Genomic DNA, 50,842 nt, shown 5'->3' with positions numbered 1-50,842 from the left:
GTTGGCGTGTGCGGCGGTGAGTTTGACGCTGGCGTTTGAATGGAAGATGAAACGGATGATTCGGCGTGAGCCTGTGTCACAGAGGTTCGAGACCGTTCGCGCGGATTAAGATCAAAAGATCGCAGCCTGCGGCAGCTCCTACAGGGATCTGTGTAGGAGCTGCCGCAGGCTGCGATCTGTTAAACGGCCTCCACCGAAACCTGTTGGCTTGAACCCAAGGTGAGGTACTCCACCAACTCCGCCAACGGCAACGGCCGGCTGATCAGATAGCCCTGCACCTGATCGCAGCCAAATCCGCGCAACAACTCCAGTTGCTCTGGTGTCTCGACCCCTTCGGCCACCACTTCCAGGTGCAGGTTGTGCGCGAGGTTGATCATCGCGTGCACCAGTTTGCGGTTCTCTTCGCGCTGTTCCATGCCGCCGACGAAGCTCTTGTCGATCTTCAGCAAGGTAATGGGCAAGCTGTTGAGGTGCACGAAAGACGAGAACCCGGTGCCGAAGTCATCCAGCGAGAAGCGCACGCCGAGGCGGCCGAGAGCGTCCATGGTCTGTTTGACCAGATCGCTGCGACGCATCACGGCGGTCTCGGTCAGTTCGAACTCCAGCCACTGCGCCTCGACACCGCGCTCGGCAATCAGGCGGCTGAGCGTCGGCAACAACTGACTGTCTTGAAACTGACGGAACGACAGGTTGATCGCCATGTGCAGTGCCGGCAGCCCGCGCTCGCGCAGCGCCTGCATGTCGCGCAGCGCCCGGGAAATCACCCAGTAGCCCAGCGGCACGATCAAACCGCTCTGCTCCGCCAGCGGCACGAACTCGCTCGGTGGCAACAAGCCCCGCTCGCCATGGCGCCAGCGCACCAAGGCTTCGAGGCCGACGATCTGGCCGTCCGCCAGATTCAAGCGTGGCTGGTAATGCAGCTCCAGCTCATCGCGACGCAGGGCCCGACGCAGCTCGCTTTCGAGGTCGGCCATGCTCCGTGCGTTGCGGTTGATGCGTTCGTTGAAGATATGGAAGGTGCAACCCTGGGTGCTCTTGGCCTGCTGCATGGCGATGTGCGCATGCCACATCAGCGGATCGGCGCCGCCCTGCGCACGGGCATGGGCGATGCCGAGGCTGGAGCCGATCAACAGGCTTTCGCCATCGACCCAATACGGTTCGGCGAGTGCTTCGGTGATGCGTTCGGCCATCCACTCGGCGCGTTGCGGCGCGCGGCGGGTGTCGATCAGCAGGGCAAATTCATCGCTGCCCAGCCGCGCCAGTTGATCACCGGCCTCCAACTGGCTTTTCAGCCGTGCGACGACTTGCAGGATCAGCCGGTCGCCGGCCTGATGGCCGAGGGCGTCATTGGCGTGGCGGAAGTTGTCGAGATCAAGATGCCCAAGGGCCAGGCCACGACCGTCGCCTTCGGCAAGGCGCGCAGCGAGCAAGGTCTGGAACCCCTGGCGATTGGCGATGCCGGTCAGCGGATCCTGTTCGGCGAGGCGTTGCAGCGTATTTTCGAGCACGCCGCGTTCCCGCACGTGGCGCAGGCAACGCCGCAGCATGCCGGCGTCGAGGGCGTCGAACACCAGCCAGTCGCTGACACCAACGGGCGCAGTGGCCGGTTCGTGTTCCAGCAGCAACACCGTCGGCAGGCTGCATCGGCCCGGGGCCGGCTGCAATGCCGGAACGGTCAATAACACCGCATGGCGGTTGTCTTCGAACAAACTGCTGACCGACTCCCAGCTCGGCGCGCTGATCAGCACCGCCGCGCTCCCCATCGGAGCCAGACACTCGCGCAATAACGCTGTCCACGCTGGCTCTTCGGCCAGTAGCAGCAAACGCAAGGGTTCGACAGGCGTAGACAAGCTAGCTCCCTAGACTCTGCAATGATGTGGGCGGGGCATTATGCCGTTGCGGTGTTCAATGACCAAATGACAACGGTTATCAGAACGTTATTTTGTGTCACGAATGAGAACATTAGCCGCAAAATCACCGCGCATCCTCCGCGAAAGTAACAAAACCGGCAAATTTGAATCGCGTGGTGCGTCACAAGTCGGAGAGAGCAGCACAAATCGCTGAGCCTGTTAAAATGCCGGCCCATTTCGTCAACGACTCCCGAATTTTCGTATGTCCCGACTCAATCCCCGGCAGCAAGAAGCCGTGAACTACGTCGGCGGCCCTCTATTGGTGCTCGCCGGCGCTGGCTCCGGCAAGACCAGCGTGATCACCCGCAAGATCGCGCACCTGATCCAGAACTGTGGCATCCGCGCCCAGTACATCGTCGCCATGACCTTTACCAACAAGGCCGCGCGCGAGATGAAGGAGCGGGTCGGCACCCTGCTGCGTGCCGGCGAAGGTCGCGGCCTGACGGTCTGCACTTTCCACAACCTGGGCCTGAACATCATCCGCAAGGAACACGCGCGGCTGGGCTACAAACCCGGTTTCTCGATCTTCGACGAGACCGACGTCAAAGCCCTGATGACCGACATCATGCAGAAGGAGTACGCAGGCGACGACGGCGTCGACGAGATCAAGAACATGATCGGCGCCTGGAAAAACGACCTGATTCTGCCGCCGCAAGCGCTGGAGAACGCGCGCAATCCGAAAGAACAGACTGCCGCGATCGTCTACACCCACTACCAGCGCACGCTCAAGGCGTTCAACGCGGTGGACTTCGACGACCTGATCCTGCTGCCGGTAAAGCTCTTCGAAGAGCACGCCGACATCCTCGAAAAGTGGCAAAACAAGGTGCGCTACCTGCTGGTCGACGAATACCAGGACACCAACGCCAGCCAGTACCTGCTGGTGAAGATGCTGATCGGCAAGCGCAACCAGTTCACTGTGGTGGGCGACGACGACCAGTCGATCTACGCCTGGCGCGGTGCGCGGCCGGAAAACCTGATGTTGCTCAAGGACGACTATCCGTCGCTGAAAGTGGTGATGCTGGAGCAGAACTACCGCTCCACCAGCCGCATCCTGCGCTGCGCCAACGTGCTGATTTCGAACAACCCGCACGAATTCGAAAAGCAGCTGTGGAGTGAGATGGGCCACGGTGACGAGATCCGCGTGATCCGCTGCCGCAACGAGGACGCCGAAGCCGAGCGCGTGGCCATGGAAATCCTCAGCCTGCACTTGCGCACCGACCGCCCGTATAGCGATTTCGCGATTCTCTATCGCGGGAACTATCAGGCCAAACTGATCGAACTGAAGTTGCAGCACCACCAGGTGCCGTACCGCCTGAGCGGCGGCAACAGCTTTTTCGGCCGTCAGGAAGTGAAAGACCTGATGGCCTATTTCCGCCTGATCGTGAACCCGGATGACGACAACGCCTTCCTGCGGGTGATCAACGTGCCGCGCCGGGAGATCGGCTCCACGACTCTGGAAAAACTCGGCAACTACGCCACCGAACGCAAGATCTCGATGTACGCCGCCACCGACGAAATCGGCCTGGGCGAACACCTAGACAGCCGCTTCACCGATCGCCTGGCGCGCTTCAAGCGTTTCATGGACAAGGTCCGTGAGCAGTGCGCCGGCGAAGACCCGATCTCGGCGCTGCGCAGCATGGTCATGGACATCGACTACGAGAACTGGCTGCGCACCAACAGTTCCAGCGACAAGGCCGCGGACTACCGGATGAGTAACGTCTGGTTCCTGATCGAAGCCTTGAAAAACACCCTGGAAAAAGACGAAGACGGCGAGATGACCGTCGAGGACGCCATCGGCAAACTGGTCTTGCGCGACATGCTCGAGCGTCAGCAGGAAGAAGAGGACGGCGCCGAAGGCGTGCAGATGATGACCCTGCATGCGTCCAAAGGCCTGGAATTCCCTTACGTGTTCATCATGGGCATGGAAGAGGAAATCCTCCCGCACCGCTCCAGCATCGAAGCCGACACCATCGAAGAAGAACGCCGCCTGGCCTACGTGGGCATCACCCGCGCCCGTCAGACCCTGGCCTTCACCTTCGCTGCCAAGCGCAAGCAGTACGGCGAGATCATCGACTGCGCGCCAAGCCGCTTCCTCGATGAGCTGCCGCCGGACGATCTGGCGTGGGAAGGCAACGACGACACACCGACCGAAGTCAAAGCCGTGCGCGGCAATAGCGCATTGGCTGATATACGCGCGATGTTAAAGCGCTAGAATTGACCACTTTTTTAAAGCTTAGGGCGCACAAGCGCTGAACGAGGACAGCTTCATGGAAGCATTGCACCAGAAAATCCGCGAACAAGGCATCGTGCTTTCCGATCAAGTCCTGAAAGTCGACGCCTTTCTGAACCACCAGATCGACCCGGCCCTGATGAAGCTGATCGGCGACGAATTCGCCACGCTGTTCAAGGATTCGGGCATCACCAAGATCGTCACCATCGAAGCCTCGGGCATCGCCCCGGCGATCATGACCGGTCTGAACCTTGGCGTGCCGGTGATCTTCGCCCGCAAGCACCAGTCCCTGACCCTGACCGAAAACCTGCTGTCGGCGACCGTTTACTCGTTCACCAAGCAGACCGAAAGCACCGTGGCCATCTCCCCGCGTCACCTGACCAGCAGCGACCGCGTGCTGATCATCGACGACTTCCTGGCCAACGGTAAGGCGTCCCAGGCGCTGATCTCGATCATCAAGCAGGCCGGCGCCACCGTCGCCGGTCTGGGCATCGTGATCGAGAAGTCGTTCCAGGGTGGCCGCGCCGAGCTGGATTCGCAGGGCTATCGCGTTGAATCGCTGGCTCGCGTGAAATCGCTGAAGGATGGCGTCGTTACCTTCATCGAATAATCCGCCTCACCGCAGCCCCCCTGTAGGAGTGAGCCTGCTCGCGATAGCGCAGTGTCAGCTGATATTTTCGTCGGCTGATACACCGCCATCGCGAGCAGGCTCACTCCTACAGTTGTTTTGGGCCAGGCAGTTATTGTGCGGTGGCCTTCAGGCCGGTAAGGAGCAGGCGCTGGAAAAGATCTTCTTTCAGGCCTTCCGGGTTCGTGAGCTGCATCCGCTGCAGATGCTCGGGATACAACGAAGCCTCCGGCGCATCCAGCGCGGCCTTGCCCAGTTCCAGAATCTCGGTCAGCTTGAACTTGCTCTTCAGCCAATTCAGCGCCCGCAACAGATCCCGCTCGACCGCGGTGAAATCACAACCCAGCGGATACTCCGGAAACAGGTTTGGATGCTTCGCGGCAATCGCCTGCAAGCGTTGCGGCGTGTTCTCGGCGAAACGCGGATCGAGACGGAAATCCTTCGGCAGCTTGCCGACTTTCTGCGCCTGCTCGATCAGCTCCGGCTGGAAGCGTGAATCGCTGATGTTCAGCAACGCCTCGATCACCACGGCATCGGTCTTGCCGCGCAGATCGGCGATGCCGTACTCGGTGACCACGATGTCGCGCAGGTGCCGTGGAATCGTGCAGTGGCCGTATTCCCAGACGATGTTCGAACTGACCTCACCACCGGACTCACGCCAGCTGCGCAGGATCAGAATCGAGCGCGCATCATGCAGCGCGTGACCCTGGGCGACGAAGTTGTACTGCCCGCCAACGCCGCTGAGCACCCGCCCGTCTTCCAGTTGATCGGCCACGCCTGCGCCCATCAGCGTCATGGTGAACACGGTGTTGATGAACCGCGCGTCGAGACGCTGCAAGCGCTTCAACTCTTCCTGCCCGTACAGCTCGTTGATGTAGCTGATGCGGGTCATGTTGAATTCGAGGCGCTTGCTCTGCGGCAGCTCGCGCAGGCGCTCGTAGAAACTGCGCGGGCCGAGGAAGAAACCGCCGTGCACCGAGATGCCATCGGTTTGCGCCGCTTCGTCGAGCGTGCCGGCATTGGCCTGTTCCTGCGTCTGCACGTCGGGGTAGACCTTGCGCCGGATGATCCCGGCGTCCGCCAGCACCAGCAAGCCGTTGACGAACATTTCGCTGCAACCGTACAGGCCTTTGGCGAACGGCGCGGTGCCGCCCTCGCGTTCGATCAACTGCGCCCACTGGCTGAGGTTTATGTCATTGAGCAAGGCCTGATAACCGGCGTTATCCGCTTGCCGCGCCAGCAGTGCGGCGGTCAGGGCATCGCCCATTGAGCCAATGCCGATCTGCAGTGTGCCGCCATCGCGCACCAACGTGCTGGCGTGCAGGCCGATGAAATGGTCCTGAAAGCCCACCGGCATGTTCGGCGTGGAGAACAGCGTGCTGCTGTCCTTGGCGTCGATCAGCAGGTCAAAGGTGTCGATATCGACTTCGGCATCGCCGGGCATGTACGGCAGCTCGGTGTGCACCTGGCCGACCAGCAGAATGGTCTCCCCTGATGCGCGGCGCTTGGCGATCATCGGCAACAGGTCGAGGGTGATGTCCGGGTTGCAGCTCAGGCTCAGGCGGTCGGGGTGGTCGCTGCTGCTGGCCAGCAACTGCGCCACCAGGTTCAGGCCGGCGGCGTTGATGTCGCGGGCGGCGTGGCTGTAGTTGCTGCTGACGTAATCCTGCTGGGCCGGCGCGCTGTTGAGCAGGCTGCCGGGCTGCATGAAGAATTGCTCGATGCGGATGTTGGCGGGCAGGCTGTCGCGTTGCAGGTCGGCGAGGAAATCGAATTCCGGGTAGTCACCGAAGACGCGCTCGACGAAGGGCTCGATGAAGCGCTTCTGCAAGCCATCGCCCACGTTCGGCCGCCCCAGGCACAGCGCGGTGTAGATCGTCAGTTGTCGCTCGGGCAGCCCTTTGATGCGCCGGTACAGCGCGTTGACGAAGTGATTGGGCTTGCCCAGCCCCAGCGGCAAGCCCATATGGATATGCGCCGGCAAGCGTGCAAGCACCTCGTCCACTGCCTGTTCGATCGAACACAACTGCACCATCTGAAGCCTCCTGCCCGTTCCGTGAATAGAGGTAGACCGAGCTTGCCTCGACTTTGCTGCAAAGGACAGCCCAAGCCGCGAATCGCAGGCACAAAAAAACCGTCCGAAGACGGTTTTTTTCGTCAGAAGCGCGGCTTATTTCAGGCCGGACATCTTCTGGATCGCACCTTTCAACTCGTCATCCGAGCAATCGGCGCAGGTGCCTTTTGGCGGCATGGAGTTGATGCCGGTGATGGCTTTGGCGAGGATGCCGTCGAGACCGCCCTGGTGATCGGCGCGTTCTTTCCAGGCGGCGGTGTCACCAATTTTCGGTGCGCCCAACAGGCCGGTACCGTGGCAAGCGTTGCAATGTTTTGCAATCACTTCATCTGGCGTCTTCGCACCACCGCCGCCGCCAGCGGAAGCCGCGACTTCCATTCCTTTGCATTCCTGCCCCTGAACGCACACCTGGCCAACAGGCTCCAGGCGCTTGGCAATGTCGTCATTCGTCGCAGCTTGAGCGCTGACAGCCCAGAGGGCCAGTACGGTTGCTGGTGCGGCCAGCATTTTCATAATTAGGTTCACGCGTTCACCCTCAATGGTGGCTATTCACGCCTGCGGCCACGGTTCGCAGGCGGGCGCAAGTATAGCGGGTAGCCCGCCACACTGAAACAACCCCATAGTCGAAGGGGTTATACCGCGCTGTGGAAAAACTCTCCGGATGCCTTCGCCGTCATGGCTTGGCGCCTCTATCTTTAAAAATTCGCCGGCGTGGCTGCGCTGATTAGTCGCGCAGGCGCGTCGAACGGATTACGGAAACGATGCGGCTTGGTACTTTCAAAATAGTAGCTGTCGCCGGCTTCGAGAATAAAAGTTTCCAGCCCCACCACCAATTCCAGACGACCTTCCACCAGAATCCCGGTTTCTTCGCCTTCATGGGTGAGCATTTCTTCGCCGGTATCGGCGCCCGGTGGGTAGATTTCGTTGAGAAACGCGATGGCTCGGCTCGGGTGCGCACGGCCGACCAGTTTCATGGTCACGGCGCCGTCGGAAATGTCGATCAGCTCGTTGGCCTTGTAGACGATCTGGGTCGGGACTTCCTGCAGGATTTCTTCGGAAAAGAACTCGACCATGGACATGGGAATCCCGCCCAGAACCTTCCTCAGCGAACTGATCGAAGGGCTGACGCTGTTCTTTTCGATCATCGAAATGGTGCTGTTGGTGACGCCCGCGCGTTTGGCGAGTTCACGCTGGGAAAGCCCTTTGAGCTTGCGGATCGATTGCAGTCGTTCACCGACGTCCAAGGCGGGAGCCTCCTGATGTTGTAAGAATATTGAGCGTTATCATGGCGACAGCGTTCAGTATTTACAACACTTGGCCCCCGCAGCGGCGTCAACCCTCGGAATAGAGCCTTGGCACGCGACGCAGGTTGCAGAAGATCTGGTACGGAATGGTGTCCGCCCACTTTGCCACTTCGCTGGCGAGGATGGTTTTGCCCCACAGCTCGACGGTCGAACCAAGGCCGGCTTCCGGCACATCGGTCAGGTCGATACAGAGCATGTCCATCGACACGCGGCCAAGTATGCGGCTGCGTTTGCCGGCGACCAGCACCGGTGTGCCGGTTGGCGCGTGACGCGGGTAGCCATCGGCGTACCCCATGGCAACCACGCCGATGCGCATCGGTTTGTCGGTGATGAATCTGGCACCGTAACCGATCGGCTCGCCGGCGGGCAGTTCGCGCACACAGATGACTTTCGATTCGAGGGTCATCACCGGTTGCAGGCGCTCGGCCACGACGTTGGCTTCTTCGAACGGGGTCGCGCCGTACAGCATGATGCCCGGGCGTACCCAGTCGCTGTGGATCTGCGGCCAACCGAGCACGGCCGGCGAGTTGCGCAGGCTGACTTCGGCGGTCAGGCCCTGACGGGCAGCCTCGAACACCGCGACCTGATCGGCGCTGCTCTGCTCGTGCAGCTCATCGGCGCGGGCGAAGTGGCTCATCAGCACGATCTTCGCCACTTTGCCGCTGGCCAGCAGGCGTTGATAGGCCGCCGCGTAATCCTTCGGATGCAGTCCCACACGGTGCATGCCCGAATCGAGCTTCAGCCACACGGTGATCGGTTTGCTCAATGCCGCCTGCTCGATGGCTTCGAGCTGCCACAGCGAATGCACCACGGTCCAGAAATCATGCTCGACGATCAGCGCCAACTCATCGGCCTCGAAGATCCCTTCGAGCAACAACACCGGGGCCTTGATACCGGCCGCGCGCAACTCCAGCGCCTCTTCGATGCAGGCGACGGCAAACCCGTCGGCCTCGGCTTCCAGCGCCTGGGCGCAACGCACTGCGCCGTGACCGTAGGCATCAGCCTTGATCACTGCCAGCGCCTTGGCGCCGGTGACTTCGCGGGCAATTCGGTAGTTGTGGCGCAGGGCTTCTAGGTCGATCAGGGCACGGGCAGGACGCATGGCGGCAGACTTCTAGGCGGTCATGGGAAGAAAAACCGGCGCCGACTGACGACGTGAACCGCCAACAGCGCCGGGAGAGGGATCTTTACAACGAGTTATGGCAACGCGGCGACGATGGAGATCTCGACCAGGATGCTCGGCTTGGCCATCTTCGCTTCGACGGTGGCACGGGCCGGGGCAGCGCCTTTGGGCAGCCATTGGTCCCACACCGAGTTCATCCCGGCAAAGTGCGCCTCGATGTCATTCAGGTAGATCGTTGCCGACAGCAGATGCTGCTTGTCAGTCCCGGCCAGATCAAGCAAGCGCTCGATATTGGCGAGCACCTCGCGGGTCTGTTGCTCAACCCCGGCGTTGAAGTCGTCGCCGACCTGCCCGGCCAGATACACGGTGCCGTTGTGGCTGACGATCTGACTCATGCGCTCATTGGTGAGCTGGCGCTGGATTGGCATGTTTTGCGGACTCCTGAGGCTTGTTGCCGTAACGGGAAATATCGAGGCCTTCGGCGCTGATCTGCGGCTTTTTCTTCGCCATCAGATCGGCCAGCAAACGACCGGAACCGCACGCCATGGTCCAACCCAGGGTGCCGTGACCGGTGTTGAGGAACAGATTCTTGAACGGCGTGGCGCCCACGATCGGCGTGCCATCCGGGGTAGTCGGACGCAGGCCGGTCCAGAAGCTCGCTTCGGCCAGATTGCCGCCCTGAGGATAAAGGTCGTTGACGATCATCTCCAGGGTTTCGCGCCGACGCGGGTTCAGCGACAGGTCAAAACCGGCGATCTCCGCCATGCCGCCGACGCGGATGCGGTTGTCGAAACGGGTGATCGCGACCTTGTAGGTCTCGTCGAGAATGGTCGAGGTCGGTGCCATCGCCGGGTTGGTGATCGGCACGGTCAGCGAGTAGCCCTTGAGCGGATACACCGGCGCCTTGATGCCCAGCGGCTTGAGCAGTTGCGGCGAGTAGCTGCCGAGCGCCAGCACGTAGCGGTCGGCGGTTTCCAGTTTGCCGTCGATCCATACACCGTTGATGCGGTCTCCGGAGTAATCGAGGCGCTGGATGTCCTGGCCGAAGCGGAATTCCACACCGAGTTTCACGGCCATTTCAGCCAGGCGTGTGGTGAACATCTGGCAGTCGCCGGTCTGGTCGTTTGGCAGACGCAGGGCGCCGGCGAGGATGTCGGTGACATTGGCCAGGGCCGGCTCGACGCGGGCAATGCCGGCGCGGTCGAGGACTTCAAACGGTACGCCGGACTCTTTCAGCACGGCGATGTCTTTGGCGGCGCCATCGAGTTGCGCCTGAGTGCGAAACAGCTGAGTAGTGCCGAGGCTGCGGCCTTCGTAGGCGATGCCGGTTTCTGCGCGCAGTTCGTCGAGGCAGTCGCGGCTGTACTCGGACAGACGCACCATGCGCTCCTTGTTCACCGCGTAACGGTTGGCGGTGCAGTTGCGCAGCATCTGCGCCATCCACAGGTACTGGTCGATGTCGGCGGTGGCCTTGATCGCCAGCGGCGCGTGCCGCTGCAGCAACCACTTGATGGCCTTGAGCGGCACGCCCGGGGCGGCCCACGGCGAAGCATAGCCCGGCGACACCTGGCCGGCGTTGGCGAAACTGGTCTCCATGGCCACGGCTGGCTGCCGGTCGACCACCACCACTTCAAACCCGGCACGGGCCAGATAGTAAGCACTGGCGGTACCGATGACGCCGCTACCCAAGACCATTACGCGCATTTTTGTATCCCTCATCGCGGCAGGGCCGCGTACGTCTGTTGTTAGAGCAATGATGCGCGCAGTGTAAAAAAGAATGGCCAGTGCATTTCACTATATAAGCGCCTATATTTGGCGACAATTCTCGGCAAAAACCCTTTTCACGGAGGCGCATCCCCTATGCGTACCAACACTCAGACCAAACGTGAGCTGGACAAGATCGACCGCAACATCTTGCGGATCCTGCAGGCGGACGGGCGGATATCGTTTACCGAACTCGGCGAGAAGGTCGGCCTGTCCACCACGCCGTGTACGGAGCGGGTGCGGCGGCTGGAGCGCGAGGGGATCATCATGGGCTACAACGCCCGGCTCAATCCGCAGCATTTGAAGGGTAGCCTGCTGGTGTTTGTCGAGATCAGCCTCGACTACAAATCCGGCGACACTTTCGAAGAGTTCCGACGCGCGGTGCTGAAACTGCCGCACGTGCTGGAGTGTCACCTGGTGTCAGGGGATTTCGACTATCTGGTGAAGGCGCGGATTTCCGAGATGGCCTCGTATCGCAAGCTGCTGGGCGACATTCTGTTGAAGCTGCCGCATGTGCGCGAGTCCAAGAGTTATATCGTGATGGAAGAGGTGAAGGAGAGCCTGAGCTTACCGATTCCAGACTGAAGATTGGTGGCGCTCCATTCGCGAGCAGGCTGCTCGCGAAAGCCGTAACTCGGTCGGGAGTGAACCCGCTAAACCAACACCTGCCGATTCGCCGCCATGTACTCGAAGATCTGCTTTTCAACCCGCGGATGAATCAACTCCACCGGCCCCCGTCCATTCGGGCACGGCAACGTCTTCGTCGTGCCGAACAACCGGCAAATCAGCGGCCGTTCCTCATACACCGTGCAGCCATTCGGCCCCAGGTGCACACAGTTCAACTCCTCCATCGCCGCATCCTGCTCGGCGCGGGTCTTGCGCGGCAGGCGTGACATTTCTTCCGGCGAGGTGGTCACCGGCCCGCAGCAGTCATGGCAGCCCGGCACGCAGGCGAACGTGGGGATCTGCTGACGCAGGTCGCGAATTGTCTGGCGGTTGCAACTCATCGAAACGGTAACCCACATGAAATAGGTGGCGATTGTGCCGCAAAAGCCGCGATCCAGACAGCAACGGCCGACCAGTGTTGCCCGTCTTCGGGCGTGCGGCTTATCCTCCGTCAAATTTTCTCGACACTCAGCCGTTGGATGACGCCCATGAATGCCCGCGCCCGAACCTTCGCGAGCCAACCCCACGTTGCCTCTTATTACGCCGCCAGCAGCCTGCCGCAGCCTGATCATCCGCAACTGCAAGGTGAAGTGATTGCCGACGTGTGCGTGGTCGGCGGCGGCTTCTCCGGGCTGAACACTGCGCTGGAACTGGCTGAACGCGGCCTCAGCGTGGTGTTGCTGGAAGCGCACCGGATCGGCTGGGGTGCCAGTGGCCGTAACGGCGGGCAGTTGATTCGCGGGGTCGGTCACGGCCTCGATCAGTTCGCCAACGTCATCGGTGCCGACGGCGTACGCCAGATGAAACTCATGGGCCTGGAAGCGGTGGAAATCGTTCGCCAGCGAGTAGAGCAGTTCCAGATCCAGTGCGACCTGACCTGGGGCTACTGCGACCTCGCCAACAAGCCTGCCGACCTCGAAGGCTTTGCCGAAGACGCCGAAGAACTGCGCGGCCTCGGCTATCGCTACGAAACCCGCCTGCTGCAAGCCAGCGACATGCACACCGTGGTCGGCTCCAAGCGTTATGTCGGCGGCTTGATCGACATGGGATCAGGGCATCTGCACCCGCTGAACCTGGCGCTGGGCGAGGCCGCTACCGCACAGCAACTGGGGGTCAAACTGTTTGAGCAGTCGGCCGTCACCCGCATCGATTACGGCCCGGAAGTGCGCGTGCACAGCGCGCAAGGTTCGGTGCGTGCCAAGACCCTGGTGCTGGGCTGCAACGCTTACCTCAATGACCTCAACCCGCAACTGAGCGGCAAGGTCCTGCCCGCTGGCAGTTACATCATCGCCACCGAGCCGTTGAGTGAAGCCCAGGCTCACGCCCTGCTGCCGCAAAACATGGCGGTCTGCGACCAGCGGGTGGCGCTGGATTACTACCGGCTCTCGGCGGACCGCCGCTTGTTGTTCGGCGGTGCCTGCCATTATTCGGGGCGCGATCCGAAAGACATCGGCGCGTACATGCAGCCGAAGATGCTCGAAGTCTTTCCGCAGTTGGCCGGGGTGAAGATCGACTACCAGTGGGGCGGAATGATCGGCATCGGTGCCAACCGTCTGCCGCAGATCGGCCGACTCAATGATCAGCCGAACGTGTATTACGCCCAGGCCTATTCCGGGCACGGCGTGAATGCCACGCACCTGGCGGGCAAACTGCTGGCCGAGGCGATCAGCGGCCAGCATAGCGGCGGGTTCGACCTGTTCGCCAAGGTGCCGCACATCACCTTCCCGGGCGGCAAACATCTGCGCTCGCCGTTGCTGGCGCTGGGGATGTTGTGGCATCGGCTCAAAGAGTTGGTCTGAGGTTTTTGCTGCGCCCTTGAAGCCGCCATCGCTGGCAAGCCAGCGATGAGGCCCGAAAGAACAATACAGATTTCAGATCCGCCAGAACGGCTTCAACCCCTCCTCCAGCGCCTGCTCGCGGGTCAGCCCGACATCCTTGAGCTGCTCCGGCGTCAGCTCCAGCAACGCCTTGCGCGTGTGCAGACGATGCCAGAACAGGCCCCAGCGACTCAGGCCGGACGGTGCGTTGCGCAACATCTCGTTGCGCGCACTGTCCCTCTGCCCTGCCTCCAGTTCCTGACTGTGTAACGTCAGCCGCACATCGCTCAAGCCGTTCATTTTTGTCGCTCCTGTTTACTTGGGTAGCCAGAGATTCCATGATGCGCGGGTCGGCAAAAGCATTACAGATTCAACACTTCTGTATTAATTCCATACAGATTTGCCGTTTCTGCGTCTGAATCACCGATTTTTGCCGCATCTGTACTGGTTTAACGAATCACCTGCATCGAGGCAGTGCCATGACCCTGTATGTGAACCTCGCCGAGCTGCTCGGCACCCGCATCGAACAAGGCTTCTACCGTCCTGGCGATCGCCTGCCTTCGGTGCGCGCCTTGAGCGTAGAACACGGGGTCAGCCTGAGCACGGTGCAACAGGCCTATCGCATGCTTGAAGACAGCGGCCTGGCAACGCCGAAACCCAAGTCCGGCTACTTCGTGCCAGTCGGGCGCGAGCTGCCGGAGCTGCCCGCGGTCGGGCGTCCGGCGCAGCGGCCGGTGGAGATTTCGCAGTGGGATCAGGTGCTGGAATTGATTCGCGCGGTGCCGCGCAAGGACGTGGTGCAACTGGGTCGCGGCATGCCCGATGTGACCACGCCAACCATGAAACCGCTGCTGCGCGGACTGGCGCGGATCAGCCGCCGCCAGGACATGCCCGGCCTGTATTACGACAACATCCACGGCACCCTCGAACTGCGCGAACAGATCGCCCGGCTGATGCTCGACTCCGGCTGCCAGTTGAGTGCCAGCGACCTGGTCATCACCACCGGTTGCCACGAAGCACTGTCCACCAGCATCCACGCGATCTGCGAGCCGGGCGACATCGTCGCGGTGGATTCGCCGAGCTTTCACGGCGCCATGCAGACGCTCAAAGGGCTGGGCATGAAAGCGCTGGAAATCCCCACCGATCCGCTGACCGGGATCAGCCTCGAAGCACTGGAACTGGCGCTGGAACAATGGCCGATCAAGGTCATCCAGATCACGCCCAACTGCAATAACCCGCTGGGCTACATCATGCCGGAGTCGCGCAAACGCGCGCTGCTCAACCTCGCCCAGCGCTTCGACGTGGCGATCATCGAAGACGATGTGTATGGCGAACTGTCCTACACCTACCCGCGCCCACGCACGATCAAGTCCTTCGACGAGGACGGCCGCGTGTTGCTGTGCAGTTCGTTTTCCAAGACCCTGGCGCCGGGGCTGCGCATCGGTTGGGTCGCGCCGGGACGTTATCTGGAGCGGGTGCTGCACATGAAATACATCAGCACCGGCTCCACCGCGCCGCAGCCGCAGATTGCCATCGCCGAATTCCTCAAGGGTGGTTACTTCGAACCGCATTTGCGACGGATGCGCGCTCAATACCAACGCAATCGCGACGCGATGATCGACTGGGTCACCCGTTATTTCCCGGCCGGCACCCGCGCCAGCCGTCCACAGGGCAGCTTCATGCTGTGGGTCGAACTGCCGGAAGGTTTCGATACGCTCAAACTCAATCGGGCGCTGCATGACCAGGGCGTACAGATTGCCGTCGGCAGCATCTTTTCCGCCTCGGGCAAATACCGCAATTGCCTGCGGATGAACTACGCTGCCAAACCGACACCGCTGATCGAAGAAGCGGTGCGCAAGGTCGGTGCAGCCGCAATCAAATTACTGGCCGAAGCCGACTGACTTTTTTCGAGTGATCAGCGTCCATATGCCGACCTTTGCCGCCGACCGGAATGATCCCACGTGAGCTTCAGACAGCCCCTACTCGCTTTGCTGATGTTCGCCTCGCTCCTGAGCGGCTGCGCCAGCCTCGATGTGCCACGTGAGCCGAGCCAGGCGCTGCCGGCGTCGGACTCCAGTTTCGGCCGCTCGATCCAGGCCCAGGCCGCGCCCTGGCAGGGCCGTTCCGGGTTTCGCCTGCTGTCCAACAGCAGCGAAGCCTTCACCGCCCGTGCTGAACTGATCCGCAACGCGCAAACCAGCCTCGACTTGCAGTACTACATCGTCCATGACGGCGTCAGCACGCGGATGCTCGTGGAAGAACTGCTCAAGGCCGCCGACCGTGGCGTGCGCGTGCGCATCCTGCTCGACGACACCACCAGCGACGGCCTCGACACGATCATCGCCACACTGGCCGCGCATCCCCAGATCCAGATCCGCCTGTTCAACCCGCTGCACCTGGGTCGCAGCACGGGCGTGACCCGTGCCGCCGGACGTCTGTTCAACCTGTCGCTGCAACACCGGCGCATGCACAACAAACTGTTCCTGGCGGACAACAGCGTGGCCATCGTCGGCGGACGCAATCTGGGCGATGAGTATTTCGATGCCGAGCCGAACCTGAATTTCACCGACATCGACATGCTCAGCGTCGGCCCGGTGGCCGAGCAGCTCGGGCACAGTTTCGATCAGTACTGGAACAGCGCGCTGAGCAAGCCGATCGACGAATTCCTCTCCAGCAAACCGACCGCCAAAGACCTGCAGAACACCCGCACGCGCCTGGAAGAATCGCTGGACGAAACCCGCAAACAGAATCACGCGCTGTATCAACAGTTGATGACGTTCAAGACCGCACCGCGCATGGACATCTGGCGCAAGGAGCTGATCTGGGCCTGGAACCAGGCGCTGTGGGATGCCCCAAGCAAGGTGCTGGCCAAGGACGAGCCGGACCCGCAATTGCTGCTGACCACGCAACTGGCGCCGGAGCTGCGGGGTGTCAGCAAAGAGCTGATCATGATCTCGGCGTATTTCGTGCCCGGCCAGCCAGGGCTGGTGTACCTGACCGGTCGCGCCGACGCCGGGGTGTCGGTGAGCCTGCTGACCAATGCGCTGGAAGCCACCGACGTACCGGCGGTACACGGCGGTTACGCGCCGTACCGCAAGGCGCTGCTGGAGCACGGGGTGAAACTGTATGAGCTGCGCCGTCAGCCTGGGGATAACTACGGCAGCGGACCGCACCTGTTTTACAGCAAGTCGTTTCGCGGCTCGGATTCCAGCCTGCACAGCAAGGCGATGATTTTCGACCGGCAGAAAGCGTTTATCGGCTCATTCAACTTCGACCCGCGTTCGGTGCTGTGGAACACCGAAGTCGGGGTCCTGGTGGACAGCCCGGAACTGGCCGAGCATGTGCGCGAACTGGCCTTGCAGGGTATGGCGCCAGCGCTGAGTTATCAGGCGAAACTGCAGGATGGCAAGATCGTCTGGGTGACCGAAGACAACGGCCAGATGCACACACTGACCAAGGAGCCGGGGAGCTGGTGGCGGCGCTTCAATGCGTGGTTTAGCACCACTGTCGGTCTGGAGCGGATGCTTTAAAAAGCACAAGATCGCAGCCTGCGGCAGCTCCTACACTGGAATGCGGTTTCCCTGTAGGAGCTGCCGCAGGCTGCGATCTTTTGACCTTAAGCCGTTTGCACCGCCCCGAACGCACCTTGGCGCATCAGCAGAATCACCAGTCCAAACGCCCCAGCCGCCATCAACAACGGCAGCGCATGTCCACTGATCCACTGACTGCCCGCCCCCGCCATCAAAGGCCCGATCAGACAGCCAACACCCCACAGCTGCGCAATGTGCGCATTGGCCCGCACCAGCGCGTCGTCGCGATAGCGCTCGCCGATCAGGATCAGTGACAAGGTGAACAGCCCGCCAGCACTGGCTCCGAACAACACCCACAACGGCCAGATCAACAGCGTATCGATCAGCATCGGGATCGCCAGGCTCGACAGCATCAGGACCACTGCGCAGCCGGTGAACAACGTGCGCCGCGACAGGTAATCAGCCAGCGCACCGATTGGCAGTTGCAGCAACGCATCGCCCACCACCACCGTGCTGACCATCGCCAACGCAATCTCGGCGGTGAAGCCCTGTTGCAGGCAATACACCGGCAGCAGCGTCAGGATCATCGCCTCGAACGCGGCGAACAACGACACCGCCCAGGCAATTGCCGGCAACTCGCGGGCAAACCCCCACAGGTCGCTGAAAGTCACGCTGCTGGCTTCGCTGCTCGGCGCACCGCTGCGTCCCATCAACAGCAATGGCGAGACCGTCAGCAGCCCGACGCCGACCCAGAACCCATAATCGTGTTCAGTGCCCAATGCGCCCAGCAGCAACGGACCAGACAGTTGGCTCAATGCGTAACTGCTGCCATACAGAGCGACCAGTCGTCCGCGCCAGTGCTCCACCACCAATTGGTTGATCCAGCTCTCGCCGAGGATGAACACGATGGTCAGGATCACCCCGATCATCAGGCGCAGCACCAGCCAGATCGGATAACTCGGCAACAGCGCCAGCAAGCCGATCGACAACGCGCCGGCCCACAAGCACAGGCGCATCAGGTTCGCCGTACCGAAACGCGCTGCCAGATGACTGGAAATCTTCGCCCCTAGCAACACGCCAATCGCCGGCATCGCTGCCATCACACCGATGGCGAAAGAGCCGTAACCCCAGCTCTCCAGACGCAACGACACCAGCGGCATGCTGACCCCCAGGGCCAGACCGACACTCAAGACAGACGCCAACACGGCGAAATACGTCGCCCAACGCATGGTCCACGCTCCTGTGGATTATTTTTATGTGCACCACAAAACCAAATGTGGGAGCAAACCCTGTGGCGAGGGGATTCATCCCCGACAGGTCGCGCAGCGACCTCAAAACCTGCACCCTCGCATGCACTGGTTTTGCGACTGCTTCGCAGCCGATCGGGGATGAATCCCCTCACCACAAAAGCTTGCTCCCACAGGGAGGATCTCTGTCGTTCGGAAGCCTGAACGAGCCAGGCTTCCGCTAAAGGCTTACAGCTTGATCCACGTCGCTTTCAGCTCGGTGTACTTGTCGAACGCGTGCAGCGACTTGTCGCGACCGTTGCCCGACTGCTTGAAGCCGCCGAACGGCGCGGTCATGTCGCCACCGTCGTACTGGTTGACCCACACACTGCCGGCGCGCAGTGCCTTGGCGGTCAGGTGGGCCTTGGAGATGTCCTGGGTCCATACCGCAGCGGCCAGGCCATACGGCGTGTCGTTGGCGATCTGGATCGCTTCTTCGGCAGTATCGAACGCGATGACCGACAGCACTGGGCCGAAGATTTCTTCCTGGGCGATCTTCATCGCGTTGCTCACGCCGTCGAAAATCGTCGGCTCAACGTAAGTGCCGCCGGTTTCCTGAAGGATGCGCTTGCCGCCGGCCACCAGTTTGGCGCCGTCGGTGTGACCGGACTCGATGTACGACAACACAGTGTTCATCTGCTGGGTATCGACCAGCGCGCCGACGTTGGTGGCCGGATCCAGCGGATTGCCCGGTTTCCAGGTTTTCAGCGCCTCGATCACCATCGGCAAAAATTTGTCCTTGATCGAACGCTCGACCAGCAGACGCGAACCGGCGGTGCAGACTTCGCCCTGGTTGAAGGCGATGGCGCTGGCAGCGGATTCGGCAGCGGCTTGCAGGTCCGGCGCATCGGCAAACACGATGTTCGGGCTCTTGCCACCGGCTTCCAGCCAGACGCGCTTCATGTTCGATTCGCCGGAATAGATCATAAGTTGCTTGGCGATCTTGGTCGAGCCGGTGAATACCAGAGTGTCGACGTCGTTATGCAAAGCCAGCGCCTTGCCAACGGTATGACCGTAACCCGGCAGCACGTTGAGCACGCCTTTAGGAATACCGGCCTCGACAGCCAGCGCGGCGATACGGATGGCGGTCAGCGGGGATTTTTCCGATGGTTTGAGGATCACCGAGTTACCGGTGGACAGCGCCGGGCCGAGTTTCCAGCAGGCCATCATCAGCGGGAAGTTCCACGGCACGATCGCGCCGACAACGCCGACCGGCTCGCGGGTCACCAGACCCAGTTGGTCGTGCGGGGTAGCCGCCACTTCGTCGTAGATCTTGTCGATCGCCTCGCCACTCCAGCTCAGCGCCTGCGCCGCGCCCGGCACGTCGATGTACAGCGAGTCACTGATCGGCTTGCCCATGTCGAGGGTTTCGAGCAGCGCCAGCTCTTCGGCGTGCTGCTTGAGCAGGCCGGCGAAACGGATCATGGTGGCTTTGCGTTTGGACGGCGCCAGGCGCGACCAGACGCCGGAATTGAAGGTGGCGCGGGCGTTTTCCACGGCGCGCTGAGCGTCGGCGGCATCACAGCTGGCGATTTTGCCCAGCAGACGGCCATCGACCGGGCTGATGCACTCGAACGTCTCGCCGGAAACGGCGTCGGTGTATTCGCCATTGAGGTAGGCGCGGCCTTCGATCTTCAGGTCGCGGGCGCGTTGTTCCCAATCGGCACGAGTCAGGGTGGTCATTCGAGTGTCCTCCTCTTGTTGAATAGAGCGCCGCGGTCTTCGCGGTCGTCTTCAGGAATGCTGCCCGGCCAGCCTGCTTTTCGGCCCAAGGCACCCGCCACCCTAAACCAGCGGCCGGGGTTGTTTCAATATATTTGACATAAGCACGCCATACGGCCTTGCGGTGTTCAATTTAATAAACATAGACTTTGGCCCTTTCAAGCCACCGCGCCGTCATCACGGGAGAAAACAACAATGAACATCCAGAACGTCGTCGACATCAGCCTGACCAGCAGCGAAGCCGAGCGCTATCGTCCGGACCCGGCCAAAGTGCTCAAGGGCGATCCCGAGCAAGCGGTGTTTCATCAATACGAAAGCCCCTGTGGGCAGATGGGCGTCGGCGTGTGGGAAGGTGCGGTCGGGCAGTGGACGGTGAATTACACCGAGCATGAATACTGCGAAATCCTGCAGGGCGTTTCGGTGCTGCGTGATAGCGATGGCAATGCCAAGACCTTGCGCGTGGGCGACCGCTTCGTGATTCCGGCGGGTTTCCGTGGCACTTGGGAAGTGCTGGAAGCGTGCCGCAAGATCTATGTGATTTTCGAACAGAAGGCCTGAGTCTTTCGCTGATATTACCGGCCCCTTCGCGAGCAGGCTCGCTCCCACATTCGAACGCTTTCCATTGTGGGAGCGAGCCTGCTCGCGAAAGCGTCGCAACAGTCAGCACAAAATTCCAGGCAACAAAAAAGGCCCGCATCTCACGATACGGGCCTTTTTTGTAAGTCGGGAAAAATCAATTACTTGATTTTGCCTTCCTTGTAGATCACGTGCTTGCGAACAACCGGATCATATTTCTTGATCTCGATTTTGTCCGGGGTAGTACGCTTGTTCTTGTCGGTAGTGTAGAAGTGACCAGTACCGGCGCTCGAGATCAAACGAATCAATTCACGCATGATTAGCTCCCTTAAATCTTGCCATCGCGGCGAAGTTCGGCGAGCACGACACTGATGCCACGCTTGTCGATGATGCGCATGCCTTTGGCAGATACGCGCAGACGCACAAAACGTTTCTCTTCTTCAACCCAGAAGCGGTGATGCTGCAGGTTCGGCAGGAAACGACGACGGGTTTTGTTGTTTGCGTGGGAAATGTTATTCCCGGTTACCGGACCCTTACCGGTAACTTGACATACTCTCGACATGCCTCAGCCCTCTAAAACCACATGCCCAACCCGGCATGGGTTGGCCGCTTAATCTCTCAGTCATTTGGCGCCAGGCGCCGCGTTTCTTTAGAGGTCTTACCGGCTACACCTACAGTGAAGGAACCGGGCCCCTAGAAAAGAGCGCTGCTTTATACCAGAAAGACCGGGGTGCAACAACAATGGATGTGCAATCAACCGGTAAAAAGGCGAATTTTCCGGCTGCGGGCGCCTTGGATAAAGGCTGCCGCCAGTTTTGACCACTCGTCGCAGAAAACCGCTCTTACAGAGGTTTCCGACTTTTCTCCGCGCGCCACGGTCTGAAAATCGCCAGTGCACTGCCCCGAAAATGCAAAAAGGGGATAGTCATTTGCAATCCAGCCCTCTAGGGTAACCCTTTTCCAGACTGCACCTGCAGATGGGCCTTCGATCTGTAAAGGAAGCCGACCATGCGCCTCGCTGCCCTACCCCTGTTGCTCGCCCCGCTTCTGCTGAGCCCACTGGCCCAGGCTGCCGCTCTGAGCGTCTGCACCGAGGCCAGCCCCGAAGGGTTCGACGTGGTGCAATACAACTCGCTGACCACCACCAACGCTTCGGCCGACGTGCTGATGAACCGTCTGGTCGACTTCGACACCGCCAGCGGCAAAGTCGTGCCGAGCCTGGCCGACAGCTGGGAAGTCAGTCCCGACGGCTTGAGTTACGTGTTCAAGCTGCACCCACAGGTGAAGTTTCACAGCACCGACTATTTCAAGCCGACCCGCACCCTGAGCGCCGAAGACGTCAAGTTCAGCTTCGACCGTATGCTCGATCCGGCCAACCCATGGCACAAAGTGGCGCAAAGCGGCTTCCCGCACGCCCAGTCCATGCAACTGCCGGCGCTGATCAAGAAGATCGACGCGCTCGACCCGCTGACCGTGCGCTTTACCCTCGACCACCCGGACTCGACGTTCCTGGCGACCCTGAGCATGGGCTTCGCCTCCATTTATTCCGCCGAGTACGCCGACAAGCTGCTCAAGAGCGACGCGACCGACAAGCTCAACAGCCAGCCGATCGGCACCGGCCCGTTCATCTTCACGCGCTTCCAGAAAGACGCATCGGTGCGCTACAAGGCCAACCCGGATTACTTTGGTGGCAAACCTGCGGTCGACCCGCTGATCTTCGCCATCACCCCGGACGCCAACGTGCGCCTGCAAAAGTTGCGGCGTAACGAGTGTCAGATTGCCCTCTCGCCGAAACCACTGGATGTGCAAGCGGCGCAGCAAGAGCCGACGCTGAAAGTGGAAAAAACTGACGCCTTCATGACCGCTTTCGTCGGCATCAACAGCCAGCACCCGCCGCTGGACAAACCAGAAGTACGCCAGGCAATCAACCTGGCCTTCGACAAGGCCAACTACGTCAAGGCCGTGTTCGAAGACACTGCAGAGCCCGCCAACGGCCCTTACCCGCCGAACACCTGGAGCTACGCGAAGAACCTGCCGGGCTATCCACATGATGTGGCCAAAGCCAAGGCGCTGATGGCCAAGGCCGGACTCAAGGACGGCTTCCAGACCACCATCTGGACGCGCCCGTCCGGCAGCCTGCTCAATCCGAACCCGAGCCTCGGCGCTCAGCTCTTGCAATCGGATCTGGCAGAAATCGGCATTCAGGCGGAAATCCGCGTGATCGAGTGGGGCGAACTGATTCGCCGCGCCAAGGCTGGCGAGCATGACCTCCTGTTCATGGGCTGGGCCGGTGACAATGGCGACCCGGACAACTTCCTCACGCCGCAGTTTTCCTGCGCAGCGGTCAAGTCCGGCACCAACTTCGCCCGCTACTGCAATGCCGATCTGGACAAGCTGATCAGCGCTGGCAAGACCACCAGCGAACAAGGCGTGCGCACCAAGCTGTATGAACAGGCCCAGGCGCAGATCCAGCAGCAGGCGCTGTGGTTGCCGCTGGCGCACCCGACCGCTTATGCGCTGACGCGCAAGGATGTGCAGGGTTACTCGGTGAGCCCGTTCGGGCGGCAGGACTATTCGAAGGTCAACCTCAAATAACCTGCCCTACACAAAACCTGTAGGAGTGAGCCTGCTCGCGATAGCAATCTTCCAGTCACTGAACAAGCTGACTGAAATGACGCCATCGCGAGCAGGCTCACTCCTACATGGATTTGCGTTTTGCCCGTGAGAGTTACATCCAGCCACACTCCGCCATCGACAGCGGCTCCCCGTCGCCAATGATGAAGTGATCCAGCACCCGCACATCAATCAACTCCAGCGCCTTCTGCAAGCGCTTGGTGAGCAAGCGATCCGCCTGACTCGGATCGGTATTGCCCGACGGATGGTTGTGGCACAGGATCACCGCCGCCGCGTTGTTTGCCAGAGCGCGCTTGACCACTTCTCGAGGATGAACGCTGGTGTTGTCGATGGAGCCGCGAAACAGCGCCTCAAAGTTCAACACCTGATGTTTGGAGTCCAGAAACAGGCAACCAAAGACCTCGTGCGGCTCATGGCGCAGCATGGATTTGAGGTAATCGCGAACGGCTTTCGGATTTTCCAGCGCCGTTTTTTCGCGTGAACACTCGGCCAGATGGCGCCTGTTCATTTCCTGAGCGGCCTGCAACTGAGCAAATTTTGCTGGCCCCAGGCCCAACTGTTTACTGAAAGCTTCCAGATCGGCCTCAAGCAGCAAACGCAGGCTGCCAAACTGATTCAACAGGTGTCGCGCCAGATCCACGGCGCTTTTTCCCGCCACGCCCGTGCGCAAAAAAATGGCCAGTAACTCGGCATCCGAAAGACTCGCCGAACCCTGTTCCAATAACCGTTCCCGCGGCCGTTCCGCCGCAGGCCAATCGCGAATACTCATGCACACTCCTTGTCTGTGGGCGCCGCTGTTCCATAGCGGTCGCTGTGATATCGTAGCCCATCTTTTTTGCGGGCGAATTCACCCTGGGGAGGGGGTTTCGCCACGTATGTCACCCACGAAATCAAAGGCAGACCTATGCAGCGGCTGTATCGGAAACGCATCGTTCTGGGCGTCGGCGGCGGCATCGCGGCCTACAAGAGCGCCGATCTGGTTCGTCGCCTGATCGACCAGGGCGCCGAAGTGCGCGTGGTCATGACCCATGGCGGCGCCGAGTTCATCACCCCGCTGACCATGCAGGCGTTGTCCGGGCACCCGGTTCACCTCGACTTGCTAGACCCGGCCGCCGAAGCGGCGATGGGCCACATCGAGCTGGCCAAATGGGCCGACCTGGTATTGATCGCTCCGGCCACCGCCGACCTGATCGCCCGCCTGGCTCAAGGCATCGCCAACGATTTGCTGACCACCCTGGTACTCGCCACCGACGCCGTTGTAGCCGTCGCGCCGGCGATGAATCAGGCGATGTGGCGCGACCCGGCGACCCAGGCCAACCTGCAACTTCTGGAAAGCCGTGGCCTGAAGACCTTCGGCCCGGCCTCCGGCAGCCAGGCCTGTGGTGACGTCGGCATGGGCCGGATGATGGAAGCCACCGATCTGGCGCAGTGCGCGGCAGACTGCTTCCAGCGTCAGGCACTGACCGGCAAGCACGTAGTGATCACCGCCGGCCCGACCCAGGAAAACATCGACCCGGTGCGCTACATCACCAACCACAGCTCCGGGAAAATGGGCTTTGCCCTCGCCGAAGCCGCGGTGGAAGCCGGCGCCCGTGTGACCCTGATCAGCGGCCCGGTGCACCTGCCGACGCCGGATCGCGTCACGCGCATTGACGTGGTCAGCGCCCGCGACATGCTCGCAGCGTGCGAATCAGCCATCCCGTGCGATGTGTTCATCGCCTCGGCCGCGGTGGCGGACTACCGTCCGGAAGTCGTTGCCCCGCAAAAACTCAAGAAAGACCCTACAAGCGGCGACGGCTTCGTCCTGCAAATGGTGCGTAACCCGGACATCCTGGCCACCATCGCGACCCGTCCCGACCGTCCGTTCAGTGTCGGCTTCGCCGCCGAGACCGAACACCTGCTCGACTACGCTGCACGCAAGCTGAAAGACAAGAATCTCGATTTGATCGTCGCCAACGACGTGGCCAATCCGAGCATCGGTTTCAACAGCGAAGAAAACGCCTGCAGCGTGATCGACCGTGAGCTTCACGCCACCGTTTTCGCCCAGACCAGCAAGAGCAAGATCGCTCGCCAACTGGTCACTTTTATCGCCGAACGTCTGAACCAGGTTTAATTTACATGCACGCTTTGCAAGCCAAGATCCTCGACCCACGCATCGGCACTGAATTCCCGCTGCCGCAATATGCCACCCCGGGCTCCGCCGGCCTCGACCTGCGCGCCATGCTGGAACAGGACATCGTGATCAAGCCGGGTGAAACCGTGCTGATCCCTACCGGTCTGTCGGTTTACATCGGCGATCCGAACCTCGCCGCGCTGATCCTGCCGCGCTCGGGCATGGGCCATAAGCACGGCATCGTGCTCGGTAACCTGGTTGGCCTGATCGACTCCGACTACCAGGGCCCGCTGATGGTGTCCTGCTGGAACCGTGGCCAGTCCGACTTCACCATGACCGTCGGCGAACGTCTGGCACAACTGGTGCTGGTGCCAGTGGTGCAGGCGCACTTCGAAATGGTTGAAGAGTTCGTTGAAACCGAGCGCGGCGCGGGCGGTTTCGGCCATACCGGCACCAAGTAACGGGTGAAGATGCATTGTGGCGAGGGAGCTTGCTCCCGCTTGGGTGCGCAGCGCCCACAAGATCTTTGGGCCGCTACGCAGCCCAGCGGGAGCAAGCTCCCTCGCCACAAAGAATGCGCTACATCGGCAGCAGGTTTTAGCACCGAAAATCAGGGTTTTGCTGGCCACAAGCCACGCCAGCCGAGGCGTCATGGCCCTTTCACACCACGAACTCTCTGTGGAAAACGCCGTCATACCCTTCAGTTTGAGCCTGCCGCCGAGTGAATCGCCGGTCTGTCCCGCCACTTTCGAGATGGAGCATTTGTGCAGATGAGCACCCCAGCCAAGATCGCCCCGAAGCTGCCCGACAGCATTTTCCGCGCCTACGACATTCGCGGCACCGTGCCGGAATTCCTCAATGCCGAAACCGCTTACTGGATCGGCCGCGCTATCGGCTCGCAGAGCCTGGCCCAGGGGGAACCGAATGTGTCTGTCGGCCGTGACGGGCGCCTGTCCGGCCCGGAGCTGGTGGCCGAACTGATCCGCGGTATCGCCGAGAGCGGCTGCCATGTCAGCGATGTCGGCCTGGTCCCGACCCCGGCGCTGTATTACGCGGCCAACGTGCTGGCCGGCAAGTCGGGGGTGATGCTCACCGGCAGCCATAACCCGTCGAACTACAATGGCTTCAAGATCGTGATCGCCGGCGACACCCTCGCCAACGAGCAGATTCAGGTGCTGCACGAGCGCATCAAGACCAATGACCTGACCAGCGGTCAGGGCAGCGTGACCCAGGTCGAGATCCTCGCCCGCTACACCACCGAAATCGTCCAGGACATCAAACTGGCCCGCCGCCTGAAAGTCGTGGTCGACTGCGGCAACGGCGCAGCCGGCGTGATCGCCCCGCAACTGATCGAAGCGCTGAACTGCGAAGTCATCCCGCTGTTCTGCGAAGTCGACGGCAACTTCCCCAACCATCACCCGGACCCGGGCAAGCCTGAGAACCTCGTCGACCTGATCGCCAAGGTCAAGGAAACCAACGCCGACCTAGGCCTGGCCTTCGACGGTGACGGCGACCGCGTCGGTGTGGTGACCAACACTGGCAGCATCGTCTACCCGGATCGCCTGCTGATGCTGTTCGCCCGCGACGTGGTGGCGCGCAACCCGGACGCGGAAATCATCTTCGACGTCAAATGCACCCGCCGTCTGGTGCCGCTGATCAAGGAATACGGCGGTCGTCCGCTCATGTGGAAGACCGGTCATTCGTTGATCAAAAAGAAAATGAAACAATCCGGTGCTCTATTGGCCGGTGAGATGAGCGGGCATATCTTCTTCAAGGAGCGCTGGTTCGGTTTCGACGATGGCATCTACAGCGCCGCGCGCCTGCTGGAGATCCTCAGCAAGGAAAAATCCACCGCCGAAGAGCTGTTTGCGACCTTCCCGAACGATATTTCTACGCCTGAAATCAATATCCATGTGACCGAAGAGAGCAAATTCAGCATCATTGATGCACTGCACGACGCACAATGGGGCGCAGGCGCTGACCTGACCACCATCGACGGCGTGCGGGTCGATTACGCCAAAGGCTGGGGCCTGGTGCGCGCGTCCAACACCACACCGGTGCTGGTGCTGCGCTTCGAGGCCGATGACGAGGCTGAATTGCAGCGCATCAAGGATGTGTTCCACGCCCAACTGAAACGCGTTGCACCTGATCTCCAACTACCGTTCTGATTCACCCGGAGCCCTGAATGACCCTCGAACGCGAAGCCGCCGCCCACACCGCCCAGGTCCTGTCCGAAGCGTTGCCTTACATCCGACGTTATGTCGGCAAGACCCTGGTGATCAAATACGGCGGCAACGCGATGGAAAGCGAGGAGCTGAAAACCGGCTTCGCCCGCGACATCGTCTTGATGAAGGCCGTGGGCATCAACCCGGTCGTGGTTCACGGCGGCGGCCCGCAGATCGGTGATCTGCTCAAGCGCCTGTCGATCGAAAGCCATTTCGTCGATGGCATGCGCGTCACCGACGCCGCGACCATGGACGTGGTGGAAATGGTCCTCGGCGGCCAGGTCAACAAAAGCATCGTCAACCTGATCAACCGTCACGGCGGCAGCGCCATCGGCCTGACCGGTAAAGACGCCGGGCTGATTCGCGCGAAGAAGCTGACCGTTACCCGCCAGACCCCGGAGATGACCCAGCCGGAAATCATCGACATCGGTCAGGTGGGCGAAGTGGTCGGGATCAACACCGAGCTGCTGAACCTGCTGGTCAAAGGCAACTTCATCCCGGTGATCGCGCCGATCGGCGTGGGTGAGAACGGCGAGTCGTACAACATCAACGCTGACCTGGTGGCCGGCAAAGTCGCCGAGGCGCTGAAAGCCGAGAAGCTGATGCTGCTGACCAACATCGCCGGCCTGATGGACAAGTCGGGCACCGTCCTGACCGGCCTGAGCACCCAGCAGGTCGACGACCTGATCGCCGACGGCACCATCTACGGCGGCATGCTGCCGAAGATCCGCTGCGCACTGGAAGCGGTTCAGGGCGGCGTCGGCAGCTCGCTGATCATCGACGGTCGCGTACCGAACGCGATCCTGCTGGAAATCTTCACCGACACCGGTGTGGGCACACTGATCAGCAATCGCAAGCGTCCCTGATCGCTGAAACACAAGAGATCGCAGTCTGCGGCAACTCCTGCAAAAGCGAATTTCATGCACATGAAATTTCTGTAGGAACTGACGAAGGCTGCGGTCTTTTTTGTGTACGAAAGAAATGTCCGACGCTCATCAACGAAGCGTCCGACATCGCGAAAGCAGCAATCTCCATAGGATCTTCCCTGAATCCACAGGAGATCTTCCCGATGCAAAAAAACCACGTACCTTACGGCAGCGACGTTTCAGCAGGCACCTATGAATGTGCAGACTGTGGACGCGAATACTCCAACCAGTCGAAAACCTCACTTCCGCCGTGCCCCGACTACCAACCCGGCACCCACGTGCTCAATGCCTGGAATATCTTGAGCGGTCAGGGCGATGCAGCGGCAGATCCCTATCCGGATCAGTCTTCCAAATAATCGTGGGGGACTGAATCATGCAGATCTCGTTCACGATCGACGCCGACGCTTTCGAGCAGGAGCAAAAGGAACCGGTCAAAAAGACCCTGCGCATCGGCGATGCGGAAATTGCCCACGCCCTTCAGCGCATCGCCAAGGCCAGCCTGACCGAATACCTGAAAATGCTGGTCGAGGGCGGCATGCCCAGCCGGGCCGACGAAGCCAAGCAGGATCGCCTCCTTTACCTGATTCAAAGCTACTTCGGGCAGACATTGCCGACCGAATCGCAGATATCGACGATCTTCCAACTGACCCAGAGCCAGAGCAAAACCTTGCTGAAGAACACCGTGTCGCGCTTTCGCAATCAGCTCGACGACATTCTGCAACACAGCATGCGAGCGGTCGTCGAGTCTGCGGAACACGCCAAGGATGTCTATCTGGTGGTCATCAGTTCGGACGTGATTCGCGATGAGCTGAACATGCTGATCACCCAGAATGAGCCGACATTCAAACCGATCACCAAGCGTAAAGGCAGCGCCGGGCAGTTTGAGATCAGCGAGGATTCCCACGATTTGTTGTGCGCGACATTGGGGCTCAATGCCGTTCGGTGACATCGTCGCGGTCAGTGGCTTGCTGCTGACCCTGACCACTTTCATGTTCAATCTGGCCTGGCCGACGCTCAATGAGGCGTTGGCGCTGGATGAACATCAAACCGGCCCGCAGAACAAAAAACGCTACCGCGAGAAGGTCAAGAATGCTGTTTACTGGCGTGCGCTGCCGCTGACAGGCGCCTTCGCAGCGCTGTTTTACGTCAATCTGCCGGCTGCCGTGGGCATTATCGGCAGCAGCACACTGGACCTATGGGACTTCGATGTTGATCGCACGCTGTACGTGATGGTCGTTGTAGCGTTGCTGGCATTTGCGCTGATTAATGCAGTATTGATGCTGAAATTGCTTACAAAATGGCGAAAGCTGCGCTAGCTGAAACGAAAAGACCCCGTTCAGCCTGACTGAACGGGGTCTTCACTGTGAATCATTTTCTGTGGCGAGGGAGCTTGCTCCCGCTGGGCTGCGCAGCGGCCCCGAAATCTTGTGAGCGCTACGCACTCAAGCGGGAGCAAGCTCCCTCGCCACAGTGCTCAATCCAGGCAATTACACGCCGAACTGGGCGCGATACGCTTCCACGGCCGGCAGGTGCTGCTTGAGCTGCGGATCGTCAGCGAGGAATTCCAGTACCTGGTTCAGCGAAACGATGCTGATCACCGGAATACCGAAATCGCGCTCGACTTCCTGAATGGCCGACAACTCACCGTTGCCACGCTCCTGACGGTTCAGGGCGATCAGCACGCCCGCCGCCTTGGCGCCGTCCTGGGAGGCGATGATCTGCATCACTTCGCGGATCGCGGTGCCGGCGGTGATCACGTCGTCGATGATCAGCACTTCACCGGTCAGCGGCGCGCCGACCAGACTGCCACCTTCGCCATGGGCCTTGGCTTCCTTGCGGTTGAAGCACCACGGCAGGTCACGGTTGTGATGCTCGGCCAGCGCAACGGCGGTAGTGGCCGCCAGCGGGATGCCTTTGTAGGCCGGGCCAAACAGTACGTCGAAAGGAATGCCGCTCTCGGCAATGGCTGCTGCGTAGAAACGCCCCAGCTGCGCCAGGGCCGAACCCGAGTTGAACAGGCCGGCGTTGAAGAAGTAAGGACTGGTGCGCCCGGACTTCAGGGTGAACTCACCGAAGCGCAAAACGCCGCGATCGATGGCAAAACGAATGAAATCGCGCTGATACGCTTGCATGAAAAAAACCCCAAATACCACGGATTTAGCTAATTAGCTTGACGCCGTGTATCATACACGCACGCGATTTTTGGGGCCATTTATGCGGATCATCAGTGTGAACGTCAATGGTATTCAGGCTGCAGTCGAGCGTGGTTTGCTCAGTTGGCTGCAAGCACAGAATGCCGACGTCATCTGCCTGCAGGACACCCGTGCCTCCGCCTTTGAACTGGATGACCCAGCCTTCCAACTGGATGGCTACTTCCTTTATGCCTGCGATGCTGAAGTCCCTGCCCAAGGTGGCGTGGCTTTGTATTCGCGGTTGCAACCGAAGGCTGTCATCAGCGGTCTCGGTTTCGAGACGGCCGACCGCTACGGGCGCTACCTGCAAGCAGATTTCGACAAAGTCAGTATTGCCACCTTGCTGCTCCCTTCGGGGATGAACGGCGATGAGGACTTGAACCAGAAGTTCAAGCTCATGGACGACTTCGGCAAGTACCTGGACAAACAGCGGCGCAAACGTCGCGAGTACATTTATTGTGGCTCGCTGTACGTCGCGCAGCAGAAGCTCGACATCAAGAACTGGCGCGACAGCCAGCAATCCCCCGGCTTCCTGGCGCCAGAACGCGCCTGGATGGACGAGATTGTCGGCAACATGGGCTACGTCGATGCCCTGCGCGAAGTCAGCCGCGAAGGCGACCAGTACAGCTGGTGGCCGGACAACGAACAGGCCGAGATGCTGAACCTGGGCTGGCGCTTCGACTACCAACTGCTGACCCCGGGCCTGCGGCGCTTCGTGCGCAGCGCGCGCCTGCCGCGTCAGCCGCGGTTCTCGCAGCACGCGCCGCTGATCGTCGACTACGACTGGACGCTGACCATCTAAGCGTCGATCCGCAGACAAAAAAATGCCCGTATTGCGAGATACGGGCATTTTTTATGCCGCAGCTTGAACCTCAGACAGCGACAAAAAACGGCAAGGCAAGGTAAAGCTTAATCACGATGACATTAATGATGTCGATAAAGAATGCACCGACCATCGGCACCACGAGAAACGCAATCTGCGATGGCCCGAAACGCTGCGTCACTGCCTGCATGTTGGCGATGGCCGTTGGTGTCGCACCCAACCCAAAGCCGCAATGCCCTGCCGCCAGGACCGCCGCGTCGTAGTTACTGCCCATCACTCTGAATGTCACGAAAATCGCGAACAGCGCCATGACCAACGTTTGCGCAGCCAGGATGAGGAATATCGGCAGAGCCAACGCCGCCAGATCCCAGAGTTTGAGAGACATCAAGGCAATTGCCAGAAACAGCGACAGGCTGACATTGCCCAGCACCGACACTTCACGCTCGAATACCTGATACAGGCCCAGCGCCGATAGCCCATTACGCAACACCACTCCCACGAACAAAACGCAGACAAACGTCGGCAATTCGAGTGCGGTTCCGTGCAGAAAGCCATTCAGAAGATTGCCAGCCAATAAACTGACCGCAATCAGAGCCAGTGTCTCGATAAACGAAAAAGGCGTAATCGAACGCTCTTTGTTCGGCTGCTCAAAACCCTTTGGCATCCGTGGTGTTTCTTGAGGCTGGCAGCCGGGTACCTCAACGCGCTTGATGAGCAGGCGAGCCACTGGCCCACCAATCAAACCACCCAGGACCAGGCCAAAGGTCGCCGACGCAATTGCAAGCTCGGAGGCCGAAGCGAGGCCGTACTTTTCACTGAATACCGTGCCCCACGCCGCACCCGTACCGTGACCGCCCGCAAGCGTGATCGAACCCGTCAGGAGCCCCATCAACGGATCAAGACCCAACGCTTTGGCAAGACCAATGCCCAACGCGTTCTGAACCACCAGAAGCCCGGTAACCGCCAGTAGAAATATACCGACTACGCGCCCCCCCTTCTTCAGGCTGGCAAAGTCTGCGCTCAAACCGATTGTGGCAAAGAATGCCAACATCAAAGGCGTTTGCAGTGAAGTATCGAATCTGATCTCTATATCAAAAGCTCGCAGCATCAATAAACCCAGCGCAACCACCAGCCCACCGGCGACGGGCTCAGGTATATTGTAACTACGCAGAAAACCGACTCGTGCAATAAGTCCGCGCCCCAGTAATAGCACCAGAGAGGCGGCCACAAGCGTTCCATAAAAATCGAGCTGAATCATTGGGATTATTCTTGGCTGTGTATTCATCAGGCGCACTTTTTACCCGCGCACACCTATTGAATCGGCTGATTGTCTCAACACTAATTGATTTGGAATTCAAGGACCTTCAATGGCTTGAATATATCAAGATATTTCTGAAGCAACGTTGCGCGGAGTAACCTTAACAATCGCCAAGTCCTATTGCCAAGGACTGAGATCGCTCTAATGCATTGCAGTTGTGACTAAAAGTGTAGGAGTTAAATATATAAAAAATATCCACTACCGCTTGTCACAGATAGAACTCCTCCTACACGAAAGAGTAATTATTCGAGTTGCAGAAACACAAATGCCCTGACAAGTCAGGGCATTTATATTAAGAATTTGCGAATCCCGGAGGCTTAGCATTGATCGTTATTTGATCAGTCGCCAGGTGAACGGATAACGGTAGGGAAAGCCTTCGTTTGCCTTCACCCCGGCAATGATCGTCAGCACCAATGCGCCGATGGCCAGAAGGCCCAGCAGGAAGAAGCCGATGATCAACACCATCAGCAGCAGACAGATCGCGGCAGCAATCGCCACGGTGATCTGAAAGTTCAGCGCTTCCTTGCCCTGAGCATCGATGAACGGATCGGTTTCGCGCTTCATCTGCCACAGGATCAACGGCCCGATCAGATTGCCGAACGGAATCCAGATCCCCAACAAGGCGGACAAGTGACAAAACATCGCCCATTGGCGAACCTCTTGGCTCGGCTTGGGCAGTAACTCTTGCTCATCACTCATCGCGTCCTCCTTGCGGGTTACGAACCTGCTCAGTCGGCCAGTGCAGCCTGTTGCAGTTCGAAGATTTCGTTCATGCCTTTCTTGGCCAGTTCCAGCATGGCATTCAGCTCTTCAGGTTGGAACGGTGCGCCTTCAGCGGTGCCCTGGACTTCGATGAAGCCACCGGTGCTGGTCATCACCACGTTGAGGTCGGTCTCGGCAGCGGAATCTTCAAGATAGTCCAGATCCAGCACCGGCTCGCCTTGATACATGCCAACCGACACCGCGCCGATCATTTGCTTGAGCGGATCGCCGCCCTTCAGGCCGCCGCGCTTCTTGATCACTTTCAACGCATCGACCAGAGCAACCATGGCGCCGGTGATGGACGCGGTGCGGGTGCCGCCGTCAGCCTGGATCACGTCGCAGTCGACGTACAGGGTCACATCGCCGAGTTTGGACATGTCCAGCGCAGCGCGCAGGGAACGGCCGATCAGACGCTGGATTTCCAGGGTGCGGCCGCCCTGCTTGCCACGGCTCGCTTCACGCTGGTTACGCTCGCCGGTGGCGCGCGGCAGCATGCCGTATTCGGCGGTCAACCAACCCTGGCCCTGGCCTTTGAGGAAACGCGGCACGCCGTTTTCGACGCTGACGGTGCAGATGACCTTGGTGTCACCGAATTCGACCAGTACGGATCCCTCGGCGTGTTTGGTGTAGTTGCGGGTAATGCGGATCGAGCGAAGCTGATCGGCAGCGCGACCACTTGGACGTTTCATAGGGAATACCTGTACTGGGGACGGAAAACTGCCGAGCATTATAGAGCGCTGCACCGCGCCTGGGCACGGGTTAAAAATTCCGGCCGTCGAGCCAAGGCCCTGAAACGCGCATAACCGACGGCCTGCAGCTCTTTGTCACACCGTGTGTTTGGGCGCATCCGCCGCACTGCGCTACAATCCTGCGCCTTTGCTGCCAGTCGGCTTAAATTCATTGATATCGAGCCTGCGGAACATCCCTTCTGCGCCGATCTGCATTGCGAGGTCACCGCCATGGTGCACAGCATGACCGCCTTCGCCCGCGTCGAGAAAGCCGGCGTCCAGGGCACCCTGAGCTGGGAGCTGCGCTCGGTCAACAGCCGCTATCTGGAACCGCACCTGCGCCTGCCGGAGTCGTTTCGCGACCTCGAAGGCGCCGTGCGTGAAGCGCTGCGTCAGGGCCTGTCGCGGGGCAAGCTGGAATGCACCCTGCGCTTCACCGAAGAAAGCACCGGCAAGCCGCTGCAAGTCGACCGCGAGCGCGCCGCGCAACTGGTCGCCGCGGCCGAAACCATTGCCGGCCTGATCAACAACCCGGCGGCACTGAACCCCCTGGAAGTGTTGGCCTGGCCTGGTGTGCTTGTCGCCGACGCGACCGATCCGCAGGCGCTGAATGCCGAGGCGCTGGCCCTGTTCAATCAAGGCCTGAAGGAACTCAAGGCTGGCCGCGAGCGCGAAGGCGCGGAGCTGGCACGCCTGATCAACGAGCGCCTGACCTCGATCGAAGAAGACGTCGTGACCCTGCGTGAACTGGTGCCGCAGATGCTTGCGACGCAGCGCCAGAAAGTCCTCGACCGCTTCGCCGACATGAAGGCCGAGCTGGACCCGCAACGCCTGGAACAGGAAATGGTCATCCTCGCGCAAAAAAGCGATGTGGCCGAAGAACTGGATCGTTTGAGCACCCACATCATCGAAGTTCGCCGGGTACTGAAATCCGGCGGCGCCGCAGGACGGCGCCTGGACTTCCTGATGCAGGAGCTCAACCGCGAGGCCAACACACTGGGCTCCAAGGCCTTCGACCCGCGCAGCACCCAGGCCGCCGTCAACCTCAAGGTGTTGATCGAGCAGATGCGCGAACAAGTGCAGAATATTGAGTAAGGCAACAGACATGACCCACAGCACCGGCACCCTGTACATCATTTCCGCGCCATCGGGCGCGGGCAAAAGCAGCCTGGTCAAGGCTTTGACCGATGCCAATCCAGAGATTCGCGTCTCGATCTCTCACACCACCCGCGCCATGCGCCCGGGCGAAGTGGACGGCGTGAACTATCACTTCGTGACCCGCGAAGAGTTCGTGAAGATGGGCGAGCACGGCGATTTCCTCGAACGCGCCGAAGTCTTCGGCAACTTCTACGGCACCTCGCAAAGCCGCCTGCAGCAAACGCTCGACGAAGGTCACGACCTGATCCTGGAAATCGACTGGCAGGGCGCCGAGCAAGTGCGCAAGCTGATGCCACAGGCGCGCTCGATCTTCATCCTGCCGCCGTCGCTGCAGGCCTTGCACCAGCGCCTGACCAACCGCGGCCAGGACAGCGACGAGATCATCGACGGGCGGATGCGCGAAGCGGTCAGCGAGATGAGTCACTATGTCGAGTACGACTACCTGATCATCAACGACGATTTCGCCCACGCGCTGAACGATCTGCAGGCGATTTTCCGCGCCAATCAGCTGCAACAGAAACGCCAGCAAGTGCGTTTCGGCAGATTGCTGGCTGAATTGCTCGGTTAAACAGCACTTCCCAAAACCGCTGCAAGCGCTTTACATTGGTGCTTGCAGCGCGTTGAAGGGTCTGGTCAAAAAATCAGCGCTTCCCTAATCGCTGGTGATTTTTTAAACTGTTGAGTCCGCTCGCCCAACCGGGCAGCGCGCATATTGCATTCGCTCCGAGGAATACCATGGCCCGCGTAACCGTTGAAGACTGCCTAGAACACGTGGAAAACCGCTTTGAGCTGGTCATGCTCTCTACCAAGCGTGCCCGTCAACTGGCCACCGGCGGCAAAGAGCCACTGGTCCAGTGGGAAAACGACAAACCGACCGTAGTTGCGCTGCGTGAAATCGCTGAAGGCCTGATGAGCTACGAGTTCATCGCCGAGCAGGAAATCGTCCACGAAGACCCGGTCTTCGCTGCGTTCGAGGACGAGTCCAACGAGGCCGTCTAAGCCTATGCCTGGTCGACGTAGCACGGCGCGGGATCACAGCTTACGGCAGGAGTTATCATGCCGAGCATAGACGCCCTCGCCGATCGCTTATCGACCTACCTCGGCAATGACCAGGTCAACCTGGTCCGCCGAGCGTATTTCTACGCCGAACAAGCCCACGACGGCCAACGCCGCCGCAGCGGCGAGGCGTACGTCACGCATCCTCTTGCCGTGGCCAATATTCTTGCCGACATGCACATGGACCATCAGAGCCTGATGGCCGCGATGCTGCATGACGTGATCGAAGACACCGGTATCGCCAAAGAAGCACTGCAGGCGCAGTTCGGTGAAACCGTGGCCGAACTGGTCGACGGGGTCAGCAAACTGACCCAGATGAACTTCGAGACCAAGGCCGAAGCCCAAGCCGAAAACTTTCAGAAAATGGCCATGGCCATGGCGCGCGACATTCGCGTGATCCTGGTCAAGCTCGCCGACCGCCTGCACAACATGCGCACGCTGGAAGTGCTGTCCGGGGAAAAACGCCGGCGCATCGCCAAGGAAACCCTGGAAATCTACGCGCCCATCGCCAACCGCCTGGGCATGCACGCGATCCGTATCGAATTCGAAGACCTCGGCTTCAAGGCGATGCATCCGATGCGTTCCGCGCGGATCTACCAGGCCGTAAAGCGCGCCCGGGGCAACCGCAAGGAAATCGTCAACAAGATCGAAGAATCCCTCGGCCATTGCCTGGCGATCGACGGCATCCAGGGTGAAGTCAGCGGTCGCCAGAAACACCTCTACGGCATCTACAAGAAAATGCGCGGCAAGCGTAGGGCCTTCAACGAGATCATGGACGTCTACGCGTTCCGGATCATCGTGGACAAGGTCGATACCTGCTACCGCGTGCTAGGCGCTGTGCATAATTTGTACAAACCGTTGCCGGGGCGCTTCAAGGATTACATCGCGATCCCCAAGGCCAACGGCTATCAGTCGCTGCACACCACGCTGTTCGGCATGCACGGCGTACCGATCGAGATTCAGATCCGCACCCGCGAAATGGAAGAGATGGCCAACAACGGCATTGCCGCCCATTGGCTGTACAAATCCAGCGGTGACGAACAGCCCAAAGGCACCCATGCCCGCGCCCGTCAGTGGGTCAAAGGCGTGCTGGAAATGCAGCAACGTGCCGGCAACTCGCTGGAATTCATCGAGAGCGTGAAGATCGACCTGTTCCCGGACGAGGTCTACGTGTTCACGCCCAAAGGCCGGATCATGGAGCTGCCAAAAGGCTCCACGGCGGTCGACTTTGCCTACGCGGTGCACACCGACGTCGGCAACAGCTGCATCGCCTGCCGGATCAACCGCCGCCTCGCACCGCTGTCCGAACCGCTGCAAAGCGGCTCCACGGTCGAGATCGTCAGTGCGCCCGGCGCGCGGCCAAACCCGGCGTGGCTCAACTTCGTGGTCACCGGCAAGGCACGCACGCACATCCGCCATGCGCTGAAACTGCAGCGCCGTTCCGAATCCATCAGCCTCGGCGAACGTCTGCTGAACAAGGTGCTCAATGGTTTCGACAGCGCGCTGGAGAAAATCCCGGCCGAGCGGGTCAAGGCGATGCTCACCGAGTACCGTCTCGAACTGATCGAAGACTTGCTGGAAGACATTGGTCTGGGCAACCGCATGGCCTATGTCGTGGCGCGCCGTCTGCTCGGTGAAGGCGAACAGCTGCCAAGCCCGGAAGGCCCGCTGGCGATTCGCGGCACCGAAGGCCTGGTGCTCAGCTACGCCAAGTGCTGCACGCCGATCCCGGGCGACCCGATTGTCGGCCACTTGTCAGCGGGCAAAGGCATGGTCGTGCACCTGGACAACTGCCGCAACATCAGCGAAATCCGGCACAACCCGGAAAAATGCATCCAGCTCTCGTGGGCCAAGGATGTCACCGGCGAATTCAACGTTGAACTGCGCGTCGAGCTGGAGCACCAGCGCGGCCTGATCGCCCTGCTGGCCAGCAGCGTCAACGCAGCCGACGGCAATATCGAGAAAATCAGCATGGACGAGCGCGATGGTCGCATCAGCGTCGTCCAGCTGGTGGTCAGCGTCCACGACCGTGTGCACCTGGCCCGCGTGATCAAGAAACTGCGCGCCCTGACCGGGGTCATCCGCATCACCCGCATGCGTGCATAACTCACACCTAACAAGGAGTCATACATGACCAAGACCGTTATCACCAGCGACAAGGCCCCAGCCGCCATCGGCACCTACTCTCAGGCGATCAAGGCCGGCAACACCGTCTACATGTCGGGTCAGATTCCTCTGGACCCAAAGACCATGGAACTGGTTGAAGGCTTCGAAGCCCAGACCGTCCAGGTGTTCGAGAACCTGAAAGCCGTCGCTGAAGCGGCCGGTGGTTCGTTCAAGGACATCGTCAAGCTGAACATTTTCCTCACCGACCTGAGCCACTTCGCCAAGGTCAACGAGATCATGGGCAAATACTTCGACCAGCCGTATCCGGCCCGCGCCGCCATCGGCGTTGCTGCCCTGCCGAAGGGCTCGCAAGTCGAAATGGATGCCATCCTGGTCATCGAGTAATGCACACGGCGCAGCCTTCAACCGCTGTGCCGACTGCTCTGCGGTAAAGAAAAGGTTTTGAAAGGATTCCACCATGCGCAAAGCGCTTGCTCTCTCGCTGCTCGCCATTTTTCTCGGCGGCTGTGCCAGCGACCCCGCCGACCGTGACATCAGCGGCACCTGGATCAACCAGGTGGCGATCGATGCTGCTGCCAAGGGCGGCCCCCTGCGCGAAGCGCTTCAGGCCTATGGCCCGAACCTGGAGTGGGACGTCAACACCAAGGCCGGCCAGGCCCGCTACACCAACGGTTTCGAGAACGTCGAAGGACGGCTGCAGGGCGAACAGTCCGGCGCCTGGAAAGTCGACTTCTATGGCAGCTCCGGCAGCGAGCTGAAACGCGACGGCGGCCGGATGAAACAGGCCGCGACCGAGAACGAACCCGACCAGATCTTCGACCGCGCGCAGATCCCCGTCCCCGAAGGCGCACCGATCGGCGCCAGCTTCGAGCGCGCACTGTATTCGGCGTATCTGGGCGGCAGCTGGAAGATTGCCAGCGGCGACGGCGAAGGCAATACCGTGCAATTCCAGGCCGATGGCCAGGTCTCCGGCCTGCCCGGCGCCGACCGCTATGCCCTGTGCCTGGCAGGCGACTGCGCCTCGATGAACAGCGACCACGACAGCATGTGGCTGCAGCTCAACGGGCAAGGCAACAACTGGATCTTCGCCCGCAAAGGCAAGGCACTGGAGATTTTCCAGGCAGTAAATACTGCGCTGACCGATGAAATGCCGCAGTTCACCCCGGGTGAACGCAAGTGGTTGCTCGAGAAGCAGTAAACATCCCCCGAGAGCAACACATGACTCTGTAGGAGTGAGCCTGCTCGCGATGACGGTTTAACAGCCAACATAAGTGTTGAATGTTATGGCCTCATCGCGAGCAGGCTCACTCCTACAGTTATTTTGGGGTGACCGGAAGTCAGCACTTACCTTCTAGAATCGCCGCATAACCTTCGCGATAACTCGGATACGTCGGCGTCCACCCCAGCGCTTTCGCCCGGGCATTGCTGCAGCGCTTGCTGCCAGTGCGGCGTACGCTGGCGTCTTCGGCCCACTCGGTGACACCCAGGTATTCACGCAGCCACGCGACCACCTCGGCCAGCGGCGCCGGCGCGTCGTCTACCCCGATGTAGATATCCTGCAGCGGCTCGCCACGACGATCGGCTTCCAGCAGAAATGCCATCAAACCCGCAGCGTCATCGGCATGAATGCGATTGCCATACAGCGGCGGCTCGACCGCCACCCGATAACCGCGACGCACCTGAGTCAGCAACCACTCACGCCCCGGACCGTAGATCCCGGTCAGGCGCACAATGCTCGCCGGGATACCACTCTTGAGCGCCACTTGCTCGGCTTCGAGCATCAGTCGCCCGGAATATCCGCTGGCGACGGTTTCTGAATCCTCGTCGACCCACTCCCCTTCCAACTGCCCATACACACTGCTACTGGACACGAAGAGCAGCCGATCCGGGGTTTGCCCGTAGTCGTCCAGCCAGCTCAATACGTTCTGCAACCCCTGCACATACGCTGCGCGATAACCGGCCTCGTCGTGATCAGTGGCCGCCGCGCAATACACCACGTAATCCACGGCACCCACCGGCCAGGTATCGGGGCACTCCTCCTTGAACAAGTCACCGGCCACGCCGATCACGCCCTCAGGCAGACGCGAAACGTCGCGACGCAGGCCGTGCACTTCCCATCCGTCAGCCAGCAATTGCTTGGCCAGACGGCTCCCGACATCACCACAACCGGCGATCAAAACCGAAGGCGCAGACATTCAAAAACTCCCGTTACAAGGGCTTAAACCACACTCATCGGGTGACGAGTGGTTAGCAATCAAGGAAAAAAAGAGACTCTATTACTTTAGTTAACAAGAATTACTTGCAATAATGCACGCCACTTTTGTTCTCGGCCTCACGAGGCCTGGAAGAGCATCACCGTTTTTCTATCTCAGGTCCGGCCAGCATGACACGTAATCAATTTCCCGCTTCGCCAACCACACGACCTCGCGCCTGGAGCGCAATAGCGGCGCTGTTGCTCAGCCTGATGCTGGCGCCGGTTGCAGCCTTCGCTGACGCCACTGCCCCAGCTGCGAACCAATCGGCCGCCGCCGCTCCACAGGATGTGCCGAGAAATCCAGACGGCAGCGTCGACACCTCTTCACTGCCGCCAGAAGTACAAGCATCCCTGGCCAAGTTCGGTGAACTGGCAAAGCAGGTCGATCCGCAACAGCTGGAAGCCGATAATACTCTGGGCATGGCACACGACCTGTCGCCGTGGGGCATGTATCAGAACGCCGACATCATCGTGAAAATCGTGATGATCGGTCTGGCCATCGCCTCCATCATCACCTGGACCATCTGGATCGCCAAAGGCTTCGAGCTGATGGGCGCCAAGCGTCGTCTGCGGGGTGAAATCGCCGCCCTGAAAAAAGCCGCCACCCTCAAGGAAGCCAGCGCAACGGCAGCCAAAGAAGGCACCCTCGCCAACCTGCTGGTGCACGACGCGCTCGAAGAGATGCGCCTCTCCGTCAACAGCCGCGAGAAAGAAGGCATCAAGGAGCGCGTCAGCTTCCGTCTTGAGCGTCTGGTCGCAGCCTGTGGCCGCAACATGAGCAGCGGCACCGGCGTCCTCGCCACCATCGGTTCCACCGCGCCGTTCGTCGGCCTGTTCGGTACCGTGTGGGGCATCATGAACAGCTTCATCGGCATCGCCAAGACCCAGACCACCAACCTCGCCGTCGTCGCGCCGGGCATCGCCGAAGCGCTGCTGGCCACCGCACTGGGTCTGGTGGCTGCGATTCCTGCGGTCGTGATCTACAACGTGTTCGCCCGCTCCATCGCCGGCTACAAGGCGCAGGTCTCCGACGCTTCGGCGCAGGTTCTGCTGCTGGTCAGCCGTGACCTCGACCACCAGCCTGAGCGCAGCAGCTCGCAACCGCACATGGTGAAAGTGGGGTAATCGGCCATGGGCCTGCATTTGAAAGAAGGCGCAGACGACGATCTGGCCGAGAACCACGAAATCAACGTCACGCCGTTCATCGACGTGATGCTGGTACTGCTGATCATCTTCATGGTGGCCGCACCGCTGGCCACCGTGGATATCAAAGTCGACCTGCCTGCCTCGACCGCCAAACCGGCGCCGCGGCCAGAGAAACCGGTGTTTCTCAGCGTAAAAGCTGATCAGCGCCTGTACATCGGCGACGACGAAGTCAACGCCGACACCCTCGGCGCGACGCTCGACGCCAAGACACAAGGCAAGAAAGACACCACCATCTTCTTCCAGGCCGACAAAGGCGTGGACTACGGCGACCTGATGAGCGTGATGGATAAGCTGCGCTCGGCCGGTTACCTGAAGGTCGGTCTGGTAGGCCTTGAGAGCGCAGCCAAGAAATGATCACGACGCGCCATAAGCTGACGCGTTACAGCGGTAGTCTGGCCGTGGTGCTGGGCGTTCACGCGCTGGCCATCGCGCTGGCGCTGAACTGGACCGCCCGCCCGCCCATCGAACTGCCGCCGCAGGCAATGATGGTCGAGCTGGCACCGGTTCCGGCCCCGCCACCGCCTGCTCCGCCGAAAGTCGTCACACCGCCGCAGCCTCCGGCGCCGGTCGAAGAGTTGCCGATTCCGAAACTGGCTGAAGCACCCAAGGCCGAGATTGCCGTACCGAAGCCCAAACCCAAGCCAAAGCCGAAACCGCAGCCGCCCAAACCGGTCGAGAAAAAACCGGAGCCTGTGAAGGAAAAACCTTCCGAGGAAAAACCGGCCGACACGCAACCGACCCAGGCACCGACGGAGAAGTCCGCCCAGCCGGCACCGGGCCCGTCGCCCGCTCAATTGGCCGCCAAGGCCAGTTGGCAAGGCACCCTGCTCGCGCATTTGGCCAAGTACAAAAAGTACCCGCAAAGCGCACAGGCACGGGGCAAGGAAGGCTTGAACCGTCTGCGCTTCGTGGTCGATGGCGAAGGCAACGTGCTGTCGTTCGAACTGGTGGGCCGCTCGGGCAATGCCGATCTGGACCGGGCCACCCTGGAAATGATCCGCCGTGCGCAACCGCTGCCCAAGCCACCGGCCGACATGCTGAACAACGGCTCGATCGAAATTGTGGCGCCGTTTGTGTACTCGCTCGAACGCCGCCGCTAACGCAACACAAAACCTGTAGGAGTGAGCCTGCTCGCGATAGCGGTGTGTCAGACAATGAATGATTGACTGACACAACCCCATCGCGAGCAGGCTCACTCCTACAAAGATTCTCCGCCAGCCGGATGATCCAGCCAAAAGGCGCCGCAAGGTGCCTTTTGCTTATCTACCCGCGGCAAACTCACATTGCCCGGTGTCGCATTCCTCACTCAGTCTGATAACGTGCGTCTATCGATTGCAGCCGTTATGCTTGGCCCGCAACTTCATGGACGCTCGCTATGACTCTCACAGAATTACGCTACATCGTTACCCTCGCCCAAGAGCAGCACTTCGGCCACGCCGCCGAGCGTTGCCACGTCAGTCAGCCGACCCTGTCGGTGGGCGTGAAAAAGCTTGAAGACGAACTCGGTGTGCTGATTTTCGAGCGCAGCAAAAGCGCCGTGCGCCTGACCCCGGTCGGCGAAGGCATCGTTGCCCAGGCGCAAAAAGTCCTGGAGCAGGCGCAAGGCATCCGTGAACTGGCCCAGGCCGGCAAGAACCAGCTGACCGCCCCGCTGAAAGTCGGCGCGATCTACACCGTCGGCCCGTACCTGTTCCCGCACCTAATTCCACAACTGCACCGGGTCGCCCCGCAGATGCCGTTGTACATCGAAGAAAACTTCACCCACGTGCTGCGCGACAAACTGCGCAACGGCGAGCTCGACGCGATCATCATCGCCCTGCCGTTCAACGAAGCCGACGTGCTGACCCTGCCGCTGTACGACGAGCCGTTCTACGTGCTGATGCCGGCCCAGCACCCGTGGACGCAAAAAGAAACCATCGACGCCGCCCTGCTCAACGACAAGAGCCTGCTGCTGCTTGGCGAAGGCCATTGCTTCCGCGATCAAGTGCTCGAAGCCTGCCCGACCCTGACCAAGGGCAACGACGGCGCCAAGCACACCACGGTCGAATCCAGTTCGCTGGAAACCATCCGCCACATGGTTGCGTCCGGTCTGGGCATCTCGATCCTGCCGCTGTCGGCAGTGGACAGCCATCACTACGCCCCGGGCGTGATCGAAGTGCGGCCGCTGTCGGCACCGGTGCCGTTCCGCACCGTGGCGATTGCCTGGCGCGCGAGCTTCCCACGGCCGAAAGCCATCGAGATCCTCGCCGACTCCGTTCGCCTGTGCTCGGTGGCCAAGCCCGCAGCGCCGGTTACGGCCGGTTAAGCGAGCGTCATGACTGAGCTGTCGCAAGTGTCGGTGACGGCACTCAAGGGTGTCGGCGAAGCCATGGCCGAGAAACTGGCCAAGGTCGGTCTGGAGAACCTCCAGGACGTGCTGTTTCACCTGCCGCTGCGTTATCAGGATCGCACCCGCGTGGTGCCGATCGGTCACTTGCGACCGGGCCAGGACGCGGTGGTCGAAGGCACCGTCAGCGGTGCCGACGTGGTCATGGGCCGGCGTCGCAGCCTGGTGGTGCGCATGCAGGACGGCACCGGCGGCCTGAGCCTGCGCTTCTACCATTTCAGCAATGCACAGAAAGAAGGCCTCAAGCGCGGCACGCGGATTCGCTGCTACGGCGAAGTGCGGCCCGGTGCCTCGGGGCTGGAAATCTACCACCCGGAATACCGCGCCATCACCGGTGACGAGCCGCCGCCGGTGGACGAAACCCTGACCCCGGTCTACCCGCTCACCGAAGGCCTGACCCAACAGCGCCTGCGCCAGTTGTGCATGCAGACCCTGACGCTACTCAAGCCAGACACTCTGCCCGACTGGCTGCCGACCGAACTGGCCCGCGACTACCAACTGGCGCCGCTGGCCGACGCGATCCGCTACCTGCACAACCCGCCCGCCGATGCCGACGTCGATGAACTGGCCCTCGGTCATCACTGGGCGCAGCATCGTCTGGCATTCGAAGAACTGCTGACCCACCAACTGTCGCAGCAACGTCTGCGCGAAAGCATGCGTTCGCTGCGTGCGCCAGCGATGCCGAAGGCGAAAAAGCTGCCGCCGAAATACCTGGCCAACCTCGGCTTCAACCCGACCGGCGCCCAGCAACGCGTCGGCAATGAAATCGCCTACGACCTCAGCCAGCACGAACCGATGCTGCGCCTGATTCAGGGCGACGTCGGCGCGGGCAAAACCGTGGTCGCCGCCCTCGCCGCGTTGCAAGCGCTGGAGGCCGGTTATCAGGTCGCGCTGATGGCGCCAACCGAGATCCTCGCCGAGCAACACTTCATCACCTTCAAGCGCTGGCTCGAACCGCTGGGCATTGAAGTCGCGTGGCTGGCCGGCAAGCTCAAAGGCAAAAACCGCGTCGCCGCACTGGAGCAGATCGCCGGCGGCACACCGATGGTGGTCGGCACCCACGCGTTGTTCCAGGACGAAGTGCAGTTCAAGAACCTCGCACTGGTGATCATCGACGAACAACACCGCTTCGGCGTGCAACAGCGTCTGGCGTTGCGGCAGAAAGGCGTTGGCGGGCGCATGTGCCCGCATCAACTGATCATGACCGCCACGCCGATCCCGCGCACGCTGGCGATGAGCGCCTACGCCGACCTCGACACCTCGATCCTCGACGAACTGCCGCCCGGGCGCACCCCGGTCAACACCGTGCTGGTCACCGACACCCGCCGCGTCGAAGTCATCGAACGGGTACGCAGCGCCTGCGCCGAAGGGCGTCAGGCCTATTGGGTGTGCACGCTGATTGAAGAGTCGGAAGAGCTGACCTGTCAGGCCGCCGAAACCACGTTCGAAGACCTCACCGCCGCCCTCGGCGAGTTGAAAGTCGGGCTGATTCACGGGCGCATGAAGCCTGCCGAAAAAGCGGCGGTGATGGCCGAATTCAAGGCCGGCAACCTGCAACTGCTGGTCGCGACCACGGTGATCGAAGTCGGCGTCGACGTGCCCAACGCCAGCCTGATGATCATCGAAAACCCCGAACGCCTCGGCCTCGCGCAGTTGCACCAACTGCGCGGCCGCGTCGGCCGGGGCAGCGCCGTCAGCCATTGCGTGCTGCTTTACCATCCGCCGCTGTCGCAGATCGGCCGCCAGCGCCTGGGCATCATGCGCGAGACCAACGACGGTTTCGTCATCGCCGAAAAAGACCTCGAGCTGCGCGGCCCCGGCGAAATGCTCGGCACGCGCCAGACCGGCCTGCTGCAATTCAAGGTCGCCGACCTGATGCGCGACGCCGATCTGCTGCCCGCCGTGCGCGATGCCGCCCAGGCTTTACTCGAGCGCTGGCCAACTCACGTCAGCCCATTGCTCGACCGCTGGTTGCGTCACGGGCAGCAATACGGCCAAGTGTGAGCACCGTCGCAGTTTCTGACAGATCGTTCTGACCAAGCTGGTTATACTCCTGCCATTGTTTCAAAAACGGATACAGATCATGACCGAAGCCGCCCTCGCCCCCGAATCCCCGCACGCGCCGTCTGTCATTCGGCTGCTGCTAGGCAAACTCGGGATCGCCTACGAAGAAGTGCTCGACCACCACGGCCTCAATGCTTCGCGCAAGGTACAAGCCGTGTTGCTGGACGACGCCGTCGGCGCGCTGATGGTGCTGTTTCCGCAGAGCCAGTTGCTGGACCTCAATCGCCTCGCCGAACTCACCGGCCGGCGGCTGACCGCCGTGTCCACCGAGCGCCTGGAAAAGATGCTCGGCAAACACAGCCTCAGCCTGCTGCCGGGCCTGCCGGCGCTGACCAGTTCGCCGTGCCTCTACGAAGAAAGCCTGCTGCGCGAACCGAAGCTGCTGATCAACTCCGGCGAGCCGGGCCTGCTGCTGGAAATCGCCAGCGAAGACTTCAAGACCATGCTGACCAAGGCCAGCGCCGCCAACTTCGGCGAAGCCTTGAGCAGCATCCGCCCGAACCTAGACCGCCCGGACGATGACCGCGAGGAAATCACCCAGGCTGTGCAGGCGTTCACCGCGCGCCGGATTCAGCAGCGTCTGGAAGCGACCATCGAGATTCCGCCGCTGGCTGAAACCGCGCAAAAAATCATCAAGCTGCGCGTCGACCCCAACGCCACCATCGACGACATCACCGGCGTGGTCGAAACCGATCCGGCGCTGGCGGCACAAGTAGTGAGCTGGGCCGCGTCGCCGTACTACGCCTCGCCGGGCAAGATTCGTTCGGTAGAAGATGCGATCGTTCGCGTGCTCGGTTTTGATCTGGTGATCAACCTGGCGCTGGGCCTGGCCCTCGGCAAGACCCTGAGCCTGCCCAAAGACCACCCGCAACACACCACGCCGTACTGGCAGCAATCGATCTACACCGCCGCCGTCATCGAAGGCCTGACCCGCGCCATGCCCCGCGCTCAGCGCCCGGAAGCCGGCCTGACGTATCTGGCCGGTCTGCTGCACAACTTCGGTTACCTGCTGCTGGCCCACGTGTTCCCGCCGCACTTCTCGCTGATCTGCCGCCACCTGGAGGTCAACCCGCACCTGTGCCACAGCTATATCGAGCAACACCTGCTCGGTATCAGCCGCGAACAGATTGGCTCGTGGCTGATGCGCTACTGGGACATGCCCGACGAACTGGCCACCGCCCTGCGCTTCCAGCACGACCCAAGCTACGACGGCGCCTACGCCGAGTACCCGAACCTCGTCTGCCTGGCCGTACGCCTGCTGCGCAGCCGCGGCATCGGCTCCGGCCCCGACGAAGACATCCCCGACGCCCTGCTCGAACGTGTTGGTTTGACGCGCGACAAAGCCAACGACGTGGTCAGCAAAGTGCTTGAGGCTGAAGTGCTGCTGCGCGAACTGGCCTCGCAATTCAGCCAGGCCTAAACGCATCACGGGCAAGCCTCACTCCCACAAGATCAACACAATCCCTGTGGGAGCGGGCTTGCCCGCGATGAATCCAACTCGGTTTCCTGGATGTACTGAACCCCTGTGGCGAGGGAGCTTGCTCCCGCTCGACTGCGCAGCAGTCGCAAAACCAGCCGGCAGGGTGTGTCAGGCAAAACTCGGCTTTCAGGATTTGGGGCCGCTCCGCAGCCCAGCGGGAGCAAGCTCCCTCGCCACAAAAGCTCTTCTCATCAAGACTCGGCTCAGGCCTTAGGCTTGGCCTTCCTCGGCTTCAAATACTTCATCAACCCCTGAAACCACATCACCAGCGCCGGATTCCCCTTCAGCTGGATCGACTTGTCCTGAATCCCCTGCATAAACGCCAACTGCTTGTTCTTCGCCTGCATCGTGGCGAAGGCATAACCCGCATCCTTGAACGCAATCGCAAACGCCGGCTCCGCCACCACCCCAGACTTGCTGGTAACGCGCTGATTCTTCACCACGAAATGCCGCGCCACTTTCCCGTCCAGCGTCTGCAGCTGAAACACCAGATCCTTGTCACCCAACTGCTGCTGGAACGCAGGATTTGTCCGGCTGGCCTTACCCATCAACAAACCCATCATCCACAGAAGAAAACGAAATTTCATGCGCACAGCCTCAAAAGGAAAATGAACGGCCGGGGCAGTGTAAGGGATTCAGACGATAACGCCAGTATCTGCCGCTATTGGGAGAGGATGCAGTCAAGTTCCCGCACGATGACCACCAAGTCACGTCTTTACAGCCATACGCCCTACGCTTTGGCTGATCATTCCCACCCTCCCCTTGGGAACGCACCCCGAGACGCTCCGCGTCTCACCACTCACCTTTCCTACACCTGTTGAAACACATACCTGTAGGAGCTGGCGAAGCCTGCGATCTTTTGATCTTCCGCCCCGCAAACCTATGGGAAATTTCCTGCAAAGTGCCGGGCTGTCCATGAACTAGGCGAGCGGGAGCGGTATAGATAGGCTCTGTGCGTCGTCGCAAAATCGGCGATACGGACGTGCAAGTCCGGCGGGAGTACACATTGGTTATGGCAATTCGCCGAGCGTTTTCCTATGCTCGCGGATCGTTATGGCTGCTGTGTATGGGAGACCTTCGGGTCTGCCGGGTGACTCCACCGGTCTTGCACACCTATGCACAGCTGCCACCACTTTCGAAGTGCGAGCGAAACGGTGTCGGCTCCTAAAACTGGAGTAAGACCAAATGATCAAACCAACCCCCAATCCCCCAGAATCCCCAGACATATCGCCCTACGAATCGCTGGAATCCAAGAAATTCCACGAAGCCGCCGAACGCGCCCTCGACCACCACTTCAAACCACCCCTCGACCCACACCCCAAACGCGAAACCGGCCTCTTCAGCCTCTCCCCCGGCACCGACGCCGAAGCCCTCATGGCCAACGCCTCCGAAGACCTCCTGTCCATCAGCGTCATCGCCAGCGACTTGGCCGACGACCTCCACGGCTCACGCCGCTCGGTGGCGCTGGCCCTGAGCAGAATGGCAGACGGGGTGCGATTGATGGTCGAAGGGATGCTCGACCATATTGAAGTGCGGAACGTGGCGGCCAAGTCCTAGCGAGATTTGCGGATGAAGAAAGGGGACGTTAAGTCTCCTTTCCCAATGATCCCCGGCTCACCACTGACAGCCTGTTTCTGGCGAAGCGTTCTTTAGCGGTTCATGGGTAATTGAAAACGCATCCTCACCGCGCAGTAGGCGACGTCTTCACGCAACAGACGGCCAGCCATCTCACAATGCCCTTCTGCGTACGTCTTCCAAAGCGGAGCATTGAACTCATCCCCTCCCAGTCGCTCAATGGCGGCCGCTAAATTTCTCTCACGATCCTTCCCCGCAATCGCAGATGCGGCTTTGTAAAAGCCATCTAGCGGTAAGCCCGTCTGCAGGGCAATCAACTCTCCCAACCGGGCATTGGTCGTTTGTACCAGACACCCCAGTCTCTCGATTGGCGCCTCAGCGCCCGGCAAAGTGGATTGATAAAGCTCCTCGCAAAACGACTCTTTGAAACGCACCCAGTTCTTTTGCACATCTCTCAGATGGCTCTGCTCCGCAGGGGCCAAACTCGTCAGCGCTTTTTTATATTGCTCGTTCAACACAGCGTCGACCTTCTCGAAGGTTTGCTGCCCGCAAATGATCAAGTCGGGGTTGGAAAAACTGTCTGGATTACACACTTCTGAGGCAAGTGCCGCAGTAGAGGTTGCCAATGCCAAGCAGCAGAGAAGAATCGAAAATCCTTTCACGCTATAACTCCTTCGATACCAATATGCCCAATGCGCATTTATTGAGCGATTTTTCGGCGGTCCTGGACATACAGCCAGATCAACGGCGGCAATAGCACGAGCAATGCAAAAGCATCGAGCCACAGGTGCGACCAGACCTGCAGTTGCGCCGAGAGCCACATGTCTTGTGGCGCCCATAACAGGATCCCGGCAATCAGCCAGCCCCAGGCTGCCGAGGTTTTGAGACGGTTGCCAAGGTGCACCAGCGCGAGCATGTACAAGGAATAACTTTGCAGCGTCGCGCCGAACAGCGCGAGCCACCAGATCTGCTGTTCGTGGCCGGCGGCAGGGACTGCATCTGCGCCCCAGAATGCGAGTTCGAGATTGTGCAAGTAGCCGTCGAGTAAGCCGGAATGCCCGGCCCAGGTCAGGGTGAGGCCGGCGAGAATGTGCACCATCGCAGCGGCGTATAGCCAGAGCACGAGTGCTGGGCGGAGCGAGGTAGAGGGGGCTGGCATTCCGTGTCCTGAGCGCATTCCTTGGG

The 50,842-nt window shown here is 60.6% G+C and carries 50 protein-coding genes and 1 pseudogene; 29 read left to right on the top strand and 22 right to left on the bottom strand.

Features of this window, described 5'->3' with window-relative positions:
- Window positions 1-179: 179 nt before the first annotated feature.
- The gene (locus J5M57_RS26840) at window positions 180-1,850 is read right to left on the bottom strand and encodes a bifunctional diguanylate cyclase/phosphodiesterase (protein ID WP_207848312.1); all 1,671 of its coding nucleotides are present in this window, start codon (window positions 1,848-1,850) and stop codon (window positions 180-182) included.
- Window positions 1,851-2,112: 262 nt separating this feature from the next.
- Between J5M57_RS26840 and rep the strand changes: the two genes are divergently transcribed.
- Window positions 2,113-4,122 (top strand): DNA helicase Rep, encoded by a 2,010-nt coding sequence (gene rep, locus J5M57_RS26835; RefSeq protein WP_064589803.1) that lies wholly within the window; start codon window positions 2,113-2,115, stop codon window positions 4,120-4,122.
- Window positions 4,123-4,177: 55 nt separating this feature from the next.
- Window positions 4,178-4,750, top strand: a complete 573-nt coding sequence (locus tag J5M57_RS26830) for a xanthine phosphoribosyltransferase (RefSeq protein ID WP_025113230.1) — start codon at window positions 4,178-4,180, stop codon at window positions 4,748-4,750.
- Window positions 4,751-4,880: 130 nt separating this feature from the next.
- Here the strand turns inward: J5M57_RS26830 and J5M57_RS26825 are convergent, their stop codons facing one another.
- The 6 genes from J5M57_RS26825 to dadA form a co-directional block, all read right to left on the bottom strand.
- Window positions 4,881-6,803, bottom strand: coding sequence for an acetyl-CoA hydrolase/transferase C-terminal domain-containing protein (locus J5M57_RS26825; RefSeq protein ID WP_207848311.1), 1,923 nt, complete (start codon window positions 6,801-6,803; stop codon window positions 4,881-4,883).
- Between the two features lie 135 nt (window positions 6,804-6,938).
- Window positions 6,939-7,355, bottom strand: a complete 417-nt coding sequence (locus J5M57_RS26820) for a c-type cytochrome (RefSeq protein WP_016985831.1) — start codon at window positions 7,353-7,355, stop codon at window positions 6,939-6,941.
- A 182-nt stretch (window positions 7,356-7,537) separates the two neighbouring features.
- Window positions 7,538-8,086, bottom strand: a complete 549-nt coding sequence (locus J5M57_RS26815; protein WP_007920393.1) for a cupin domain-containing protein — start codon at window positions 8,084-8,086, stop codon at window positions 7,538-7,540.
- Between the two features lie 88 nt (window positions 8,087-8,174).
- The gene (gene alr, locus J5M57_RS26810) at window positions 8,175-9,248 is read right to left on the bottom strand and encodes an alanine racemase (protein WP_207848310.1); all 1,074 of its coding nucleotides are present in this window, start codon (window positions 9,246-9,248) and stop codon (window positions 8,175-8,177) included.
- A 95-nt stretch (window positions 9,249-9,343) separates the two neighbouring features.
- Window positions 9,344-9,697: a RidA family protein gene (locus tag J5M57_RS26805; RefSeq protein ID WP_207848309.1), complete on the bottom strand. Its 354-nt coding sequence runs from the start codon at window positions 9,695-9,697 to the stop codon at window positions 9,344-9,346.
- Window positions 9,669-10,973, bottom strand: a complete 1,305-nt coding sequence (gene dadA, locus J5M57_RS26800) for a D-amino acid dehydrogenase (protein WP_207848308.1) — start codon at window positions 10,971-10,973, stop codon at window positions 9,669-9,671. The genes J5M57_RS26805 and dadA overlap by 29 nt, the downstream gene beginning before the upstream one ends.
- A gap of 156 nt (window positions 10,974-11,129) precedes the next feature.
- Here dadA and J5M57_RS26795 point away from each other — a divergent pair, with 156 nt between their 5' ends.
- The gene (locus tag J5M57_RS26795) at window positions 11,130-11,618 is read left to right on the top strand and encodes an Lrp/AsnC ligand binding domain-containing protein (RefSeq protein ID WP_003177284.1); all 489 of its coding nucleotides are present in this window, start codon (window positions 11,130-11,132) and stop codon (window positions 11,616-11,618) included.
- 68 nt (window positions 11,619-11,686) lie between these two features.
- On the opposite strand, the gene J5M57_RS26790 is transcribed toward J5M57_RS26795, so the two are convergent.
- Window positions 11,687-12,040 carry a YkgJ family cysteine cluster protein gene (locus J5M57_RS26790; protein WP_064589808.1) on the bottom strand — a complete coding sequence of 118 codons (354 nt, stop codon included), beginning with the start codon at window positions 12,038-12,040 and terminating at the stop codon, window positions 11,687-11,689.
- 147 nt (window positions 12,041-12,187) lie between these two features.
- On the opposite strand from J5M57_RS26790, the gene J5M57_RS26785 reads away from it, so the two are divergent.
- On the top strand, window positions 12,188-13,498 hold the full coding sequence (locus tag J5M57_RS26785; RefSeq protein ID WP_207848307.1) for an FAD-binding oxidoreductase: 1,311 nt from the start codon (window positions 12,188-12,190) through the stop codon (window positions 13,496-13,498).
- Window positions 13,499-13,570: 72 nt separating this feature from the next.
- Here J5M57_RS26785 and J5M57_RS26780 read toward each other — a convergent pair whose 3' ends face one another.
- A complete protein-coding gene (locus tag J5M57_RS26780) occupies window positions 13,571-13,816 on the bottom strand; it encodes a DUF1127 domain-containing protein (RefSeq protein ID WP_083367553.1) in 246 nt (81 codons plus the stop codon).
- Window positions 13,817-13,995: 179 nt separating this feature from the next.
- On the opposite strand from J5M57_RS26780, the gene J5M57_RS26775 reads away from it, so the two are divergent.
- Entirely contained in the window at window positions 13,996-15,417 is a 1,422-nt protein-coding gene (locus J5M57_RS26775; RefSeq protein ID WP_083367552.1) for a PLP-dependent aminotransferase family protein, read from the top strand.
- Between the two features lie 60 nt (window positions 15,418-15,477).
- Complete coding sequence (locus J5M57_RS26770; RefSeq protein WP_083367551.1) at window positions 15,478-17,046, top strand: phospholipase D family protein; 1,569 nt, start codon at window positions 15,478-15,480, stop codon at window positions 17,044-17,046.
- A gap of 86 nt (window positions 17,047-17,132) precedes the next feature.
- Here J5M57_RS26770 and J5M57_RS26765 read toward each other — a convergent pair whose 3' ends face one another.
- Together J5M57_RS26765 and J5M57_RS26760 are read right to left on the bottom strand one after the other, a co-directional pair.
- Window positions 17,133-18,275: an MFS transporter gene (locus J5M57_RS26765; RefSeq protein ID WP_064589813.1), complete on the bottom strand. Its 1,143-nt coding sequence runs from the start codon at window positions 18,273-18,275 to the stop codon at window positions 17,133-17,135.
- Window positions 18,276-18,521: 246 nt separating this feature from the next.
- The gene (locus J5M57_RS26760) at window positions 18,522-20,015 is read right to left on the bottom strand and encodes an aldehyde dehydrogenase (RefSeq protein WP_064589814.1); all 1,494 of its coding nucleotides are present in this window, start codon (window positions 20,013-20,015) and stop codon (window positions 18,522-18,524) included.
- A 234-nt stretch (window positions 20,016-20,249) separates the two neighbouring features.
- Between J5M57_RS26760 and J5M57_RS26755 the strand changes: the two genes are divergently transcribed.
- Window positions 20,250-20,612, top strand: a complete 363-nt coding sequence (locus tag J5M57_RS26755) for a cupin domain-containing protein (protein ID WP_064589815.1) — start codon at window positions 20,250-20,252, stop codon at window positions 20,610-20,612.
- 179 nt (window positions 20,613-20,791) lie between these two features.
- Here J5M57_RS26755 and rpmG read toward each other — a convergent pair whose 3' ends face one another.
- A complete protein-coding gene (gene rpmG / locus J5M57_RS26750; protein WP_003177274.1) occupies window positions 20,792-20,947 on the bottom strand; it encodes a 50S ribosomal protein L33 in 156 nt (51 codons plus the stop codon).
- Window positions 20,948-20,958: 11 nt separating this feature from the next.
- Window positions 20,959-21,192, bottom strand: coding sequence for a 50S ribosomal protein L28 (gene rpmB, locus J5M57_RS26745; protein WP_003229474.1), 234 nt, complete (start codon window positions 21,190-21,192; stop codon window positions 20,959-20,961).
- 446 nt (window positions 21,193-21,638) lie between these two features.
- Here rpmB and J5M57_RS26740 point away from each other — a divergent pair, with 446 nt between their 5' ends.
- A complete protein-coding gene (locus J5M57_RS26740; protein WP_083367550.1) occupies window positions 21,639-23,225 on the top strand; it encodes an ABC transporter substrate-binding protein in 1,587 nt (528 codons plus the stop codon).
- A 133-nt stretch (window positions 23,226-23,358) separates the two neighbouring features.
- Here J5M57_RS26740 and radC read toward each other — a convergent pair whose 3' ends face one another.
- Window positions 23,359-24,033, bottom strand: a complete 675-nt coding sequence (gene radC / locus J5M57_RS26735; protein ID WP_064589817.1) for a DNA repair protein RadC — start codon at window positions 24,031-24,033, stop codon at window positions 23,359-23,361.
- Between the two features lie 135 nt (window positions 24,034-24,168).
- Between radC and coaBC the strand changes: the two genes are divergently transcribed.
- The 7 genes and pseudogenes from coaBC (at window position 24,169) to J5M57_RS26700 (ending at window position 29,844) form a co-directional block, all read left to right on the top strand.
- Window positions 24,169-25,377: a bifunctional phosphopantothenoylcysteine decarboxylase/phosphopantothenate--cysteine ligase CoaBC gene (coaBC, locus tag J5M57_RS26730; protein ID WP_003229480.1), complete on the top strand. Its 1,209-nt coding sequence runs from the start codon at window positions 24,169-24,171 to the stop codon at window positions 25,375-25,377.
- 5 nt (window positions 25,378-25,382) lie between these two features.
- The gene (gene dut, locus J5M57_RS26725; RefSeq protein ID WP_003229483.1) at window positions 25,383-25,838 is read left to right on the top strand and encodes a dUTP diphosphatase; all 456 of its coding nucleotides are present in this window, start codon (window positions 25,383-25,385) and stop codon (window positions 25,836-25,838) included.
- Window positions 25,839-26,147: 309 nt separating this feature from the next.
- Window positions 26,148-27,545 (top strand): annotated as a pseudogene (locus J5M57_RS26720) (phosphomannomutase/phosphoglucomutase); the annotation flags it as partial.
- Window positions 27,546-27,562: 17 nt separating this feature from the next.
- Entirely contained in the window at window positions 27,563-28,468 is a 906-nt protein-coding gene (argB, locus tag J5M57_RS26715) for an acetylglutamate kinase (protein ID WP_003229488.1), read from the top strand.
- 203 nt (window positions 28,469-28,671) lie between these two features.
- A complete protein-coding gene (locus J5M57_RS26710) occupies window positions 28,672-28,884 on the top strand; it encodes a hypothetical protein (protein ID WP_169842940.1) in 213 nt (70 codons plus the stop codon).
- A 17-nt stretch (window positions 28,885-28,901) separates the two neighbouring features.
- Window positions 28,902-29,474 (top strand): hypothetical protein, encoded by a 573-nt coding sequence (locus J5M57_RS26705; RefSeq protein ID WP_169842939.1) that lies wholly within the window; start codon window positions 28,902-28,904, stop codon window positions 29,472-29,474.
- A complete protein-coding gene (locus J5M57_RS26700) occupies window positions 29,461-29,844 on the top strand; it encodes a hypothetical protein (protein ID WP_207848606.1) in 384 nt (127 codons plus the stop codon). The genes J5M57_RS26705 and J5M57_RS26700 overlap by 14 nt, the downstream gene beginning before the upstream one ends.
- Before the next feature lie 171 nt (window positions 29,845-30,015).
- Here J5M57_RS26700 and pyrE read toward each other — a convergent pair whose 3' ends face one another.
- The gene (gene pyrE, locus J5M57_RS26695) at window positions 30,016-30,660 is read right to left on the bottom strand and encodes an orotate phosphoribosyltransferase (protein ID WP_007954442.1); all 645 of its coding nucleotides are present in this window, start codon (window positions 30,658-30,660) and stop codon (window positions 30,016-30,018) included.
- Between the two features lie 82 nt (window positions 30,661-30,742).
- Here pyrE and J5M57_RS26690 point away from each other — a divergent pair, with 82 nt between their 5' ends.
- On the top strand, window positions 30,743-31,522 hold the full coding sequence (locus tag J5M57_RS26690) for an exodeoxyribonuclease III (protein WP_003229491.1): 780 nt from the start codon (window positions 30,743-30,745) through the stop codon (window positions 31,520-31,522).
- 70 nt (window positions 31,523-31,592) lie between these two features.
- Here J5M57_RS26690 and gltS read toward each other — a convergent pair whose 3' ends face one another.
- The 3 genes from gltS to rph form a co-directional block, all read right to left on the bottom strand.
- Window positions 31,593-32,801 (bottom strand): sodium/glutamate symporter, encoded by a 1,209-nt coding sequence (gltS, locus tag J5M57_RS26685; RefSeq protein ID WP_169842937.1) that lies wholly within the window; start codon window positions 32,799-32,801, stop codon window positions 31,593-31,595.
- A gap of 390 nt (window positions 32,802-33,191) precedes the next feature.
- On the bottom strand, window positions 33,192-33,560 hold the full coding sequence (locus tag J5M57_RS26680) for a DUF4870 domain-containing protein (RefSeq protein WP_003229492.1): 369 nt from the start codon (window positions 33,558-33,560) through the stop codon (window positions 33,192-33,194).
- Between the two features lie 29 nt (window positions 33,561-33,589).
- A complete protein-coding gene (gene rph, locus J5M57_RS26675) occupies window positions 33,590-34,312 on the bottom strand; it encodes a ribonuclease PH (protein WP_064589819.1) in 723 nt (240 codons plus the stop codon).
- A 270-nt stretch (window positions 34,313-34,582) separates the two neighbouring features.
- Between rph and J5M57_RS26670 the strand changes: the two genes are divergently transcribed.
- From J5M57_RS26670 to J5M57_RS26645, 6 genes are all read left to right on the top strand, one after another.
- Entirely contained in the window at window positions 34,583-35,446 is an 864-nt protein-coding gene (locus tag J5M57_RS26670) for a YicC/YloC family endoribonuclease (protein ID WP_064589820.1), read from the top strand.
- 10 nt (window positions 35,447-35,456) lie between these two features.
- Window positions 35,457-36,077, top strand: coding sequence for a guanylate kinase (gene gmk, locus J5M57_RS26665; RefSeq protein WP_064589821.1), 621 nt, complete (start codon window positions 35,457-35,459; stop codon window positions 36,075-36,077).
- A 167-nt stretch (window positions 36,078-36,244) separates the two neighbouring features.
- Window positions 36,245-36,508, top strand: coding sequence for a DNA-directed RNA polymerase subunit omega (gene rpoZ / locus J5M57_RS26660; protein ID WP_003229503.1), 264 nt, complete (start codon window positions 36,245-36,247; stop codon window positions 36,506-36,508).
- A gap of 57 nt (window positions 36,509-36,565) precedes the next feature.
- Window positions 36,566-38,671 (top strand): bifunctional GTP diphosphokinase/guanosine-3',5'-bis pyrophosphate 3'-pyrophosphohydrolase, encoded by a 2,106-nt coding sequence (gene spoT, locus J5M57_RS26655; protein ID WP_064589822.1) that lies wholly within the window; start codon window positions 36,566-36,568, stop codon window positions 38,669-38,671.
- 24 nt (window positions 38,672-38,695) lie between these two features.
- Window positions 38,696-39,076, top strand: a complete 381-nt coding sequence (locus J5M57_RS26650) for a RidA family protein (protein ID WP_003229509.1) — start codon at window positions 38,696-38,698, stop codon at window positions 39,074-39,076.
- A 73-nt stretch (window positions 39,077-39,149) separates the two neighbouring features.
- Complete coding sequence (locus J5M57_RS26645; protein ID WP_169842936.1) at window positions 39,150-39,890, top strand: hypothetical protein; 741 nt, start codon at window positions 39,150-39,152, stop codon at window positions 39,888-39,890.
- A gap of 139 nt (window positions 39,891-40,029) precedes the next feature.
- Here J5M57_RS26645 and J5M57_RS26640 read toward each other — a convergent pair whose 3' ends face one another.
- The gene (locus J5M57_RS26640) at window positions 40,030-40,887 is read right to left on the bottom strand and encodes an SDR family oxidoreductase (RefSeq protein WP_207848607.1); all 858 of its coding nucleotides are present in this window, start codon (window positions 40,885-40,887) and stop codon (window positions 40,030-40,032) included.
- A 188-nt stretch (window positions 40,888-41,075) separates the two neighbouring features.
- On the opposite strand from J5M57_RS26640, the gene exbB reads away from it, so the two are divergent.
- From exbB to J5M57_RS26610, 6 genes are all read left to right on the top strand, one after another.
- Window positions 41,076-42,071, top strand: a complete 996-nt coding sequence (exbB, locus tag J5M57_RS26635) for a tonB-system energizer ExbB (protein ID WP_169842934.1) — start codon at window positions 41,076-41,078, stop codon at window positions 42,069-42,071.
- Between the two features lie 6 nt (window positions 42,072-42,077).
- Window positions 42,078-42,506, top strand: coding sequence for a TonB system transport protein ExbD (exbD, locus tag J5M57_RS26630; protein WP_041071566.1), 429 nt, complete (start codon window positions 42,078-42,080; stop codon window positions 42,504-42,506).
- A complete protein-coding gene (locus J5M57_RS26625) occupies window positions 42,503-43,252 on the top strand; it encodes an energy transducer TonB (protein ID WP_064589826.1) in 750 nt (249 codons plus the stop codon). Before exbD ends, J5M57_RS26625 begins: the two co-directional genes overlap by 4 nt.
- A gap of 275 nt (window positions 43,253-43,527) precedes the next feature.
- The gene (locus J5M57_RS26620; RefSeq protein ID WP_207848608.1) at window positions 43,528-44,457 is read left to right on the top strand and encodes a hydrogen peroxide-inducible genes activator; all 930 of its coding nucleotides are present in this window, start codon (window positions 43,528-43,530) and stop codon (window positions 44,455-44,457) included.
- A 9-nt stretch (window positions 44,458-44,466) separates the two neighbouring features.
- Window positions 44,467-46,542, top strand: coding sequence for an ATP-dependent DNA helicase RecG (recG, locus tag J5M57_RS26615; RefSeq protein WP_207848609.1), 2,076 nt, complete (start codon window positions 44,467-44,469; stop codon window positions 46,540-46,542).
- Window positions 46,543-46,621: 79 nt separating this feature from the next.
- On the top strand, window positions 46,622-48,022 hold the full coding sequence (locus J5M57_RS26610) for an aminoacyl-tRNA deacylase and HDOD domain-containing protein (protein WP_016985804.1): 1,401 nt from the start codon (window positions 46,622-46,624) through the stop codon (window positions 48,020-48,022).
- A gap of 263 nt (window positions 48,023-48,285) precedes the next feature.
- On the opposite strand, the gene J5M57_RS26605 is transcribed toward J5M57_RS26610, so the two are convergent.
- Window positions 48,286-48,669: a helicase gene (locus tag J5M57_RS26605; protein ID WP_003229522.1), complete on the bottom strand. Its 384-nt coding sequence runs from the start codon at window positions 48,667-48,669 to the stop codon at window positions 48,286-48,288.
- Between the two features lie 598 nt (window positions 48,670-49,267).
- Between J5M57_RS26605 and J5M57_RS26600 the strand changes: the two genes are divergently transcribed.
- Window positions 49,268-49,639 (top strand): DUF6124 family protein, encoded by a 372-nt coding sequence (locus J5M57_RS26600; RefSeq protein WP_064589828.1) that lies wholly within the window; start codon window positions 49,268-49,270, stop codon window positions 49,637-49,639.
- A 92-nt stretch (window positions 49,640-49,731) separates the two neighbouring features.
- Here the strand turns inward: J5M57_RS26600 and J5M57_RS26595 are convergent, their stop codons facing one another.
- Entirely contained in the window at window positions 49,732-50,319 is a 588-nt protein-coding gene (locus tag J5M57_RS26595; RefSeq protein ID WP_207848610.1) for a lysozyme inhibitor LprI family protein, read from the bottom strand.
- Between the two features lie 38 nt (window positions 50,320-50,357).
- Window positions 50,358-50,816, bottom strand: coding sequence for a cell division protein (locus tag J5M57_RS26590; protein ID WP_207848611.1), 459 nt, complete (start codon window positions 50,814-50,816; stop codon window positions 50,358-50,360).
- Window positions 50,817-50,842 lie beyond the last annotated feature (26 nt).

The organism is Pseudomonas sp. 86_A (assembly GCF_017491705.1).
In the GTDB taxonomy this organism is placed as follows: Bacteria; Pseudomonadota; Gammaproteobacteria; order Pseudomonadales; family Pseudomonadaceae; genus Aquipseudomonas; species Aquipseudomonas koreensis.
This window is presented reverse-complemented; position numbering and strand designations above follow the sequence as displayed.

Excerpts from the sequence above, each read along its gene's own strand:
- rep (WP_064589803.1), top strand. The coding sequence starts at position 2,113 with ATGTCCCGACTCAATCCCCGGCAGCAAGAAGCCGTGAACTACGTCGGC.
- J5M57_RS26830 (WP_025113230.1), top strand. The coding sequence starts at position 4,178 with ATGGAAGCATTGCACCAGAAAATCCGCGAACAAGGCATCGTGCTTTCC.
- J5M57_RS26825 (WP_207848311.1), bottom strand. The coding sequence starts at position 6,803 with ATGGTGCAGTTGTGTTCGATCGAACAGGCAGTGGACGAGGTGCTTGCA.
- J5M57_RS26820 (WP_016985831.1), bottom strand. The coding sequence starts at position 7,355 with ATGAAAATGCTGGCCGCACCAGCAACCGTACTGGCCCTCTGGGCTGTC.
- alr (WP_207848310.1), bottom strand. The coding sequence starts at position 9,248 with ATGCGTCCTGCCCGTGCCCTGATCGACCTAGAAGCCCTGCGCCACAAC.
- J5M57_RS26805 (WP_207848309.1), bottom strand. The coding sequence starts at position 9,697 with ATGCCAATCCAGCGCCAGCTCACCAATGAGCGCATGAGTCAGATCGTC.
- dadA (WP_207848308.1), bottom strand. The coding sequence starts at position 10,973 with ATGCGCGTAATGGTCTTGGGTAGCGGCGTCATCGGTACCGCCAGTGCT.
- J5M57_RS26795 (WP_003177284.1), top strand. The coding sequence starts at position 11,130 with ATGCGTACCAACACTCAGACCAAACGTGAGCTGGACAAGATCGACCGC.
- J5M57_RS26790 (WP_064589808.1), bottom strand. The coding sequence starts at position 12,040 with ATGAGTTGCAACCGCCAGACAATTCGCGACCTGCGTCAGCAGATCCCC.
- J5M57_RS26785 (WP_207848307.1), top strand. The coding sequence starts at position 12,188 with ATGAATGCCCGCGCCCGAACCTTCGCGAGCCAACCCCACGTTGCCTCT.
- J5M57_RS26780 (WP_083367553.1), bottom strand. The coding sequence starts at position 13,816 with ATGAACGGCTTGAGCGATGTGCGGCTGACGTTACACAGTCAGGAACTG.
- J5M57_RS26775 (WP_083367552.1), top strand. The coding sequence starts at position 13,996 with ATGACCCTGTATGTGAACCTCGCCGAGCTGCTCGGCACCCGCATCGAA.
- J5M57_RS26765 (WP_064589813.1), bottom strand. The coding sequence starts at position 18,275 with ATGCGTTGGGCGACGTATTTCGCCGTGTTGGCGTCTGTCTTGAGTGTC.
- J5M57_RS26760 (WP_064589814.1), bottom strand. The coding sequence starts at position 20,015 with ATGACCACCCTGACTCGTGCCGATTGGGAACAACGCGCCCGCGACCTG.
- J5M57_RS26755 (WP_064589815.1), top strand. The coding sequence starts at position 20,250 with ATGAACATCCAGAACGTCGTCGACATCAGCCTGACCAGCAGCGAAGCC.
- rpmG (WP_003177274.1), bottom strand. The coding sequence starts at position 20,947 with ATGCGTGAATTGATTCGTTTGATCTCGAGCGCCGGTACTGGTCACTTC.
- rpmB (WP_003229474.1), bottom strand. The coding sequence starts at position 21,192 with ATGTCGAGAGTATGTCAAGTTACCGGTAAGGGTCCGGTAACCGGGAAT.
- J5M57_RS26740 (WP_083367550.1), top strand. The coding sequence starts at position 21,639 with ATGCGCCTCGCTGCCCTACCCCTGTTGCTCGCCCCGCTTCTGCTGAGC.
- radC (WP_064589817.1), bottom strand. The coding sequence starts at position 24,033 with ATGAGTATTCGCGATTGGCCTGCGGCGGAACGGCCGCGGGAACGGTTA.
- coaBC (WP_003229480.1), top strand. The coding sequence starts at position 24,169 with ATGCAGCGGCTGTATCGGAAACGCATCGTTCTGGGCGTCGGCGGCGGC.
- dut (WP_003229483.1), top strand. The coding sequence starts at position 25,383 with ATGCACGCTTTGCAAGCCAAGATCCTCGACCCACGCATCGGCACTGAA.
- argB (WP_003229488.1), top strand. The coding sequence starts at position 27,563 with ATGACCCTCGAACGCGAAGCCGCCGCCCACACCGCCCAGGTCCTGTCC.
- J5M57_RS26710 (WP_169842940.1), top strand. The coding sequence starts at position 28,672 with ATGCAAAAAAACCACGTACCTTACGGCAGCGACGTTTCAGCAGGCACC.
- J5M57_RS26705 (WP_169842939.1), top strand. The coding sequence starts at position 28,902 with ATGCAGATCTCGTTCACGATCGACGCCGACGCTTTCGAGCAGGAGCAA.
- J5M57_RS26700 (WP_207848606.1), top strand. The coding sequence starts at position 29,461 with ATGCCGTTCGGTGACATCGTCGCGGTCAGTGGCTTGCTGCTGACCCTG.
- pyrE (WP_007954442.1), bottom strand. The coding sequence starts at position 30,660 with ATGCAAGCGTATCAGCGCGATTTCATTCGTTTTGCCATCGATCGCGGC.
- J5M57_RS26690 (WP_003229491.1), top strand. The coding sequence starts at position 30,743 with ATGCGGATCATCAGTGTGAACGTCAATGGTATTCAGGCTGCAGTCGAG.
- gltS (WP_169842937.1), bottom strand. The coding sequence starts at position 32,801 with ATGATTCAGCTCGATTTTTATGGAACGCTTGTGGCCGCCTCTCTGGTG.
- J5M57_RS26680 (WP_003229492.1), bottom strand. The coding sequence starts at position 33,560 with ATGAGTGATGAGCAAGAGTTACTGCCCAAGCCGAGCCAAGAGGTTCGC.
- rph (WP_064589819.1), bottom strand. The coding sequence starts at position 34,312 with ATGAAACGTCCAAGTGGTCGCGCTGCCGATCAGCTTCGCTCGATCCGC.
- J5M57_RS26670 (WP_064589820.1), top strand. The coding sequence starts at position 34,583 with ATGGTGCACAGCATGACCGCCTTCGCCCGCGTCGAGAAAGCCGGCGTC.
- gmk (WP_064589821.1), top strand. The coding sequence starts at position 35,457 with ATGACCCACAGCACCGGCACCCTGTACATCATTTCCGCGCCATCGGGC.
- rpoZ (WP_003229503.1), top strand. The coding sequence starts at position 36,245 with ATGGCCCGCGTAACCGTTGAAGACTGCCTAGAACACGTGGAAAACCGC.
- spoT (WP_064589822.1), top strand. The coding sequence starts at position 36,566 with ATGCCGAGCATAGACGCCCTCGCCGATCGCTTATCGACCTACCTCGGC.
- J5M57_RS26650 (WP_003229509.1), top strand. The coding sequence starts at position 38,696 with ATGACCAAGACCGTTATCACCAGCGACAAGGCCCCAGCCGCCATCGGC.
- J5M57_RS26645 (WP_169842936.1), top strand. The coding sequence starts at position 39,150 with ATGCGCAAAGCGCTTGCTCTCTCGCTGCTCGCCATTTTTCTCGGCGGC.
- J5M57_RS26640 (WP_207848607.1), bottom strand. The coding sequence starts at position 40,887 with ATGTCTGCGCCTTCGGTTTTGATCGCCGGTTGTGGTGATGTCGGGAGC.
- exbB (WP_169842934.1), top strand. The coding sequence starts at position 41,076 with ATGACACGTAATCAATTTCCCGCTTCGCCAACCACACGACCTCGCGCC.
- exbD (WP_041071566.1), top strand. The coding sequence starts at position 42,078 with ATGGGCCTGCATTTGAAAGAAGGCGCAGACGACGATCTGGCCGAGAAC.
- J5M57_RS26625 (WP_064589826.1), top strand. The coding sequence starts at position 42,503 with ATGATCACGACGCGCCATAAGCTGACGCGTTACAGCGGTAGTCTGGCC.
- J5M57_RS26620 (WP_207848608.1), top strand. The coding sequence starts at position 43,528 with ATGACTCTCACAGAATTACGCTACATCGTTACCCTCGCCCAAGAGCAG.
- recG (WP_207848609.1), top strand. The coding sequence starts at position 44,467 with ATGACTGAGCTGTCGCAAGTGTCGGTGACGGCACTCAAGGGTGTCGGC.
- J5M57_RS26610 (WP_016985804.1), top strand. The coding sequence starts at position 46,622 with ATGACCGAAGCCGCCCTCGCCCCCGAATCCCCGCACGCGCCGTCTGTC.
- J5M57_RS26605 (WP_003229522.1), bottom strand. The coding sequence starts at position 48,669 with ATGAAATTTCGTTTTCTTCTGTGGATGATGGGTTTGTTGATGGGTAAG.
- J5M57_RS26600 (WP_064589828.1), top strand. The coding sequence starts at position 49,268 with ATGATCAAACCAACCCCCAATCCCCCAGAATCCCCAGACATATCGCCC.
- J5M57_RS26590 (WP_207848611.1), bottom strand. The coding sequence starts at position 50,816 with ATGCCAGCCCCCTCTACCTCGCTCCGCCCAGCACTCGTGCTCTGGCTA.